At 59.2% G+C, this 48,952-nt stretch carries 33 protein-coding genes and 5 pseudogenes; 23 read left to right on the forward strand and 15 right to left on the reverse strand.

Annotated elements, in window-relative coordinates:
* Nucleotides 1-185, reverse strand: a pseudogene (locus DH10_RS36335) (hypothetical protein); the annotation flags it as partial.
* Between the two features lie 134 nt (nt 186-319).
* Between DH10_RS36335 and DH10_RS22635 the strand changes: the two are divergent.
* Entirely contained in the window at nt 320-2,110 is a 1,791-nt protein-coding gene (locus DH10_RS22635) for an ABC transporter ATP-binding protein (RefSeq protein ID WP_192385338.1), read from the forward strand.
* A gap of 5 nt (nt 2,111-2,115) precedes the next feature.
* Here DH10_RS22635 and DH10_RS22640 read toward each other — a convergent pair whose 3' ends face one another.
* Together DH10_RS22640 and DH10_RS22645 are read right to left on the reverse strand one after the other, a co-directional pair.
* Entirely contained in the window at nt 2,116-2,460 is a 345-nt protein-coding gene (locus tag DH10_RS22640) for a hypothetical protein (protein ID WP_192385339.1), read from the reverse strand.
* A complete protein-coding gene (locus DH10_RS22645; RefSeq protein WP_192385340.1) occupies nt 2,460-3,563 on the reverse strand; it encodes an IS5 family transposase in 1,104 nt (367 codons plus the stop codon). Before DH10_RS22645 ends, DH10_RS22640 begins: the two co-directional genes overlap by 1 nt.
* A 618-nt stretch (nt 3,564-4,181) precedes the next feature.
* On the opposite strand from DH10_RS22645, the pseudogene DH10_RS22650 reads away from it, so the two are divergent.
* From DH10_RS22650 to DH10_RS22670, 5 genes and pseudogenes are all read left to right on the forward strand, one after another.
* A pseudogene (locus tag DH10_RS22650) lies at nt 4,182-5,520 on the forward strand (ISNCY family transposase).
* Nucleotides 5,521-6,200: 680 nt separating this feature from the next.
* Nucleotides 6,201-6,332: a hypothetical protein gene (locus DH10_RS37145; RefSeq protein ID WP_343221605.1), complete on the forward strand. Its 132-nt coding sequence runs from the start codon at nt 6,201-6,203 to the stop codon at nt 6,330-6,332.
* A 544-nt stretch (nt 6,333-6,876) separates the two neighbouring features.
* Complete coding sequence (locus DH10_RS22660) at nt 6,877-7,821, forward strand: dihydrodipicolinate synthase family protein (protein ID WP_192385341.1); 945 nt, start codon at nt 6,877-6,879, stop codon at nt 7,819-7,821.
* The gene (locus DH10_RS22665) at nt 7,799-9,325 is read left to right on the forward strand and encodes an aldehyde dehydrogenase (RefSeq protein WP_192385342.1); all 1,527 of its coding nucleotides are present in this window, start codon (nt 7,799-7,801) and stop codon (nt 9,323-9,325) included. The genes DH10_RS22660 and DH10_RS22665 overlap by 23 nt, the downstream gene beginning before the upstream one ends.
* 13 nt (nt 9,326-9,338) lie before the next feature.
* Nucleotides 9,339-10,661 (forward strand): NAD(P)/FAD-dependent oxidoreductase, encoded by a 1,323-nt coding sequence (locus DH10_RS22670; RefSeq protein WP_192385343.1) that lies wholly within the window; start codon nt 9,339-9,341, stop codon nt 10,659-10,661.
* Here DH10_RS22670 and DH10_RS22675 read toward each other — a convergent pair.
* Entirely contained in the window at nt 10,658-11,569 is a 912-nt protein-coding gene (locus DH10_RS22675; protein WP_192385344.1) for a LysR substrate-binding domain-containing protein, read from the reverse strand. The two genes, DH10_RS22670 and DH10_RS22675, sit on opposite strands and share 4 nt — an antisense overlap.
* Before the next feature lie 352 nt (nt 11,570-11,921).
* Here DH10_RS22675 and DH10_RS22680 point away from each other — a divergent pair, with 352 nt between their 5' ends.
* Both DH10_RS22680 and DH10_RS22685 read left to right on the forward strand, forming a co-directional pair.
* Entirely contained in the window at nt 11,922-12,689 is a 768-nt protein-coding gene (locus DH10_RS22680; protein ID WP_192385345.1) for an SDR family NAD(P)-dependent oxidoreductase, read from the forward strand.
* A gap of 8 nt (nt 12,690-12,697) precedes the next feature.
* Nucleotides 12,698-13,462 (forward strand): SDR family NAD(P)-dependent oxidoreductase, encoded by a 765-nt coding sequence (locus DH10_RS22685; protein WP_192385346.1) that lies wholly within the window; start codon nt 12,698-12,700, stop codon nt 13,460-13,462.
* A 219-nt stretch (nt 13,463-13,681) separates the two neighbouring features.
* Here the strand turns inward: DH10_RS22685 and DH10_RS22690 are convergent, their stop codons facing one another.
* Genes DH10_RS22690 through mblB form a run of 3 tightly spaced genes read right to left on the reverse strand, consistent with a single transcriptional unit; the run spans nt 13,682 to nt 17,859 of the window.
* Nucleotides 13,682-14,410 carry a hypothetical protein gene (locus DH10_RS22690; RefSeq protein WP_192385347.1) on the reverse strand — a complete coding sequence of 243 codons (729 nt, stop codon included), beginning with the start codon at nt 14,408-14,410 and terminating at the stop codon, nt 13,682-13,684.
* A 3-nt stretch (nt 14,411-14,413) separates the two neighbouring features.
* Entirely contained in the window at nt 14,414-16,675 is a 2,262-nt protein-coding gene (locus DH10_RS22695; protein ID WP_192385348.1) for an anti-phage 6A-MBL system cap2_3 protein, read from the reverse strand.
* Entirely contained in the window at nt 16,672-17,859 is a 1,188-nt protein-coding gene (gene mblB, locus DH10_RS22700) for an anti-phage 6A-MBL system MBL-fold protein (protein WP_192385349.1), read from the reverse strand. The genes DH10_RS22695 and mblB overlap by 4 nt, the downstream gene beginning before the upstream one ends.
* A gap of 699 nt (nt 17,860-18,558) precedes the next feature.
* On the opposite strand from mblB, the gene DH10_RS22705 reads away from it, so the two are divergent.
* Genes DH10_RS22705 through DH10_RS22725 form a run of 5 tightly spaced genes read left to right on the forward strand, consistent with a single transcriptional unit; the run spans nt 18,559 to nt 23,413 of the window.
* Nucleotides 18,559-20,112: a trimethylamine methyltransferase family protein gene (locus tag DH10_RS22705; RefSeq protein ID WP_192385362.1), complete on the forward strand. Its 1,554-nt coding sequence runs from the start codon at nt 18,559-18,561 to the stop codon at nt 20,110-20,112.
* Nucleotides 20,113-20,120: 8 nt separating this feature from the next.
* Nucleotides 20,121-21,230: a mandelate racemase/muconate lactonizing enzyme family protein gene (locus DH10_RS22710; RefSeq protein ID WP_192385350.1), complete on the forward strand. Its 1,110-nt coding sequence runs from the start codon at nt 20,121-20,123 to the stop codon at nt 21,228-21,230.
* Complete coding sequence (locus DH10_RS22715) at nt 21,230-22,285, forward strand: helix-turn-helix domain-containing protein (protein ID WP_192385351.1); 1,056 nt, start codon at nt 21,230-21,232, stop codon at nt 22,283-22,285. Before DH10_RS22710 ends, DH10_RS22715 begins: the two co-directional genes overlap by 1 nt.
* 10 nt (nt 22,286-22,295) lie before the next feature.
* Complete coding sequence (locus tag DH10_RS22720; RefSeq protein WP_192385352.1) at nt 22,296-22,679, forward strand: hypothetical protein; 384 nt, start codon at nt 22,296-22,298, stop codon at nt 22,677-22,679.
* Nucleotides 22,676-23,413 carry a LuxR family transcriptional regulator gene (locus DH10_RS22725; protein WP_192385353.1) on the forward strand — a complete coding sequence of 246 codons (738 nt, stop codon included), beginning with the start codon at nt 22,676-22,678 and terminating at the stop codon, nt 23,411-23,413. The genes DH10_RS22720 and DH10_RS22725 overlap by 4 nt, the downstream gene beginning before the upstream one ends.
* A 905-nt stretch (nt 23,414-24,318) precedes the next feature.
* Here DH10_RS22725 and DH10_RS22730 read toward each other — a convergent pair.
* Entirely contained in the window at nt 24,319-24,600 is a 282-nt protein-coding gene (locus DH10_RS22730) for a hypothetical protein (protein WP_192180339.1), read from the reverse strand.
* A 116-nt stretch (nt 24,601-24,716) separates the two neighbouring features.
* On the opposite strand from DH10_RS22730, the gene DH10_RS22735 reads away from it, so the two are divergent.
* On the forward strand, nt 24,717-24,950 hold the full coding sequence (locus DH10_RS22735; protein WP_192244007.1) for a helix-turn-helix domain-containing protein: 234 nt from the start codon (nt 24,717-24,719) through the stop codon (nt 24,948-24,950).
* 896 nt (nt 24,951-25,846) lie between these two features.
* On the opposite strand, the gene DH10_RS22740 is transcribed toward DH10_RS22735, so the two are convergent.
* Together DH10_RS22740 and DH10_RS22745 are read right to left on the reverse strand one after the other, a co-directional pair.
* Nucleotides 25,847-26,545, reverse strand: a complete 699-nt coding sequence (locus DH10_RS22740) for an OmpW/AlkL family protein (RefSeq protein WP_192244009.1) — start codon at nt 26,543-26,545, stop codon at nt 25,847-25,849.
* A 642-nt stretch (nt 26,546-27,187) separates the two neighbouring features.
* Nucleotides 27,188-29,278, reverse strand: a complete 2,091-nt coding sequence (locus DH10_RS22745; protein WP_192385354.1) for a prolyl oligopeptidase family serine peptidase — start codon at nt 29,276-29,278, stop codon at nt 27,188-27,190.
* Between the two features lie 934 nt (nt 29,279-30,212).
* On the opposite strand from DH10_RS22745, the gene DH10_RS22750 reads away from it, so the two are divergent.
* The 6 genes and pseudogenes from DH10_RS22750 to dcd all read left to right on the forward strand — a co-directional run bounded on the left by DH10_RS22750 (nt 30,213) and on the right by dcd (nt 38,210).
* Nucleotides 30,213-31,343 carry a CoA transferase gene (locus DH10_RS22750; protein WP_192385355.1) on the forward strand — a complete coding sequence of 377 codons (1,131 nt, stop codon included), beginning with the start codon at nt 30,213-30,215 and terminating at the stop codon, nt 31,341-31,343.
* Nucleotides 31,344-31,601: 258 nt separating this feature from the next.
* Nucleotides 31,602-32,870 carry a CaiB/BaiF CoA transferase family protein gene (locus tag DH10_RS22755; RefSeq protein ID WP_192385356.1) on the forward strand — a complete coding sequence of 423 codons (1,269 nt, stop codon included), beginning with the start codon at nt 31,602-31,604 and terminating at the stop codon, nt 32,868-32,870.
* Between the two features lie 1,050 nt (nt 32,871-33,920).
* A pseudogene (locus DH10_RS38260) lies at nt 33,921-34,097 on the forward strand (transcriptional regulator domain-containing protein); the annotation flags it as partial.
* A 115-nt stretch (nt 34,098-34,212) separates the two neighbouring features.
* Nucleotides 34,213-34,728 carry a DNA -binding domain-containing protein gene (locus DH10_RS22760; protein ID WP_192385357.1) on the forward strand — a complete coding sequence of 172 codons (516 nt, stop codon included), beginning with the start codon at nt 34,213-34,215 and terminating at the stop codon, nt 34,726-34,728.
* A gap of 1,399 nt (nt 34,729-36,127) precedes the next feature.
* The gene (locus tag DH10_RS22765) at nt 36,128-37,072 is read left to right on the forward strand and encodes an omptin family outer membrane protease (protein ID WP_192385358.1); all 945 of its coding nucleotides are present in this window, start codon (nt 36,128-36,130) and stop codon (nt 37,070-37,072) included.
* Nucleotides 37,073-37,643: 571 nt separating this feature from the next.
* Nucleotides 37,644-38,210, forward strand: coding sequence for a dCTP deaminase (gene dcd, locus DH10_RS22770; RefSeq protein WP_125006167.1), 567 nt, complete (start codon nt 37,644-37,646; stop codon nt 38,208-38,210).
* A gap of 333 nt (nt 38,211-38,543) precedes the next feature.
* On the opposite strand, the gene DH10_RS22775 is transcribed toward dcd, so the two are convergent.
* The 4 genes from DH10_RS22775 to DH10_RS22790 form a co-directional block, all read right to left on the reverse strand.
* Nucleotides 38,544-40,001 carry an NAD-dependent succinate-semialdehyde dehydrogenase gene (locus DH10_RS22775; protein WP_246811612.1) on the reverse strand — a complete coding sequence of 486 codons (1,458 nt, stop codon included), beginning with the start codon at nt 39,999-40,001 and terminating at the stop codon, nt 38,544-38,546.
* Between the two features lie 458 nt (nt 40,002-40,459).
* The gene (locus DH10_RS22780) at nt 40,460-41,854 is read right to left on the reverse strand and encodes a M16 family metallopeptidase (RefSeq protein WP_192385363.1); all 1,395 of its coding nucleotides are present in this window, start codon (nt 41,852-41,854) and stop codon (nt 40,460-40,462) included.
* A gap of 7 nt (nt 41,855-41,861) precedes the next feature.
* Nucleotides 41,862-43,448: a M16 family metallopeptidase gene (locus DH10_RS22785; RefSeq protein WP_210327837.1), complete on the reverse strand. Its 1,587-nt coding sequence runs from the start codon at nt 43,446-43,448 to the stop codon at nt 41,862-41,864.
* A gap of 1,300 nt (nt 43,449-44,748) precedes the next feature.
* The gene (locus tag DH10_RS22790) at nt 44,749-45,213 is read right to left on the reverse strand and encodes a Ros/MucR family transcriptional regulator (RefSeq protein ID WP_192385360.1); all 465 of its coding nucleotides are present in this window, start codon (nt 45,211-45,213) and stop codon (nt 44,749-44,751) included.
* Between the two features lie 575 nt (nt 45,214-45,788).
* Between DH10_RS22790 and DH10_RS22795 the strand changes: the two are divergent.
* From DH10_RS22795 to DH10_RS22805, 3 genes and pseudogenes are all read left to right on the forward strand, one after another.
* Nucleotides 45,789-46,845 (forward strand): annotated as a pseudogene (locus tag DH10_RS22795) (cytochrome-c peroxidase).
* Between the two features lie 188 nt (nt 46,846-47,033).
* Nucleotides 47,034-47,162: pseudogene (locus DH10_RS38410) on the forward strand (integrase core domain-containing protein); the annotation flags it as partial.
* 132 nt (nt 47,163-47,294) lie between these two features.
* Nucleotides 47,295-47,651, forward strand: coding sequence for a hypothetical protein (locus DH10_RS22805; RefSeq protein WP_192245620.1), 357 nt, complete (start codon nt 47,295-47,297; stop codon nt 47,649-47,651).
* Between the two features lie 488 nt (nt 47,652-48,139).
* On the opposite strand, the gene DH10_RS22810 is transcribed toward DH10_RS22805, so the two are convergent.
* Nucleotides 48,140-48,952 (reverse strand): adenosine kinase (locus DH10_RS22810; protein WP_192385361.1); only part of this gene is annotated, 813 nt, incomplete at its 5' end.

Genomic DNA, 48,952 nt, shown 5'->3' on the forward strand with positions numbered 1-48,952 from the left:
TCGCCGGCAAGCCGGTCGGCGATTGCCGCCCCAAGGCCGCTACTGGCGCCGGTCACCAAAGCGACCTTTCCGGCGAAGCGGGTCATGACCAGCAGCTGGCCAATCTTACTTGCAACAAAACCTTCCAATAAATTTGCAGGATCTTTGCGCCCGCAAATCACTGACAATGCTAAGGTCACCGCCATGTCTGAGGACATCGCGGTTAAAGGAAGCAGCCTGTAAGATCCCGTGTGAGATATCGGCGTGAGACACACGTTCTCTTCCTCGCATTTTGGTTTCCATTTCGGGGGGCTACCGTTTTGATGCGGTCGTACGGACTATGAATCGCTTCCGCAAAGATCCGGACTGCAGCATTTTTCCTAGCGTCCTTGCTTTCACCGCTCAGCGTTGGATGGGGCAGCCGACGCGGCTTACTATCGTGACGACGGCGATGGTTGTGGCCACGGTGGCTGACGTTCTGACACCGGTCTACTGTGGCACACTCGTCGATGCCGTTGCCAAGGGGGTGGCCACAGAGGAGACTGTCTGGAATGTCGCGATCAGTACCTTGTTGATTTTGATGGCGCTTACTCTGGTTGCCGTCGTCATGCGTCACGTCGCCTTAACCGGCGTGACCGATCTCACACTCACCATGGCGGCGGGGATTGCGAGCGAAGCATTTCATCGCGTTCAGCGCTTTTCGACCGACTGGCATGCCAACAACTTCGCCGGCTCAACGGTACGCAAGATCATGCGCGGTATTTCGGCGCTTGTCGTGCTCAACGATACGATATTCCTTGAGTTATTTCCTTCGCTGATCATGCTGGTCGGTTCGGCGATACTGCTCGGCTGGTATTGGCCGGGAATGGCTCTGATTATCGCTTCAAGTTCTGTCCTCTATACCTACCTGACGGTCGTGTTGTCGCTCCGCTACGTCGCGCCGGCGGCGAGCCTCGCCAACTGCTGGGACACCCGGCTCGGCGGCGTGATCGCGGACGCGATCGGCTGTAATGCAGTGATCAAAAGCTTCGGCGGCGAGCTACGTGAAGATGAACGCTTCGCGAGGGTGATCGCCAAATGGCGACGGCGAATGCGCCGAGCTTGGGTGCGTGCAATCATGGCTGGCACGGCTCGGGATATCACGCTGATAGGCCTATGGCTGTCGATTATTGGCTATTCTCTGCTTCTTTGGTCTCGTGGCCAAGCGAGCCCGGGCGATATGGCATTTGTGCTCACCTCTGTCTCTGTGCTGCGGGGCTATTTGCGCAATCTGGGCACGGATGTGCGCAACGTGCAACGCTCGGTCAACGAAATGCAGGATCTAGTCAAAATCCAAGGCCAGCCGCTCGGGGTGGCGGATCGTCCGGAGGCGCGCCCAATCCGGATCGCAAAGGGTAGGATCGAATTCGAGAATGTCCATTTCCAATACGGCAAGCAACAACCGCCGCTCTACAGCGACTTATCGATTTCTATTGAGCCGGGCGAAAAAGTTGGTCTGGTCGGGCCGTCCGGCTCCGGCAAGACCACCTTTGTGAAGCTTATCCAGCGGCTTTACGACCTGAGCGATGGTCGGATCCTTATCGATAAACAGGATATCTCGATCGTAGCTCAGGATTCGCTGCGCTCCCAGATCGCGATCGTCCAGCAGGACCCTATCTTGTTTCATCGATCGCTCGCCGAAAATATCGCCTACGGCCGCCCCGGCGCAAGCCAAGCAGAGATTGAACAAGCGGCGCGGCTCGCGAGCGCGCACGAGTTTATTAGACGCTTCCCGAAAGGCTACGCCACGCTGGTCGGCGAACGGGGCATGAAGCTTTCTGGCGGCGAACGTCAGCGGGTTGCGATCGCGCGCGCTTTCCTGGCCAAAGCTCCGATCCTGATCCTTGATGAGGCGACATCGAGCCTGGACTCGGAGTCGGAGGTACTTATCCAAAAGGCGATGGAGCGGCTGATGGTCGGCAGGACGACGCTGGTGATTGCGCACCGGCTCTCGACGGTGCGCAAGCTCGACCGGCTGCTTGTATTTGACCGCGGCCGTATTATCGAGGAGGGTGATCATGCCACGCTGATCCGTCTCAAGGGCGGCATTTATAGCCGCCTGTTCGAGCTGCAGGCGCTAGCAGGCTGTTGAAGAAGTCAGGCTCTTTCGCAAACGAAGCCTGAATCGTCGGTGTTGTGGATGTAGAAGTGGCCGACGAGGCGGCCTGCAGTTCCAAAGACGACCCAGCCGCGGCCACAGGCTGGGTCGTTCTCATCATGCCCCTCCCATGAGAATTCCGCGCAGGCTGAGCCATCGCGGGTGCCATATCGGACATCGAGGAAGCCCTTGAGTGCGCCGAAGGCGATCTCGCCATCCGCCGAGCCTTTGAATGTCAGATGCGCTTCCTCGACGAGATCGAGGAAGTCGTTATCCCAAACATCCATCTCGACGATGCGCCGGCGGCCGGCAAAGGCCTTGGCAAAGCCGGGAGCCTTGGCCATCAGCCGGTCTCCGCCATGAGCTTTGGCAGTCGCACCAGATTGTAGGCAGCGGCTGCGAAGGTGAAGGCCCATCCGACACGGTCGCGACCGCGGAACCTGGTCTTGTGCTGGCCGGCTACGACCTTGACCCAACCGAATGCCTCTTCGATGCGCTTCCTGATGCGCTGGCTGACGGCATAGCCGCCATGCCGCGTCGTGCGCCCGTCGATCGCGGAACTGCGACCGCTCGTGTTCTGCGCTACATGCGGCGTCACCCTCATCGAGCGCAGCTCATTGACGAAGTCTTCCGCGTCGTAGGCCTTGTCGGCGCCGAGCGTGATCGCCTGTGGCCGCTCCGCTCGAGGTTCGATCATGTGCAGTGCGGCCACCCGCTCAGCATGTCCGTCGGCCAGTGTCAGGCAGGCGTCGACCAGCAGGCCGTGGCGGTTCTCCATCAAGCCATGTCCCATGAAGCATAGCTTGGCCTCCTTGCCTTGCCCCTTTCGGTAGAGCCTGGCATCCGGATCGGTGGTCGAGGCATGCGTGTCGTTCGAACGCTTGTGGCCATGGAAGTCCGCTTCGGCATTGCGCCCGCCCCCTTCAGCCGGCGGTTCGCCATGACCACCGCTTGGGCCGTCCTTCGGTTTGACGCTCTTCATCGATGCCCACGCCTCGATCAGTGTGCCATCGACCGAGAAGTGGTCGGTCGACAGAAGCTTCTTCACCCTAGGCTGCGCCAGCACTGCGCCTAAGAATTTCGCCGCGATATCACCTTCCAGCAACCGGTCGCGGTTTTTTGAGAACACCGAATGGTCCCAGGCCGCGTCATCGACGCCGATGCCGACGAACCAGGGGAACAGAAGGTCGTATTCCAGCCGCTCCATCAAAAGCCGCTCCGAGCGGATCGAGTAGAACGCCTGTAGCAGCATCGCTCGCAGCAGCTTTTCCGGCGGCATCGAAGGCCGCCCCATCGGCGAATACAGCGCCGCCAAGTCCCGCTCCGCCGCTGCCAGCGCCTCGTTCACAATCGCCCGAATGCGGCGCAACGGATGATCGCGCCGCACCCGAGCCTCGAGATCAACATAACTGAACAGTTCGCCAGACCGTTCGTCTCCGCCGCGCATGCCTCGTTCTCCGAATCTCTCCGGAGACACTGAATCACGCTCACAGCCTCGCTGCGAGCCACTTTTTCAACAGCCTGCTAGAGTTCAGAAAGGCGATGTGAGCCGCTCGCGCACGTGCCTTATGGGGCCGTTCCTGCCGCGCAGCCGCCGCGAGCCTGTCGGAATGCGACGCTGGAGGGTCTGCGTCGCAGTCCGAGCCCTCAGACAAGTCGCTCAGGCCGCGAGCGAAAGCCTTGCCGCCGCGATAAAGAGCATGGAGGAGAACATAGAGTTTCCACTCCCAACGTTTGAGCCGCTGAAAGCGGATAGGCGTTTCGAGGCGTCAGCTCGAACGTCTTTTTTGCGACCCATATCGGTGCCTTACCCACCAAGTACCACCTCATACTGAGAGTTGATCGTGCCAAGCGATTTATCGAAGGCACATGGCTGCCGCTGGTGAGCAATTGGGTTCACGTCGGCACCGCACTTTTCCAAATGCTTTAGGCTAGTTTCCATCCACAAACGGCAAATATTTGATTTTATTGAATGAATCGTAGCTTTGCGGGAGCAAGGTCCGGCGGTTTCAGGTATCTTGGATCATGCCACTGAGTCCAAAACCTGCCACCGCCGGAGCCGACAATGCGCCAAGAACGCACCGTCCAAGCCAGCATATTCGATGTTTTCGCCACGCACGAGATCGGCCACGAGTTGAAGGCGATGTCGCAATGGCTGGACGAGCATCGCGATCTGCTCGGTATGGTGGCCCGCGATTTGGTTCGGGTCGGCGTCAAGGCCACCGGGCGGCAGGGCTTGCCGGGCGAAGCGGTGTTGCGCTGCGCGATCCTCAAGCAGTACAGGCAACTGAGCTACCAGGAACTGGCGTTCCACCTTGAGGACTCCGCCTCGTTTCGCGCCTTTGCCCGCCTGCCATGGTCGTGGAGCCCACAGAAGTCGGTGCTACAAAAGACGATTAGCGCGATCCGGCCCGAGACTTGGGAACAGATCAATCGGACACTGCTGTCGGCCGCTCGGGAGGCGAAGCTCGAAGACGGCACGGTCGTGCGGCTGGACAGCACCGCGACCTCGGCACTCATGCACGAGCCGAGCGACAGCAGCCTGCTTTGGGATGCAGTGCGGGTCATGGTACGCCTTCTGAAGCGGGCCGATACCTTGGTCGGCGGCTCCGGTTCATCATGGCGCGATCATTGCCGGGCAGCCAAGAAGCGCGCCCGCAAGATCCAGTTCACGCGCGGTCGACCCAATCGGGTCCATCTCTACCGCGAGTTGATCGCAATCACCCGCACGACCTTGGCCTATCTGAAGCAGGCGACCGAGCGATTGGCCATGGCGAGCACTCCGCTCATCGCACTGTGGCAGCTCCAGGTTCGTCACTATCGGCCGATGATCGAACGCATCATCAGACAGAGCGAGCGGCGGGGGTTGGCCGGCGAGCCGGTGCCGGCCGGCGAGAAGTTGGTCAGCCGTCGAGCCGCATGCCGATATCATCGTCAAAGGCAGCCGCGACACCGAGTACGGCCACAAACTCAACCTGACCACCGGCAGGAGCGGCCTGATCCTCGATCTGGTGATCGAAGCAGGCAACCCGGCCGACAGTGACCGCTTGCTGCCGATGCTGGAGCGCCGCATCGCCTTCTATGGGCAAGCGCCGCGGCAAGCGGCGGCCGATGGCGGCTTCGCCACGCGCAACAACCTGGCCACGGCGAAGGCGTGGGCCGTCTCCGACATGGCCTTCCACAAGAAAGCCGACCTCCGGATCGAGGACATGGTCAGAAGCAAGTGGGTCTATCGCAAGCTACGCAACTTCCGTGCCGGCATCGAAGCTGGCATCTCTTGCCTCAAACGCGCTTACGGCTTGGCACGCTGCACCTGGCGCGGACTTGACCACTTCAAGACCTACGTCTGGTCCTCGGTCGTGGCTTACAACCTCGTCCTCTTCACTCGCCTCCAGTCAACCTGATCCTAACTCGGCATTGCTGCTGTCTCAGCCGGCAAACGCCGCCCACGGTGGCGTGTGCCTGATCGTGCCGATGACACCATCTTGTCGACAATTAGTGCTCTTGATCCGGTCCATGCCCGTCAAAGGCGCCGTTCAGGTCAGCACAAGATCTTGTAAACGCTGAGAAATACGCACGTTTATGGACGGAAACTAGGCTAGGAACATCCCCGGGATTTCACGAGTGCATGCCTGCGTTGGTCGAGGTTATCGTCGCTGGATCAGAAGTTGGCCGGTCTCGTTCCCCTTACAAGTGACGCGTCTCGCATTGATAATTGATTTGCCGTCAAAGAGAGCTGGACCACCAATGCCCCTAGGAGTTAAGAATTATACAGTAAAAATCATGCAGATATTGGCAATTATCTTGAGGACAACCCTGGCGTCAGTCCCGGATTAGATTGTTCTGTTTCGGCCTGCTCGATACGCTTCAGGTCGACCAGCCGTGCAACAAATGCTGCGCGTTCACGAGCGCCCCGAGTTCCTCTCTCAAAGTTCCGAAGTACTCCCTTCATGTCCGGTCGTCTTTCCGGTCAACGACCCATCCAAAGTTGACCGCTCGGCTATGCGGCCCAGGACGTTGCGTAGAGTATCGTGGCTAGCAGACTTGCGGAGTCTACGAGGTGCAGCTTGCTTACGTCATCGGCGTGGCCACTCCGGTCTCAATCCTAGTCAACACGTTCTGGATCGCGAGGATCGAGAAAGAAAGAATCAAGTACATCGTTCTTGAACTGTTCGATCTCAGATCGAAAGGTCGACAAGTATATCACGATACTTGATCAGGACGCGCTGCCGTGAGTGCCGAGGCCGCATTTATTCTCCATGCGGCATGTGGCGTCAGACTGATGGAATAATCGCAGCAGGATCCGCGTTCTGTTCCGGGCGCGATCTGCTGGTGCGCCAGCGGACTCGAATGATCAAGGGGCTTGCGGCCACGCGGCAAAATCAGACATAAAACTAAAGTGCATTCAACGAATTGGCGGAAAGAGAAATCCATGTGAGACAAATCCAGTGAAGGTTTCCTCGCTACTGCTAATACAATGAATGCCCGACGAGTGGAGAAGGGCTCGTCCTGTCTTTGGCTGCGAGTGGTAGTGGGGCATCGCTTATCAATCTAAGTCGTAGGGCCGTTTCGCCACCAGACGACGACTGCTGCTAATTTGGTTCACACCGGGTTGCATGCGCTTCGAGCAGCATTTGGTCGTCCTCGCTCAGCGCACCAGAACCGCAAAAAAGTTGCCTGCCAGGTGACTTTATTTCCGCTGTTCCCGCCCCTCAGCTTGCATATAACACTGACCTGTAGCCCACATTGGAGCGAGGCAGATGTCGTTCAAAGGCGTTATTCCGCCCGTCACAACGCCCTTTCATGCGGACGGATCGATCGACCGTGACGGGTTCTGCGTCATGGTCGAGCACCTGGTCGCGACAGGCGTTCACGGTATTATCGTCGGTGGCACAACAGGCGAGTACTACGCCCAGTCACGCGACGAACGTGTCAGCCTGCTTAAGCTTGCCAGGAGCGTGGTGAAGGGGAAGGCGCCCCTGATCGCCGGCGTCGGCGCCATTCGCACTGAGGACTGCATTGAATATGCGCTGGTTGCAAAGGACCTGAGGTACGACGGCATCCTGATCGGCTCGCCTTACTACGCTGTTCCCACGCAGCTCGAACTTGCCAATCATGCGCTTGCGATCGACAAGGCCGCCAATTTACCGGTGATGCTGTACAACTATCCCGGACGTACCGGCACGATGATGGATCTCGAGTTCCTGGACCGAGTCGGCCGCAGCTCCAATTTCTGTGCCATCAAGGAATCCAGCGGCAGCATGAACCAGTTGCACGCACTGGCTCGTGATTATCCGCATATCGACCTGTTCTGCGGCATGGATGATCAGGCGCTTGAATTCTTCGCCTGGGGTGCCAGAGGTTGGGTCTGTGGAGCTGGGAACTGCCTGCCGGCTGAGCATCTCGCGCTGTACGAAGCCTGCGTGATCGAGAAGGACTTCACAAAGGGCCGGCAGATCATGTCGGCGCTTCTGCCTCTGATGAGGCTTCTCGAACAAGGCGGCAAGTTCGTCCAGAGCATCAAGTTCGGGTGCGAATTGGCCGGATTACCGGCTGGGCCTGTGCGCCGGCCGATGCGGGCACTCGGCGACGAACAGAAGCGGGAACTCGAGTCGACGATCCGCACCCTTAAGGCAGTCATCGCGTCCATCACTGCAAAATCCCAAAAGAGGGCTTCCGAGAATGTCATCGCTATTAACGCGTGATGAGTACAAGAACCTGGCTGTCAGCCTGCCGCTGCCGACAAACGCGGTGATCGACGGCATGGCGCGGGCGGCGGAATCGGGCGACACTTTCGAAACCATCAATCCGGCGACGGGGCAGGTGATTGCAAGGATCGCCTCCTGTGGTCAGGCCGATGTCGATCTTGCTGTCGAGAAAGCACGGCTGGCATTTGAATCGGGCGCCTGGTCGCGTGCGCATCCGAGCGAGCGCAAGCGCGTTCTGCGGCGCCTCGTCAAGCTGATGGAGCGAAATGCCCATGAGCTTGCCGTGCTTGAGACGCTCGAAAGTGGCAAGCCTATCTACGACGTCGAAACGATAGACATCCCTGAGGCTCTGCACTGCCTGGAATGGCACGCGGAAGCCACCGACAAGCTCTACGGTCAGACGTCGCCTTCTGGCGATGACGTCGTTTCGATGATCGTGCGCCAGCCGCTGGGCGTGGTAGCCTGCGTTCTGCCCTGGAATTTCCCGATCCTGATGCTTGCCTGGAAGATCGGTCCGGCACTTGCGACGGGCAACTCCGTCATTGTCAAGCCGGCTGAGCAGACCAGCATGTCCACGCTTCGCATTGCGGAGTTGGCGCATGAGGCCGGGTTGCCGCGAGGTGTCCTGCAGATCGTCACCGGCCCCGGCGAGATCACCGGCAAGGCGCTTGGTATGCATGAGGACATCGATATGGTCGCCTTCACCGGTTCGACCGATATCGGCCGGAAGTTTTTGGAATATTCCGCCAAGTCCAACCTCAAGCGCATCGTGCTCGAATGCGGCGGGAAGAACCCTTGCATCGTCCTCGATGACGCCGAGAATTTGGACGTTGTCGCACAGCACGTCACTCAGGGTGTCTTCTGGAACATGGGCGAGAACTGCTCGTCCAATTCCCGCCTGATCGTCCATGAGAAGATCAAGGACCGCTTGGTGGAACGCGTCCTTCACAAGCTCAAGGAATGGCCTTTGGGCGAGCCGTTGGACCCGGGCAATCGGCTGGGCGCCATTGTGTCGAAAGAACAGTTCGACCGCATTATGGGCTACATCAAGAAGGGGCGGGCGGAAGGCGCCAGGGTCGTGGCGGGCGGAAATGCCCACAAGCACGGCAAAGGTTACTTCATCGAGCCGACCGTATTCGACGATGTCACGCCCGAAATGGCGATTGCGCGGGAAGAGATTTTCGGTCCTGTGCTGTCGGTAATCAAGGTGGCCAATGCTGACGAGGCGCTTCGGGTCGCCAACGATACGCAATACGGGCTTGCAGCGTCGATTTTTACCGCCAACCTCGGCAAAGCACATCGCATCGCAAGGGATATTCGCGCCGGGACGGTGACCATCAATTGCTACGGCGAAGGAGACGTCTCGACTCCCTTCGGCGGCTTCAAGCTGTCTGGCTTCGGGGGACGAGACAAGTCATTGCATGCCCACGACCAATATACCGAACTCAAGACGATCTGGGCGGACATCTCCGATCCTAACGTCTCGCGTTCGGTAGACTAGCCTGCTCGCACCGATGAGCGATCATAAGGCTGTCCGCACGCCTGCGGACAAATCCATGCCGGGCTGGTACGGTATTCTGCCGCCTCCCAAGGCACCAGAGGTGCTGCGCGGCCGTCACAAAGCGGACTGGCTCATTGTAGGAGCTGGGTTTGCTGGCTTGGCGGCCGCGCGGCGCCTCTCACAACTGGTGCCGAACGAGCGCATAGTGGTGGTCGACGCGCAGCGCGTCGGCTGGGGTGCTGCCGGGCGCAACTCCGGCTTCATGATCGATCTTCCGCATGAGCTCGGTAGTGAGCATTACGGTGGAAGCCAAGACCACGACCGCAAGCGCATCCGTATGAACCGGGCCGCGATCGAATTCTCTGGTTCGGCGGCGGACGAATACGGGTTGCAGAAGTTCTTCGTTCGGGCCGGCAAGTACCATGGAGCTGCAACCGACCACGGTGTTGCTGTCCTGGGCGAATTCGAAAAGCACCTGACGGGGCTAGGGGAGCCATTCGAGCGGCTCGACGGGCCGCAGTTGAAGGAAATCACCGGAACCGACTTCTTCGTCGGCGGCACCTTCACGCCGGGGACGGTGATGGCACAGCCGGCCGGCTTCATCCGTGGGCTTGCCGAAGGTTTATCTCGCTGGGTGCAGATATTCGAGAATTCGCCCGTCACATCTTTGCAGACTGGCAAACTACACACTGCCAAGACGGCTGAGGGCGAGATCACCGCACCGCGGTTGATACTGACTGTCAACGGTCATCTCGAAAGCTTTGGTTTCTTCAAGAAGCGCCTGATGCATGTGTTCACCTACGCCAGCATGACAAGGCCTCTCTCCAAGAATGAACAGGCAGCTCTGGGCGGCAAACCGCATTGGGGCTTGATCCCGGCTGACCCGATGGGATCAACCATCCGAAGGATCGGCGACCGGATCGTCGTCCGCAATACCTTCACATATAATCCGGACATGTCCACCAGTGAGAGGCAGATCCGTCGGATCGGCGCTGTGCATGATCGATCGTTCAACGCGCGCTTCCCGATGCTGGGTGAAGTACCGATGGAATTTCGCTGGGGAGGCCACTTGTGTCTCTCCCTCAATTCCGCGCCCGCATTCGGCGAAATTGAAGACAGAGTCTTCGTAGCTGGATGCTGCAATGGCCTGGGAACGGTGCAGGGCACCCTCTATGGGATGCTGGCTGCCGATCTCGCAGTCGGCAGCAACGAGCCAATGCTTGCAGACGCCCTGAACGAGCCAGCCCCGGTTCGGCTTTATCCAGAACCGCTGATGTCGATCGGAGCGCCGCTGAAGCTGTGGGCGATGCAGAAGCGCGCCGGCAAGGAGCTTTAGCTTTCTCGTTCTTGCGCCGCCGCTTCCCGGATCCAGCTACGGAGGCTCTGGGCGGCAGGGGAAAGCGTGCGATTTTCATACCAGGTGAGATAGTAGCTGCCAGGGGCTGGGAGCTCAAGATCCGTCAGTCTGACAAGTTTCCCTTCGTCAATCTGCGCCTTGACAAGGCGGTGCCACCCAACAGCCACCCCTTGATCGGCTTGAGCGGCCTGAAGTGCCACGAAGAACTTGCCGAAGCGCCGACCGCGGGTCGGCCCATGCGAGACCCCCGCGCGCCGTAAGACCTCGTCCCAGCCAGCCCAGTCGGGATCCACCCAATCAACATGCAGCAAGGGGAGGTCGGCCAACGACTCCGCCGTTGCATCGCGATGCTTGCTTGCAAACCCCGGCCCGCATACCGGGTAGATTGTTTCATCGAAAAGGAGCTCAGCATCTTCATTCGACCACGATCCGAACCCGTAGCGAATGCGCAATTCGACCTCGGCGCGGCGGTAATCGCGAGGATTGTCCGAGATAAGGTGGTCAACGGCAATATCCTGGTACCGTGTCCAGAAGTCCGGCATCCGCGGGATCAGCCACGTCGACGCGAAGGCGTCCGTGCACGCCAGCGTGACGTTCTTGGAACGGTCGCCGCGTTTCACATTTCGGACGATGTCTGCGGCCCGCGAAAAACCGCTGGCCAACACGCCATAGAGGTCTTCGCCGGCGCTTGTCAGCGCCACACCAGTTCCCAATCGGGTAAACAGCGGAACCCCCAGTTCGTCCTCGATCGCTTTGATCTGTCGGCTGACGGCGCCAGGAGTAACGTTCAGTTCCGCAGCAGCCAATTTGAATGACAGGTGCCGGGCAGACGCCTCGAAAACAGCCAAAGCAGTCAGGGACGGCAGGTCGTAATAGCGGCGAACCATCTCAAGCTCCAAACACTTCGATAATCGCGCCGCGCGACAAATAGAGCAAGCAATGCTCAAGGTGTCGGAAAACCATTTGCAAGGCGACGCGATAGCCTGCGTTTCGACTGACTATGGCTGCGATCCCCAACCCATGTGCGGCGGAACATAGCAAAAGTGTACGAACCATGCTTCGCGATCTGCGACGCTGTCCAATCAATGTCCGACGCGGCTGCAGCGTAGCATATACAGGGCGATGTCTGCGCTCAGCAACTCAACAAGGGGGTGAGACTTTTGCAGGGCTGCCCCACTGGTCTTCCGCAGCCGTTCAGAGATTATGAACCGAATTATCCCTTTGGTGATGGCTTGAGCTATGACTGGCATTGAGAAGAAAACTGCGGTCATAACTGGCGCGGCGGGAGGCATCGGGCAAGCGATCTCCAGACAGTTCGTTGCGAAGGGCTTTCGAGTGGTTGCGGGCGATACCGAACAGGCTGGCCTGGACAAGCTCGAGGCCGAACTCAACCGAACCAGACAGAATGTCTGGAGCAAGGCCGGAGACCTCAGAAACAATGGCTATTGCGAGGATTTGATCGAGTATTCCGTCCAGGCCACAGGGCGCCTGGACGTGCTCGTCAACAACGCCGGAATAATCACGCCAGGAGACATTCTCCAGGCGACCGACGACGATTGGGAGCGGACGTTCGAGATTAACCTGACATCGATATCCCATACTTGCCGGAAAGCTATAAGCCACATGAAGGGCCATGGCGGCGGCGCGATCGTGAACGTCGCATCCTGCTGGGAGCTTTATCCCGGGACTGGGCACGCAGCGCACTGCCTTGGCAAAGCAGCCGTGGCCGCGTTTTCAAGATGTCTTGGCCGCGACCATGCAGGTGATGGAATACGGGTCAACGCCGTGTGCCCCAATGAAGTGAGCGCCCCGATGCTACGCACCGGTTTTGCCCGGCGCGGCTTCAATCCTGGCACAGCCATAGCGGAGCCCAACAACACGGTGCCGCTAGGCCGGATCGCCGAGCCAGAAGACATAGCTGACGTGGTATTCTTCCTATGTTCCGACGCCGCCCGCTCCATCGCACGCTCGGCGGTCGAAGTGAACGGCGCAAAGCCTGTCTATTGAGGGCACCCATGGCTGACAGACTGGCCGGCAAGATTGCAATCATCACAGGCGGCGGACGGGGTATCGGTGCTGGTATCACACAGCGGTTTGTGGGAGAGGGAGCGAGAGTTGCCATTGTGCAGAGAAATTCGCCGCCTGAGGCGTTGCTTGATGATCGAACGATCTATGTGAAGGCGGATCTCGCAAATTCCGACGACATTCGATCAGCCGTCGAGACTATTGTCGAACGCTTTGGTGGCCTGGACATCTTGGTGAACAACGCCGGGGTCATGTTCGAGAAGACCGTCGAGGAAATGACCGAGGCGGACTGGGATCGGATGATGGACGTCAATCTCAAGGCTCCATTCCTGCTGGCAAAGGCAGTAATGCCACATCTTCGGGAGCGAGGTGGAGGAAGTATCATCAATATCGGCTCAATCGAAGGCCTGGCGTCCAACCCGGGACATCCTGCATATTCGGCCTCGAAAGCGGGGATTCACGGATTCACAGCAGCGGTTGCGGTCGATCATGGGCACGAGGGAATCCGGTGCAATGCCATTGCACCGGGCTGGATCAATTCTGATCTCAGCGAGGTCTACATCGACAGCATGGCCGACAGCTCCCGCGTCCGCAGAGAACTGCTCGCCATGCATCCGGTGGGGCGTCTTGGCGAACCCACTGATGTCGGAAATCTTGCAGTCTGGCTTGCCTCGGCAGAGAGTGCCTTCGTGACCGGTCAGGTCTACGTCATCGACGGCGGCCGTACCAAAAAGTTGCCGCTACCGATTCCATAAACAGGCGAAGTCCTCTCTTTGTCAGGCTGTCGGATCAACTTTCTCGCTAAATCGCCTGTTGATGCGATCAATAAGGATTGCCAGAACCACGGCGAGGCCAGGCCAGTCGCCGCCGCGATCGAAGTGATGAAGCGCGATAAGGCGCCGGCAGACTGGCAGCCTTTGCCCGACGTCTAGCTACCAGTGAGATCCAACCGCAAGATCGCCCATCAAACCCGGCTATGCTGTTGTCTCTCGTATAAGCACGTCACAACACATCGTAAGCTGACGGGCATAGGTTTTCGACGCGTCCAGAACGGTACCTCTGGTCACCGCAAAAATGAAGTAAAGCGCGTGGAAGAGCGCGAAGCCGCCCTGGATGAAAATCTTTCCCTGACTGAGCGTAGCAAAGGGCGGCTGGTAACGATACAGCCCATATGCGGCCAAAACCGCCAGCAGGTTGATGGCAATGCCGTATGGCTTCAAGCCGTAGAGGTTCCTTCTAAAGCCGTAGCTGATGTTTTCATTGAAAAGGACACGGAAGCGTTCGGTGTCGTAGGTGTTGTTCCGCATGTAGTTATAGCACTCCACGTAAAACTGGGCGGCGCCGGCCGGGTCAGCGACTTCTGACTCGCGCGTCGGCGCAGTCTTGCCTATCTGTCTTGCGAGAAAGTTGCGGAACCGGTCCCTCGTGCCGGAATCCAAAGTCGTATCGAGATGGCTAAGTTCGGTGTTTGCGGGGAAACCACCTGATTCCTTGAATAGCTTTCGCTGCACATGCCGGCCTGCTCTGCGCGCGAGATCCGCCATGGCGTAGAACAAGACACCTATGCCCAAGGCTGTCATGGCTTCTGGCAGCCCCGGATCCTTCCATGACCCTGCAAGGAGGAAAAGAACAAATGCAGGGAGAACGGCGATCAAAGCCGGAAAGAGCCGAGCCTTTATTGAATAAGTGTCCAAAAAATCCATGGTTCACCTAGAGGGGTCATGAACGATGCTGCAATACCCGCTGGGTGTTGCGATAAGTAGGACGGCGGGCGGGGATCGCTCGCCAGCGAGGTCTTTTGCCGTGCACCAGTCCGTTGGCGACGGGCCCTGCTCGGCGAGGTGGCTATGCCACGTGCCCACGTCGAGCAGGCGCTTGCCGCTCTTGAGATGCCGTTCCATCACCGCCTCCTTGAGGCCCTGCTTGCCAAGAACGAACAGCGAGCTGGAGCGCTGGCTGTCTGGCGGTGCCGGCAGAAGGTCGACGACTGTAATCGTCTTGGTGCGGGCGCTGCACGCGCCGACCATTAAACCTCCCGTCTCGACGTGTGGATAGACGGCAATTTCTTCCCTGATGCGTCTATCAACGTCGGCGGAAATCTTGAGGGTCCAGTCGGCGCCGTCGACGGAAACCGTGATCATCGTCGGCACGGCGAACGACCTCCAAGTCGTCGTCGGCGAATTGGCGTCTTGGGTGCCGACGGCGATGATGCCGCCGCCGGCGTCCTGGCTGACAAAATCTGCGAGCACCTCAGTGGCCGCCGCCGACATGGCCGAAAGGCGCGCGTCGGTCATAGGCATGGTCAGCGAACCGCAGCCATCACCTATCTGGATCTCGGTAAGGCCAAACTTTTCATCGAACAGCAAAGCACTTTCGACCTCTGTGGCCTTGGCGCTAAGTTCGACTTCCAAGTCGGCCAGCGTGGGATTTCTGCCCAGTCCCTCGTGCAGCACAAAAGCGCCTTTTCCTCTCCCAAACAGCGCGATCTCGGTCACACGGGCGGGAAAATCCGCGGGCGGGACTATGGACAGGGCGTCCCTTACAAGGAGCGACGCCGTCGTATTTACGATTGAGTTCGTGCCTGCCGGCGCGATTTTCGTGCGATTTGCGGCCTGCGCCAACCCCCGGGCGGCATCATCCAAGTAAACTTGAGGCTTCTGGCCGAGCTTCGACAACTCCGATGCCAGTTCGGTTGCCTTGGCCAGCGGCAGGACGTCTCTTACCAACGCGTGCCGCGCCATGTTGTGCGGCTGCAAGATGCCCTTGTCGACAAGTGCTGTAATCGTTGCGCCGGCGCGCGCGAGATGCAGGCCCACCTTCGAGCCCACACTGCCACACCCGATCAATGCGATCTTGCCGAGGTCTGCCGACGCCGACACCGTCCGCAACAACGTTAAGGACACCTTGTCGACCTGGCGCGCGGCGACAGCACGGCGGCCGCTTGGGCCCTCATAGAGGTTTTCCCTTTTTTTCCGTGGTGACACGTCGAAGATGTAGGGCAGCAGCTCTATGCCCGAATCGCGGCCAATCAGTTTGAAAGGCCGCCGCGCACAAAAGATCACTCCGATCGGCAGAGATCCTTGGCTCGTCCATGTGGCGGATTCCCATCGCTCTTCCAACCGGCGCAAGAAAGCGTCAAAAGCGGGGCCGAAACCGAATTCCTTAGCTCTGGCGGCGAGGTCCTCCAGCGTCTCGATGGTCTCTGGAAAGATCGTTTTGGCAATGACGTTATCGGCGGCCCAGAACACCGCAGTTATCGTCTTCCCATACGGATGACCGGCAGCTGACACGTTGATGTCGAAGGGGAAGGTGCCGAGTTTGCCAACGGAGGCCGCCAGTTCCTCATTGATGGTTAGGTAGACTTCGTCCCCGCTGAGGCGACCCTGTCCTGATCGATACCGGAAAAAATCGGATCTCAGCCAGACCGCGCCGGCGTCGCGTCCGACCCGGCCGCGGACGGCCGCAGGGTCAACCACCGCCACGTCGTCTAGGTCGTGCCGCATGACCGGTTCCCAACCGTGCTCGGGATCCATCAGCCCGTTGACGGCGGCCTTGGCCAGCCAGACCGCCATCTGCGAAAGCACCTGAAGGATTCCAATCTCGACTAGCCCAAAGCTGCTGAAATACTCGTCGATCGAACCGTCGACGAGACAAGGCCGCGGCAACGACTTTCCGCCGCCAGCCGACAAATGCGGCAGGTCACGGGGAAAATCTTCCCGGAGAAAGAACGAGGGACTCTTCCAAGGGTAGTCGGCAGCGATGCGGATTTCGACACGTTCCTGCAGCTTCACGCCGTTCGGGCTTGACCCTTTGGACGCATAGGGCAGGGGCATCTCGACACTGAGCACGACATAAACGCGGGCATGATCGTCGGCCACGCCGATGATGCCCGCCTCCGCGCACTGCCGATGGTCGGCGGCGACACGCGCAAACTGCTGTGCGTGTCGCTCGAATTGCTGCGCGGTCATTTGCGGCCGTGGGCCCTCGCGGCCGTCGCGATACCGCTGACGCCCACCACTGCCGCCGTCTTCTTAGCTGTCATCGCGAGTTTCTTTGCCGTCCCGGCGTGGTAGATTTTGAATTCCAGCGCGCGGTCTTCGTTCGCCGAATATTCGGTGGTGCAGATAAACCGATCGCTTTCGCCCTCGACCATGGAGACATATTCCCGTTTCGCCCGCTCGTGCGGGGGATTGGAATCGTCCTTCTTGATCGGCTTGCAACTGGCGACAATCACGGCGCCATCGCGGATCTGCGAGAGGGCGTTGCGGGCTTCCTCGCAGACCTTGACGTTCTCGCCGAGTTTCGACCAGCGGTCATAGCTCAGGGTTCGCCACGAACAGTGGTGCGGCGTCTCCATGACATCGTAGCTGAGCCAGTCGGTATTGCCTTCTTCCTCAAGGGTGTTCCAGAGCCGCTCCCAGATTGCGACGCCGGCGTCGCCACCAGTCAGGAACCGGCACATGTCCTTGTTGCCGTCGCCGGCGATGGAAAAGCGAACGATGACCGACGAGTTGTTCTTCTCGAGCAGGTCAATCAGGTCCTCGTCGTCGTCCTCAACCACCATCGGCGCCAGCAGTCGTCCCTCGAACTGGCCTTCTTTGCCCTGGTTAACTCGGGTGATGATCTCGTACTGCCCGACGACGATGTCCATCACATCGTCGGTCTTGCCGTCCTTATCCTTGCCCATCAGGAGGATGCGATCGCCGTCGCCGACGTCGGAGCCGATCTCGCGATAAAGGGCGACCCGACGGCGTGCCTCCTTCTTCCAAGCCTTCGCTTCGTCGCCGAGTTTGTGGTTGGCGCTGGCGCGCCGGAACACGATCGGGGACGACCACATCTCCCTAATGAGGATTAGGTCGTCTTCGTTATCCTCAGGGAAGTCCTCCGGGGGTCCGAGATAGAAGTGCTTGCTCAGACCTGTAATGTGATCCCCGTCCGGATGGGACAGCAGGAACGCGTCGACATATAGCCTATCTTGGTCATCGCGCGGCAACCGTTCCTTCAGATCGGCAGCGACATCGTAGGTGTCATCGTCCGGATCGTCCGCAGTTGCGCGGATGTTGATATCGACGAGGATATGCTGGCCGTTATCAAGCTTGATGAGGGCCATGTCCCCGTTATCGACGGGGAAGAATGTAAGCGACGCTGCCATTTTCAGGACTCCTAGTGCGCGTTGTCCGCGGAATTACCGCGGCCTTAAATCAAAGGGGTGGCTTGACCGGGCCTTCGGGCAGGAAGGGCCGAAAGTTAGACTACATGCAGGATGAGCGGCTTTTCCGAGGGTTCGTCGCAGATGCGCAACTTCGAGCGTCAGGCGAGCCATCTATTTTGACGTTGAGCCAGATACGGTGACGCGTCAGGTCAAGTTGGAATGTGCTGCATCACTTCAATATCTCATTCCCCCCAGTCTTCCATTTTTGCCTTATGCGGATTGTTACTATCGAGCCAAGCCGCTGAAATTTCGGGCATTGGTTCAGAACATTGGCAGGGTCTCCCACCACATCCCAAGCAAAAACCTGCTAGCACGGAACCGCAGAAGCTCGTCGTCGCAAAAAAATAGCCTCCCGATTGACTTTATTGCGGAGGCGCCTCGTCACTCTTCCTGTGACGTTGCCTTCGGCGGGAGTCGCTTCTTCCTCTGGAACCGCAAAACCGAATAGGCGCAGTCGGCGACCGCTTCTGCCCCCACGAAACTGCCTCCGACGAGAGCCGCATGGTCGAAGTGCCCGAGTGCCGTAGCGCTTTAGTCAACAGACGCGTGAGACTTTTGCAGTAGGTCAAATCGACCCCCTCCGGCAATAGTTCGGGCCGGTCCACACGGGCCCGCACCGCTTTTTCTTTGGAGGCCGGCATGACCGCTCAACTACTACTTTCTCGTAGAGGAGGGCGGGAAGCGCGGCGGACGATCCGTACGGCGCCAAAGGTCGACATGTTGCCCACGCTGAAGCGGGACCTGCCGGTGATAGAGCCGATGGATGCCGAGCAGGTTGAACGCATTCACGAGGCTTCTCTCGCGATCCTGGAAGAAGTAGGTGTGGTGTTTCGCGATCCGATCGCGATTGAGGACTGGAAGAGAGCCGGAGCGGACGTGTTCGCGGATGACCGCGTTCATCTCGATCGCGGTCTGATCATGGAGCTCATCAAGACCATTCCCCCCAATGTCGAATATTTCGCGCGGGATCCGGCGAAGAATGTCGAGCTCGGAGGCGACAAATCCATCTTCGTGCCGATGACCGGCGCGCCTTACATGCGCGACCTCGATGACGTCAGACGTGGCCCGACGATCGCGGACCTTGGGACCTTCCACAAGCTTGCGCACATGATGCCGGCGCTGCATTCATCGGCGCACCACATCGTCGAGCCAATGGACATTGTTGTCGCGCATCGGCACCTGCACATCACCTATTCGTCAATAAAGCACTCCGACAAGATATTCATGGGCATGACCACCTCGCCCAAGAACGCCGAGGACGTACTCGATATGTGCGAGATCCTTTTCGGCGAAGGCTTCCTCGAGAAGCATGCAGTGACCACCGGAAACTGCAACGGCAATTCGCCGCTGGTGTGGGACCAGGTCATGCTGGGCGGCATGCGTGCTTTCTGCCGGCGCAATCAACCCGTGTTGTGCTCGCCCTTCGTTCTCGGCGGCGCGAACACGCCAGCCTCCACCGCAGCGGCAGTTGCGCAGCTCAATGCGGAGGCGCTTTCGGCACTCGCCTACACGCAGGTGGTACGCAAGGGCTGCCCTGCGATCTATGGGCATTACCTGTCGACCGTCTCGATGCAATCGGGAGCGCCGATGGCGGGAACGCCGGAAATCTCGCTCATGAACTTCATGATCGGCCAAATGGCTCGCCGCTACAACGTCCCCTGGCGTACCTCCAACCTGCTTGGCGGCGCCAAGATCTTCGATGCGCAAGCTGGCTATGAAAGTGCGATGACGATGATGGCCGTGCTGATGTCAGGCGCAAACTACATTTGGCATTCGGCTGGCTGGAATGAAGCCGGCATGCACTGCTCGATCGCAAAGTTCGTCGTCGACGCCGAAGTCTGCGCCATGGGCTATCGCATGACGCAAGGCATCCAGTGGGACGACTTTGATGAAGCCCTGGCTGCGGTCCGTGATGTCGGGCCCGGCGGCCATTACTTTGGACATCCGCATACACAGGCGAACTTCGAGAAAGCCTTCTTTATCCCGAAACTCTTCGACAATAACTCGATCGAGCAGTGGTACGCTGATGGCTCCAAGGACATCAAGCAACGCGCGCTCGATCATGCGCGCCGCCTTCTGGCCGAATATGAAGAACCTAAGCTCGACGTTGCGAAGGACGAGGAATTGCGCGCGTATATCGATCGTCGCTCGCGGGAAATCCCCGCCGTCGACGCGCTCAACGAGGAATACTGAGCGTCCTCATGCGCATTGACCAGATCAACGTCTATAAGACCCAGCTGCCTGTTAAAGGCGGCATTTATCGCATGGCCAGCGATGACGTCGACGCGCTTGGCAGCACCCTTGTCGAGATTGTTACTGATAACGGGCTGACAGGCTGGGGCGAGACCTGCCCAATCGGGCCCGTTTACCAGCCACATCATGCACTCGGCGCACGCGCAGCGATGGCCGAAATCGCGCCGGGCCTCATCGGTTCTGAAATTGCTTCGATCAGGCTTCTCGCCAAACGCATGGACGAGCGTCTGAACGGACATGGCTATGCCAAGGCCGCATTCGACATGGCGTTTCTCGACCTTCTCGGCCAGCGGCTGGGAGTGCCGGTCTCAACGCTCTTGGGGGGTGCGCTCACGGGCCGCATCCCGTCCTATTATTCGCTGATCGTCGGTGCGCCGGATGAGACGGCCCGCATCGCGGCAGACAAGGTCAAGGCGGGCTATCCACGCCTGCAGGTGAAAATTTCGGGGCGCAATCTCGAGGAGCATGTGGCCACGGTTCACAAGGTTTGGGAGGCGGTTGGCTTTAAGGCGCGCATTGCCGTGGACGGCAACAGAGGCCTGACCGTGGCCTCTGCAATCCATCTCGATCGGCTCTGCCAAACGATCCCGTTTGTTTTCGAACAGCCCTGCAACACCATGGACGAGGTCGAGACGCTCAGGGGTCGCGTGACGCACCCGGTCTATCTGGACGAGAACACCGAGGATCAGAATGTCGTGCTTCGAGCGATCTCGCTAGGCATCGCGGATGGCTTCGGTTTCAAGATTACGCGCCTGGGCGGCCTCACGAAGATGACGACCGTACGCGACCTTTGCGCCATCCGCTCACTCCCGCACAGCTGTGATGACGCATGGGGTGGCGACATAATCGCGGCTGCTTGCGTGCATTTGGCTTCCACTGTAGAGCCGCGCCGTTTTGAGGGCGCCTGGATCGCGCAGGAATATATCGAAGGACATTTCGACGCGAAGAATCCGATCGTCATCGAAAAGGGTCACATCGCAGTACCGCAACTGCCAGGCCTCGGCGTCAAACCAGAACCCGGCATGTTCGGTGAGCCGGTAGCCACGTACGGATCCTAGTGAACGCACCTGCCAACATCAGCGCTATAACGTTGTTGGCCACGCCGAAAATTTCGGCGGAGGCCGATCGGCCGTTTGACCTGGTGGTTCTGGTGTTGCCCGGGTTCTCGCACCTGGCGCTTCACGCGTATATCGAACCCTTTCGTATCGCCAACACAGTATCGAGGCTGCCGCTGTTCCGGTGGCGAATCGCGGGGCTTGACGCTCGGCCAATCGAAGGCGCCAACGGCCTTTCAGTTGCTGTTGATGTCGCGATAGAAGAGCTGGTTTTCGGCTCGGACGATCGCAAACCGAACCAGCTCGCTATCGTGACGGGCGAGCCGGTAGAACGGCAACTGACGCCTGAGCTGAACGGATTTCTGAGAACGATGGCGCGTCGCGGGGTTCCGATATCTGCGGTTGGGACAGCGACGTGGCTGCTTGCGCGGACGGGCCTTCTGGCAGGCACACGCTGCACGATACATTGGTCGCGGCTCGCTGCTTTCGCCGAGGTGTTCAACCAGCCCCGCATAAGCGATTCCTTGTTTGTCAAGGACGGCCAGTATTCAACCTGCGCAGGAGAACTCGCGGCCTTCGACCTGGCCGTCGATTTGATCGGCAGCGATGCCGGCGGGGACATTGCACAGGAGGTCTGCCGCCACGCGACTGTCGAAGGCCAGCGTTCAGGATCAAACCGCCAGACCGGGCCCTCGGGTCTAGCCTTTGCCGGTGTGAGCGACAAGCTTCTGATGGCAATGCGGATCATGGAAGAAAATGTGGAGTTCCCGCTGACACTGGACAAGGTTTCGCAGCGGGCCGGAGTATCGCGGCGCCAGTTGGAACGCTTGTTCGCGTCGCATATCGGGCTTCCGCCGGTGCGTCACTATCTGCGGATACGCATAGACCATGCGAAGCGCTTGATCGAAGGCACGCGGATGCCCATCATCGACGTTGCCGTGGCCTGTGGGTTTCTGTCTGCTTCGCACTTCGCAAAGTGCTTCAGAGCCTTCAATGGGATGTCTCCGCAGCAGTGTCGAGCTCTGGTGCCGGCTTGGGTTGGGCCCGGCTTGAGATGATAGTTGGTATTTGAATTTAGCGGAGAACAGCGGCACCTCTATCCATGCCAATGTAACGATACGTTCTGGATCAAAAAGCTCAAACGGCGAGGATGAGCGTCTATCCGATGTCCTCTTCTTCGTCCCGACGGATGTTCACGTGGCAACCATAGGATTGATGACGGCGTTCGATGCCGCCGACCATGGTGGCCCCAGGATGACTTCTCGCGATTGTATGATGCAGGGGGGCGATGATTTCATTTCATCCAAGAAAGACTCTGTTTGCATTATTGCGTTGGGGATCCCGCAGCATCTCGGGCAAAACCCGGACACGTTTGTGCGGGCCAGCTTACGATTGATCTACAGGCCGGGTGGCGCGCAGCAGACAGATGGAGCGATTGAGTCAGGACAATGACGAGGGGCCTGCCAGGTATCTTCGAGACATTCCTGGAACAGCTGTCGGAGAGTGTCGATCAGACAGATTTCCGGGAAGCAATGGCCAGCGTGGCCACAAGACTTGATCTACTTACGTTTGCCTATCTGTCCTTGCCACTGCAACCTTCCGGCGAGCCCAAGCTGATCTCGAATTATCCGCCTCCCTGGACCGCGCACTATCTGCAAAACCGGTATCAGAACCTCGATCCAATCGTCTTGCGTGCGCGGTGTGGCGGATGTCCTTTTCTATGGGAACCGGATCTTCGTGGCGCTGAGATATCGCAGGTTCAGCAAAGGCTGTTCGCTGAAGCGGCAGAGTTCGGCATCTGCCGTGGATTGACGATCCCGATTGTCGATCGCAGGGGCTGTGTTGCAGCGATGACCTTTGCCGCGGATGAGCCCAATTCCGCGTTCCTGCGTGTTGCCAAGCAGTATGAGCAGGCGCTCCAACTCATGGCGACGTACTTTCACATTCATGTTCGCCGTAAACTCTCGGGCAATCGAATGGTCGACGGCGTTTTGCTGACACCCCGCGAATATGAGTGCCTGCAATGGGCCGCGCGCGGCAAGTCCGCCTCGGACATCGGCTGCATCTTGGGCCTCAAGCCGCGCACCGCCGCTTTCCATCTGGACAACGCCAAGAAGAAGCTTGGCGTGCGAACGCAAAACCAGGCCATCGCGCTGCTGGCCTCCTCACGGTCTTCAATTCTCTAAGAAACTGAAATCGTCCTTTAGTTCGCCTGTGCCCGTATAGAGGCTGTTTCCGCATTCTCCAATGGGCGTCTGCGATACCGAGTTTCAAGCACCGGCTCGACTGGGACGCGCGGGACGAAATGGCTGATATGAGATTGATACCTTTGACGCGCAGAAGCCGCATTATTCTTATTTCGACTCGATCGCCGCGTGATGCCTGACCGACGCCTCTGTGCTCTGTGCGGGCTTAGCTCATGAATTGGGAATGCAGTCGACAAGCCGGATTGGTGCGATGAAGAGTCATACGACTACACCGCCCATCTGGCCCGGTGAGACTGGGCGTAGGAGTTCTGGCTGCGCAATCCGCATTCCGGCAGGACTTGGGGCCGCATGGCTGGAATGCCGGAAGTTGCTCGATATTATTGTGCCGCGAGTCAGCTTGGCGTGTTGGGACGTTTGTCGCCAACTCTCTCAGGCGTGATGCAGCGGTATGCTGGTGTTCAAGCCGAACGCCCATACTTACTGACTAGGACGTCCAGCCTGTCGTGCGGGCGCTGGCTTTTTGCTGTCGGTCCAGCTCCACATCGACGCGATCTGGCCCCACTGGGCAGTTGAAACACGTCTATGGCACTCGAATGTCTCAGCAGTCTAAGTGCGGACGGACGCTCGCCAAAGACCCTGTTTTCAACCGTAAGCGGGTGGCCGCCATCTCCGCTTCGTCTTCCAGGCTGTCGACGGTTCGCCTGCGGAGGCTTCGCACCGGGAAACTTGCCGAAGCGCTGATTGGCAAACCGCGGGTCCAGGTCGACTGAAAAATCCTCGCGACCATCTGCTTGGCCGCATCCGTCCACCGCGCCACTGGCCGCGGCGCTCACGAATGGCGGGGCAGGGAGTTCGTTTTTGAAAAGCGCGCACTGCGCAATTCGTCAGTTGCCGAACAATTCCTTGTAGCCGGTGGTCACAATCCAGTTCACACGGTCGAGATGACTGCGGAGAGCCTTTCGGGCGCGCTCCGGTTCCTTTGCCGGATCAATGCCGAGGATCAGATGCGCCATTTCCTCTTCGCTGGCGTCGTCAGCTGATGCGTCCAGTAGCCGCATATAGATCGTGAAATGCTCTTTGTCGTACGGCGTGAGGCTTTCGGACCAGGGGACCTCGTCGCGAAGCGTTGAGCTTTGAGTCCCATCTGTTCCCGTTAATCGATTCATGTCTGCTGTGAACCTCGCCTGTTGAGCGCCGGATGCAACGCACAATATCCCAAAATGGGATACTCCGAAACCGGGATTAGTCGCTGAGCCGGTCTTTACCTGACCGGTTCGCCTACATGCCGAAATCTCTTCGATCGCCCCGCCACCAGCGGTTTCTGGCCCAGCTGATATCGCTGCGCAAGGCCAAAGGCCTGACCCAGGCGCAGGTGGCTGACAAGCTTGGTCGGCCGCAATCCTTCGTGGCCAAGTACGAGGGTGGAGAGCGGCGTCTCGATATCATTGAGTTTCTCGACGTAACTGCGGTGCTTGACGCTGATCCGTGCGAGCTTCTGTCCAGCCTGCGGACGTAGCGGGCGCCCGCGCGCCTAGCGGCTCGCGCCGGGTGCTCGTGAACTGAGCCCGCTTTTCGGCAAGCTCAGGCGGTCTCGGCCATTCGGCTCCGCCCCCTGGCATGGGTCGTCAGGCCCCCGCAATTCTTTTCTGTTGGGCCTTTTCCCGGCGGCGCAGGGTGGGCGGCTCGCCCTTCTAGGCCCGCCGCGGCGCCCCGCAACCCTTCGCTTGCGCTTCGGGTCCTTCTCTTCGTTCCGGTCCTTCGGATGCGGTCCGCCTTCGACGGCGGGCCCTTCCGGTCGCGACTCGCCGCCCACCCCGCTTCCGCGGAAAGCCGCGATTGGCGAGCGGAGGACAAAACGATGCGTGCAATAGCAAGCGTTTCGCCGGCGGAGTGGCTGGTGCAGGCAGGGGCGGGCGCTCGGGCGCCAGCCTCAATCAGGAGATCACAGACCGCATCATTGTCGAGCTGGAGCGCGGCACCGTGCCATGGGTCAAGCGAGGGGCAGGACAACGGCCGGCCTTGGGCTGCCGAGGAATGCTTCCGGGCGCCAGCCCCGCTGCTGCAGCAAAAGATCAGCCAGCTGTCACAGCATGGCTGAACAACGCATCTTATCGGCGTCGAGGAGTGCCGCAGGCGCATAAGCTCAGACATGACCTCGGGGAGACCGATGCCGGCAAAGAGCCTGGTTGCAGCATTCCATCAACAATAGCAAAAGCCATCCTGATCCAAAGCGCGTCTAAGCACTTCCATTTCAGGCGTTAGTCGAGGTCCGCGTTGACCAGGAGCCCCCTTTTGGTCCGCTGGAAGAGGGCGCCGCCAAGTGTCGCCCGTGCAGGGACGACCGCAAAAAGGGCGCACAAGGCGCCCTTCATTTCAGATCGGCTATCAGCAAGCCGCCTTCGCCGTTCGCTATCAGAATCGGTAGGTGACACCTGCGCCTATCAGCCAGGGATCTAGCTTCGCCTTCCCCGTCAGCTGCGCGCTGGCCACGGTGACGTCGAAGTCTGGCTTCAAGAAAAGCTTCTTCACGTCGAAGTTGACGCCCCAGTGCTGGTCCACCATGTAGTCGAACCCGACCTGCAGCGCGGTACCAAACGTGTTCTTAACCTTGAGAGCATCGGCACTGCCGGTATTCTGGTTATAGAAGACCGTGTAGTTCACGCCGGCGCCGACATACGGCTTGAAGGCGCCGAAATCGGTAAAATGATATTGCAATGTGAGCGTTGGCGGCAGCAGCCAAACCTTGCCGATATTCCCCAGCCCGCCGATCGCGCCTTCGCCTGCTATGTTGGCATAGGTGGTGCCGAGGATAAGCTCGGCGGCGACGTTGTTGCTGAAGAAATACGAGATATCGAGTTCCGGCGTCACGGTGTTCGAATAGGAAAGACCGGAGCCAGGCACCGTATCAACGTAGCCCGAATCCTGCGTGATGACCCCCAACCCACGCAGGCGGATTTGCCAGGGGCTCGGCCATTCCGTGACCGAGGCAACCTCCTCCGGGTCACACGGGACTTCTTCTGGAAGGTCCGCCGCGACGGCCTGCTGCCCTATCAGCAACAGTACGACGGCCGCTGTTACTCCCCGCGCCACGTTCGTTCGCTTTGTTGCCATTATATTGTCTCCTTGTTCTTCAGAAATGATAGACTGCAATGTGAATAGTCCTTCTGCATTTATTGATATCGACAGAGCGCAGGCACGCATTATTTGCGCCACTCTCGCACTTATTGGCGTACTTATTGAGACCTTGCTTTTGTGCGTCTCGCCCCATCTACGCTATCGGATTGCCAACTGATCGCGCTCGAAGGAAATTGTTGCCCAGGGCAATGAATGCCGCCCGCTCGCGATTGTGATATGGCAAGGGCTTGGTTCTGCCATGATCCAGATTGAAGGAGTCGGGAGGCACGGGGGAGGCGGAGGGACGAGCGGGTGAGGCGGAGGGTCGCGCAGGGGAGGTGGAGGGACGTACAGGGCTCGTGCAAGCTCCGCCGCGACGGCCTGCTGCCCCATCAGCACCAGGACGATGGCCGCTGCTACTCCCCGCGCCACGTTCGTTTGCTTTGTTGCCATGGTATTGTCTCCTTGCTTTTCAGACATGATAGGCTGCATTTGGTATAGTCTGCTCTATTTTGTGGGATAGGCTGAGCGCCGTCGCAAACTTTACATAAACTTTGGCACTCATTATTTGTACAATTGTTGCGGCCATTCGATCTGTACTCACTTATTCCTATTTTGCTCCTGTCGCGCTCCCGGTCGTCAATGAGCGCTTTCGGCTTGCCAGCCGATCGCGCTGCGAAGGAAGTTGGTGCCCAAGGCAATGAATGCGGCCCGCTCGCGATTGTCCTTGCCGTAGCCGTGCCCGCCCGCACTGGGCTCGTAGAAGTACGCGGGATATCCAAAGGCCTGCAGCTTTGCAGCCATCTTACGCGCATGGCCCGGGTGGACGCGGTCGTCGCGTTTCGTGGTGGCAAGCAGGACAGGCGGATAGGGCTGTCCCGGCGCCGCGGCATGATAGGCGGAGATTTCCTTCAGGAAAGTCCAATCGTCCGGCTTGTCGGGATCGCCATATTCGTCGATCCAGCTCGCGCCCGCCAAAAGCTTGGTGTAGCGGCGCATGTCGACAACCGGAATTGTGCAGAACAGCGCGCCGAAGTGCTCAGGATAGCGGGTCAGCATGTTGGCAATCAGCAGGCCCCCATTTGAGCCGCCCTCGGCGGCAATCCGCCTCGGCAGCGTAATGCCCCGTCGCACCAGGTCGGCGGCAACGGCGGCGAAATCGTCGTGGGTGAGGCGCTTGCCCTGCCTGCGCCCGGCCTCGTGCCAACGGGTGCCGAACTCGCCGCCGCCCCGGATGTTCGCCACTACGCACGTGCCGCCGCGTTCGAGCCACAGCTTGCCGAGCGAGGAGTTGTAGGAGGGCAGGAGCGATACGCCGTATCCGCCGTAGGCGGTGAGGTGAACCGGGGCATGCCCGTTCCCGTCAGCCGGACCGACCTGCGTATAGGGAATCATCTCACCATCGATCGAGACCGCCTCGTGGCGCGTGACCACCAGTCCGGATGCGTCGAAATTCTCTGGGTTGCGCTTCAGGATAACTGGAGCGCCGAGAGGCGGGGCGGCATTGAGGTCGAACAGGAGAAGCTGCGGCGGCGTGATTGGGTCCTGAGCCGAAATGAGGACCTCTCCATTCGTCTCGTGATCCCCCGCATCGAGCGACCAGAGGTGAACAGTCCCTTCGGCGGGCACGGTGTCCAGCGCTCGGCGCGTCCATTCCTGGCGGCCGGGGGTGAACATCTCGAAACGCGGAACGAGGTTGACGAGGTACGAGGTAATGAGCTTCCCGTCATTCCAGAAGAACGACTGCAGGGAGCGCCTGTCGCCTGGTTCAAAGAGGGTGGCAAAACTGCGCTCGCCGGCGATGAAGGAGGACAGCGAGATGCCGATCAGCGTGTCGGCGGCATGGGTCGTCCCTCCCACCGTCCAGGGCTTGCGCGGCTTTACCGCCAGCCAGTCGCCGAATCCATCCCACCGGGCGTCCCGAGGAAGGTCGATCTGCGTCTTCGGCCCGCTCCTGTCGCCGATTCGGCCTATCACCTCGAAGAAGGCCGGTTTTTCGATAAACCAAAGGCGCTCATTCTCGGCGGTGCGGTCCAGATGACCAGATACGCCGAGGGATTCGGAACCGGTCTCGAAGATTACCGGTGCGGTGAGCGGATCCACGCCACGCCTCCACAACCGCACGGTACGCGCGTAGCCGGAGCGGGTGGCCATGCCATCACCAAGCGCACTGGAAAGCAGAAGCGTGTTGGAGTCGAGCCAATCAATGTCGCCCTTGGCCTCCGGGAGATTGAAACCGTCGGCGACAAAGCTCAGAGAGTTCAAATCGAATTCGCGATGCACGACCGCGTCGCTGCCGCCGCGCGACAGGCGCAGAACGGCTCTTTCCCGTCTCTCCGGTTCGATCGACGCACCGCCCCAGATCCAGTCCTCTTCGTCTCTCGCGGCGAGGAAGTCCAGATCGAGCAGTACCTCCCACTGGGGATCCGCCTTCATGTAGACGGCAAGGGTGGTCCGGCGCCATAGTCCGCGCGGATTCCCGGCATCTTGCCAGAAATTGTAGAGGTACTGACCGCGGCGCCTGATCAGGGGAATCCTGTCGGGACGGTCGAAAATCGCAGTCAGGGCGTCGTGGTCGCGGTCGAACTGGGTTCCACCGAAGTGCCCCAGGGTCCTGGCCGATTGGCTGGCGGTCCACTCAAGTGCCCGTTCGCCTTCTATATCTTCAAGCCAAAGATAGGGATCATCGTCGGGTGCATTCAGTGTTGGACGGAAATCGAATTCAGTCATGTCTGGACAGCCAGAGGAATGAAAGCACGATGGCTTCGGTCTGCTCGGGAAGGCTCATTGTTTGCGGCGGCACCCCCATCTTCCAAAAACGTGATCATCAGCTGGGTCCTTCTCAGTCGGTGCGGCGTCGCAGTGCTTTTGGGCATAGAACAGCATCTGTCGTGCCAACTGGGAAAACCGTTTCGGAACAACGCGATCGCTCTCGCAGCGTTGCGTCATATGTCCGACATCGTCGAGAATCCGACAAGGAGTGCACCCGTAGTCACAGAATCGACCTCCGGCGCGAGTTCGGTGTCACCGTGCAGAACTCAAGCAGTGAAGCTCACACCGAAGTTGGTTGGGACCATCTGCTGCATCAGGCATCCCGTATCCGGCTTCGATCGGCAGATACCCATTAGTTGGCGGACGATCTGAGTGACGAAAACCGGCTGCTCATATGATCTACACACCGCCAGGGCAGGGGTGTCGAGGCACATCATGGACATGAGGCGCGATCGATCCCTGGCTCTGCACGGTGAGGCGGCGCAAGGGCAATGGGCAGCTTGCGATGGCTCTTGCTGGCCAGGCTCACCTCGGCATCGTGCAGAGCGGTAGAGCCGCCGCCCTGCGCGTCCTTTACGGGGCGCTTACCGAGCACCTTGAGCCCCATGTTGAATTGGGACGGGGACCAAGAAGTGCTTTGGCCTTGGCGATCGTGTCGGCCAGCCGTAATAGCAATAGCCCTGGCGAACACATAGGTGCCTAGGAGGCACAAGATCTCACCATCGATCTTCCATACCTGAATACCCGGAAGACAATCGTTGTTGATCGCAGAGTTACGATGTTTAACGAACTCTTATCACTGTTGCAACATTGAATAGGGTAACCTCCATCTAATAGCGGTGCGTCACAAACGCGGTGTTCAACATTTGTAAAAAATTGGCAGGAGGTTCTAGTGACTGCATCACCACTCGAAGGAGTGAAGATACTCAGCCTAGCGGAACAATACCCTGGCCCTTATGCTACCTTGTTACTTGCAGATCTAGGCGCGGATGTCACTCTTATCGAAAGGCCAAACGGAGGTGATCCGGCTCGAAAGCACAAAAGCCTTTTTTCCTCGTTGAGCCGCAACAAGCGAAGTGTCGTCCTCGATCTCAAGTCAGAAGCCGGTCAGGAATCCTTATTTGAGTTGAGTAAAACTGCAGACGTTCTCATCGAAGGCTATAGGCCGGACGTGATGAAAAAACTCGGATTGAGCTACGAGGAACTCAGTCCAGTAAATCGCCGTTTGATATATCTCTCATTGACTGGCTTCGGTCAGAATGGCCCTTACCGCAGGCGTCCAGCCCACGACCTCTCCTGCCAAGGCTTGGCCGGGGTTCTATTTCAGCAGGGTCGAACCGGACACCCGCAGACACAGTCTCAATTGCCCCTTGCCGATCTCGCCTCGGGTACCCTGGCAGCACTGGGTGTCGTTTCGGCTCTACTGGCGCGGGAGCGAACCGGACACGGCTGCTACATCGATCTGGCTATGACCGATAGTCTGGTGTCATGGATGACGCCGTATCTCTACGCGAGCCTAAACGGAAGACCAATGGCAGAGGTATACACGGACGAACCCGCCAATGGGACGTTCGCTTGCGCAGATAGCAAGCTCATTACGCTGAGCATCGTGCAGGAAGATCACTACTGGCAGGCTTTGTGCCGGGCGACTGGTCTGGCGCAACTGGCCTCCGCAAGCCATCAGGACCGGGTGCAATACGCTTCTGACTATCGCGCGCAACTTGCCGCCGCTATCGCCAAGGAAACGCGAGAGGCGTGGGCAGATATTTTCAGTAGTATCGAAATTCCTTGGGGCGAAGTGCTTCACCTGAATGAAGTCGCAACAGATCCGCAGTTGCGCGCGCGAGACCTATTTGTCCGGCTTAGCCCAGAGGACGGCGGCCAATGGCACGTGAAGCAGCCGCTGCAATTCGACTGTTACAAAACCGGAATTCGGCTTCCTGCGCCTGAGCTCGGCGAGCACACTCAGGAATTTTTGTCCCGCTGCGAATCCAGCGGGACCGGACCCGACCACCCGAATTGATCAGTCGCAGGACACTTCTCTCACTATTCCTCGGAGTGCCCGCGTCTTGAGCAGTTCCCTGATATTTCGGCCACAGGCATTTGATTCACGGTCGTCCATATCGCGGCGATCATGGGGCGCCGCGCCGGCGCTTGACGCGTGCGCCGCGTTTGCCGTCTGGGCTGGGGAGCGCGAGTGGGGTGGTTTCTGTGAGCACATCTCGGCGAACAACCGCAACTATGAATCGGCAAGGAAACGGCGACCAACGGAGGCACTCAAATGCAGAATACTTCTATAGGAGCGAAAGCCCGCCCGCAGGAGGACGATCACGTGCGTCCACTGAAGGGTATTCGCGTCTTGGCATTCACGCACTATGCGGCAGGACCAATCGCAGCGCAGTATCTTGGTTCGCTTGGGGCGGAAGTCGTCAAGATTGAGGCTCCGGCTGGCGATTATCAGCGTAAATGGATCAAGGAGCCGACGGCGGACCCAGACGCACCCAGTCCTTATTTCCTGGGCATGAATCGAAACCAGCGTTCACTGTCCATTGATCTGAAAACGCCTGAGGCGCAAGCGGTCATTCGCGAGATGATCTCCCAGGCGGATGTCATTCTGGAAAATTTCCGACCCGGAGTCTTGGAGCGGATGGGTATAGGCAGTTCCGCCGTTCTCGCGGAGCACCCTGGAATGATCTATTGCTCGATAGCTGCTTATGATCCCGCCGGCCCAAGCCGAAACAAGCCGGCGCTGGATCTGATTATCCAAGCCCTGTCGGGCATCGCCAGCCTGGGTGGGGCAGCCGATGGTCCGCCCGTTCCTGCCGGTGCCTACGTTGTTGATACCTACACGGCATCACAAGCAGTCATCGGCGTTCAGGCGGCATTGCGCCAGCGCGATCAGACAGGGCTTGGTCAGTGGGTGCGTGTGGATATGATGTCGTGCGCGCTTCACTTGCTGGCGTCGGAGTCTTGCTATGCGCTGAACGCACAGGAGCCGGCAAGTCGAGGGCGAAATGGCATTAGCCACAGTCACCAGCCAGCGCCTTACGGCATCTATTCCACCTTGGACGGGGCGATTGCTCTGGTGGCTTACCCCGCATCCCTCCCCGATCTTGCCGCCGCGTTGGACCTCAGCAAGCAGATCATACCGCTGCTGGAGGGGAAGGGGGCTTGGACAAACCGGGACCAGATCGCCGGTATCCTGTCAGGTCGTCTGCGTCAGCTGACCAGCGATGATGCGCTTACGCGCCTTGCACCCACCGGTATCCTGCTGGCCCCTGTACGCAGTATCGATCAGGCGCTGGCCGATCCTGATGTGGCCAGCGAACTGGTCCGCGACGTCGAACACAGCTACGGCGGCCGCTATCGCGTCGCGCTGGAGCCGCTGAAGCTTTCAGGCTCTGCACTCGTTTTCGATCGTCCTGCCCCCGATCTCGGCGAGCATTCAGTGGAGGTTCTGCGCGAGACTGGGATCAATCAAGACCGCATTGATGCGCTGATTGCTAGCGGCGCAGTTCGTGTCCCCGGCAGACCGGAGAATCGGACATAGCGATTCGAACCGAGATGCAAATAACACATTTACAATCGATACCGATCCTGGATGACAGCGACGACACGAGGATCCGCCACAGCGTGCACGCGAGAAATCCGCCTTTCCCGGATGCCTTCCGCCCACAGTTCGACCGGATAGTCGGCGTAGGCCAGAAAGGCTCAAGCACAGGCCTGAGGACAGGCTTATTTCCAACAATTACGGCTTCCATGATGCGCATGGAGATCCGCCCGTCAGCAAAAGGTTTTCCAAGAAAGGCGCGCAGTTTGGCACCTGCTGTGGTGTGAGAATCCCGATCATCAGTGTTGCCGCCATGACTTTTGCCGCCAAAGAGCGCACTCGAGCGTTTCCGGGCGCGGACCGCTACGAACAAGGTCTTCAGGTCCTCGCAACCTGTTTTGATATTTCCGATTGCCGCAAACTCTCCTGCCAGTGAATGGTCGTGGTGTCTCGCTCACGTTGCCTGCAATGTGCGTGCGGGGCAAGTCGGCCTGGGAAATCGGCTGCATCCTAGGTTCAAGCAACGCACGGCCGTGCTCGATCTCGATATCGGCCGCAGAGAAAGCTCGGCGAGCATCACCAAACAGGCCATTGCCCGTCTCGCCGGTTTCGTTTTTTCGGTTCACTGATAAGTCGGCTTCACCTGTGCAACTGCACAGGATGCCATAGCGCGAAGGTTCGTCTCCAATAGCGGGGAATTCCCCCGAGGAGGCATTCAATGACCCACCCTATCGCGCTCGCCGCTACGACAACTTTGCCGACGAAGGGCGTGCAATCCATCGTCCGCTCTATCGAGCCTTCAAGGGACGTCTGGAACGGGGCGCAGGAGCCGATAGCCGCTAGGAAATCAATTCCTTTGACCCGCTCACACCGCACTGACTGTTGCCGCGCGGTTTCAACGGTCTGGTCGCTGTTTGCGTGCGTCTTTCCTCGACAGTGCCAATGGCACACGGCTCGACGAAACGGCGCCATTGACGTCCGGTGCTTTCAGCGCCTGTGCCTCTCCAAGTGGCTTGATGTTTCGACGTCCTCGGGGCAGGCGGCACAGTCATGCCTACAGTTCTTGTGACTGGGGCTGATCAGGCTGATTGGCGGGATGAAAGATCGTACGATTACACCACTGGTCTGACGCCGCGCGAATGGGCCTGGGAGTTCTTACGCCGCAATCCAGCATTCCAGCGTGATCTGATCGCAGCGCGTCAGCAGGCCAATAGCTGGTCTCACCAACCCTTGCTCGACGTGGTTGCGTCGGCCGGCGACCTGTCACGCTGGGGTGTTTTGTTTCGCAGAGTCTTATGGGCGCAATTCGGTCGTATTCTGGTGTCCGCTCTGGTGCGTCCATGTGCTGCCGATCATTGCAGAACAACTGTCTGCATCATCGGCGACACGGCCGTTCGAGCTCTCGACATTGCCATGTCGTGCGACGGTCCTGCTGTCGCCCGACAAGGGCCAGCATGTTCTTCTTCGCAATGCGGAGCATACGCTCCAGCTCGCCGTCGCTGGCGCCGATATCTTGCACCCTGTTTGCCTCCGCACCGAGGCGATCTGGCCCGCGACGCTTTTGAAGCATCGCCTGAGGGCGCTCGAGTGCCTCAATGCTCTAAGTCTGGGGCAGCAGCTGCCTGCCCGCTTGTTTCCGCCAGAAAAACGCGGTCCCCGTTTGACATTCGTTCTTCGTGCGCTCGACGGCTCACTTGCTGGGGCGTCACATCGCGAGCTCGCCGAAGCTCTGATTGGTGAACGGCGCGTCCATGCCGACTGGAGGGATCCTCGCGATCATCTGCGCGACCGCATTCGCCGCGCCGTCTCTCGTGGCCGCGCGCTCATGAATGCAGGGTACAAAGATTTCCTTCTTTAAAAAGTGACAGTCCGCACTGTGCGTCAACCGGCGAACACTTCGGAGCTAATACCCGGTCACCACCAGTTCGCGCGGTCGACATGCCTGCGAAGCGCATTGCGGATGCGCTCTGGTTCAAGCGTCGGTCTGTCGAGAGGTACGTTCGGCATGTCCAATAGCCGACAATGTAGAGTACGCGACGCAGAAGAAGCTGACCCATCGGGTGCTTTTAAATAAATGCTTTTTTGCTTGGCACGGTACATGCATGGCTGCCGCAAACGCGCGGACTGAGTGGCCCCACCGCCCCGAAGTCGCCGACTTACGCCACCTCCCAAGGCGTACCCGGCCCGGCAGCGAGCTCAGTCTCCTGCCGGGCATGCCTTTTCAGACTACTGGCGTTCGGAACTTGAAACTAAGCGGCGCAATGTCCGGCTGAAGAGGATTGCGTCGAATCGAATATGAAGGACCGTCTATGCGCGACGAATTTCTTGAAGGGGCGTCGAGATCGATCTGGTACGCCCGCTTATGAATAAGTGATGCGCAGCACTCGCCCATTTGAGACTCGCGGTGTTCATCACTTTATAACATCCTTCCAGGTGTCGCCTTTGAAGCTCGTATGAACCTTGGCGGGCACGTCTCTTGCCTGGCGGACGGCAGTACAAGTCGAGCCAATCGTTTGCAGGAGCGCGAAGGAAGCGTTCCTGTGCGCAAGGGGTAGGTGCGTTCACGCTCAGCATACGACATCCGACAACTGTGTCGGCTTTGGCGGTTTGACGACACAGCCTTGTTTGGCCGGCGTCTAGGTAAAGAGAATATAGCCTGATCCCACCCTCCGGAAGGGTTTGATTTAGAATTACTGCTCGGCCTGCTCAGGAAGCATTCTTATCCGCAAACCTTTTTTGCGTCGGAAGCTCGGCAAGAATGTCAGAAGACCGACCATAAGGGGATGAGGGGCCAAGCCGTCGGTATGGAGAACCGGTGCAGCGCAGACAGTACGCCAAATCGGCACGCATTTTGCTCTGATAATTCTGCCACCGGCGGACACAATGGCAGATCTTTGATCGGCCCGCAGGGAGCGATTTGTGACGAAGCGCTTCTTGCGGCAGCCATGACACGCGGCCGGATAGAGTCAGTGGAGGTGAGACCCGCATGGTTCCGAGCATGTACGTGCGATTCCGGGGCGCGATGCGTCGAGCTGCGGAAGCGATGTCCTCGTGGTGGTAAGCGCAAGCAAAGATCGGCGTGGCTTCACCACCCTACCAGCGCACGCACAGCAGGATCCCCGATCGGTCGAACCGCGGCCTTTGTACATCATGAGCTCCTCAGAAGCTGAAGAGCGCTCAAGCCTCGATCTTCTTGCCGAATAGTTGGCGACAGAACCCGAGATCGACACCCGCGAAACACAAAGGAGAATTATCTGATGCGGCGACTGTTTTTGACATATGCAGCGCTTTGTGGGCTGACGGCGGGCGCGACCGCTGCCAACGTGCCGGTGATCGCCGATCCGGCATTGGTAGCCGGGGCAGCGGCCCCAGTCTTTTCTTTCGAGGGTGGGCTACGCTATTGGTACAGTACCGGCGAAGCATCGAAGGACCTTTACAATCGCAGCGGCACGCGGCTGGTCTCGCGGCTTACCTACGACCGTCTCGATGCGCATTCGGGCGAAGTCTTCTTCAATGCGACCCACAACCCGACTGGCATTTTCGTCAAGGGCCTCCTCAGCGCGGGCGGGATCACCGAGGGTTCTCTCGTCGACGAGGATTGGCCGAATAGGGCCCCTTATTCGAACACGATGTCCGATCAGCGCGGCGGCGACGTCACCTATTTCACCACCGATCTGGGATACTCTTTCTGGAACACGCCGGGCTACCGCATCGGTGCTTTTGTCGGCTACAATTTCTGGAACGAGCGCTACCACGCTTTCGGTTGCGTGCAGCAGGCGACCAACACGCGATTTTGCTCGCGAGCCATCCCGAACAATGTCGGCCTCATCAGCCAGGACAACGATTGGCATTCCCTGCGGCTCGGCCTGGCCGGGCAGACGCAACTTACCGAACGACTCAGCCTTTCTGGCGACGTTGCGTTCCTGTTCACGCGGCTCGACGGCGAAGATCGGCACCATCTGCGCCCAAAGATCAACCCGCTACCTGGAGACGGCGACGGGCATGGGGTCCAACTCGAGGCGGTGTTGAAATACAAGGTCACGGATTTGTTCAACATCGGCGTCGGCGCCCGCTACTGGAGGGTGGCAACCGAGGGCACCGCGCATTTCGAGGAGACACCGGGCCATGGTTCCCCGCAGGTCGAGGACTGGGAGGCAGAGCGCTACGGCGTGTTCGTGCAGGCGAGCATCAAGTTCAACTGAGAAAGCAATTGTCCGCCGCCAGGACCCGAAGAGCAAATTGGAAGTGCCGGCGATTGGTCCTCCGGCGGGCGACCGGTTACAGGTGATCCAGATTTGACGCCCTCCTTCCTGGAAATGGTCTGTTAACCAGCATTCCCTGAGACTAGAACAAAAAGTGACTCGACGAGTGGGTCAAAAAACGGCTATTGTTCTCTCTTTGTTCCGGTGCGAACCTGAGCAAGGAAAGCTGTTGAAAACAAGTGGGATGGATAGGCAAATCAGCCGCCCTAGCTCACCTTGGGTTCAAAAGTCCAATGCAACCTAACGAGGAGGTCAATCGATGAAAGTTCGGGTTAGGCAGATAGGGCCAGCGACACACCCTAGCGAGGTTGTGGTTTCTGTGGACACAACTTCTGGCGCCGAACATTTGGTTGTGAATCAGCGTTCACTTACGGATGATAAATTAGAGATTGGCTATCCTATCAATAGCCGTGATTCGGACCTGCTTGTTGAGCTTCCACGAGAGACTATTAATGGCTCATGGAGAGTATGGGTGCCGCAAGCTTTGGTAGAATAGACATGGAGGGGCGGGATGATACTCACAGATAGGGAAATACAAATCGCCTTGCAAAACGAGGCGATCATTATCGACCCGCCCCCCGACATTTCCTTCTATAGCTCAACCAGTCTCGATCTAACACTTGACCGGCGGCTGACTCTATTCAAAGACCAAAAGGCAGGCATCAGCCTCTGCATCGATCCTTCGCAGAAGGGATACAATCACGAAGAGGTAATGGCAGAAATCACTACGCCACTGGATATCGATGGCGAACAGGGATTCGATTTTCCGCCCCACCATATGATCCTAGCTTGGACACGCGAATATGTGGAACTGAAATTCCAGTCTAGGATTGCGGCAAGGGTAGAAGGGAAAAGCTCCCTCGCCCGACTTGGGATTGGCATTCATCTCACAGCGCCAACCATCCATGCGGGATTCGCTGGCAACATTCGTCTTGAGATGGTCAACCACAATAAGGTCCCAGTTAAGCTCAGGGCCGGAATGAAAATCTGCCAGCTCATTTTCGAGCAAACTCTTGGTACCCCAGTTCGCGGATATGAAGGCCGCTTTGCTGGTCAAACGACGACCAAGAAAGGCTAATACCCCTAATTCGATTGCTAGTGGCCCGCCCTGACGTGGCCGTTTGCATTTTGTCTGTGAAAACCGGGTATGGCAACTTTCCCTCTGCTTGAAGTCTGAACTCGCGCAACGCCTTATCGCTCGCAAGGTTATCCTCCGTCACATGCGCGCCCTCTTCGCCGACAAACCGGACGCTTGTCTCGTCGCGAGATACATCCAGCCAATACGTCAAAATTGCGTGTGCACGGGTTTCGGAACCGCCCGCCGGCACCCCTTGCGCAGCGATCTTGCGATGGCGGTCTTCAGAGATCGCTCGCGCGATTGCCGGATCTGCGAACCGCGCAAGCAGACGCTTCAGATGCCGCCCATGCAAAGGTATTTCATTTCGAGGTGATCCTCGAGGCCATGGCGGGAACCCTCCCGCCCGATACCGGACTGTTTTATCCCGCCGAAGGGTGCCGCTTCCGAGGACATGCGTCCGGTGTTGATGCCAATCATGCCATATTCCAAGGCCTCGGCCACACGCCAGACACGCTTCAGGTTTGACGCATAAAAATAGGCAGCGAGGCCATAAATCGTGTCATTGGCCTCACGCACGACCTGATCCGCATCTTCGAAACGAATGATCGGGGCCAAGGGCCCAAATGTCTCCTCTTGCGCCACTGTCATTTCGCTGGAGACCTCGGTGATGACCGTCGGTTGGAAAAAAGTCCCTTGCTTGCCGATGCGTTTGGCCCCACATCGAATTGTGCCGCCTTTGGAGACGGCATCGGCGATATGGGATTCGATCTTGGCCAGAGCATGCCTGTCGATCAAGGGTCCGATGTCCGCTCCGGGAGCGAAGCCGTCACCAACCGATAGGTTGCGGACTTTCTCCACGAATTTCTCGACGAACTCATCGTGAACGCTCGACTGGACGTAAATGCGGTTTGCCGACACGCAGGTCTGGCCCGCATTGCGGAACTTCGCCTGGATCGCACCGTCAACCGCAGCATCGATATCGGCATCGTCGAAGGCGATAAAAGGTGCATTGCCACCCAGCTCGAGGCTGACCTTCGTGATCTGGTCCGAGCACTGGCGCATCAGCAGCCGGCCAACCTCGGTCGAGCCGGTGAAGCTGATCTTGCGGACCTTGGGATTGGTGCAGAGTTCGCGACCGACCGCATCGCCTTCGGACGCATAGATCAGGTTGACGACGCCTTCGGGAAAGCCTGCCTGATGCGCAAGGGCGAACATTGCGCCAGCCACAAGCGGCGTCTGTTCAGCGGGCTTGAGGATGATCGTGCAGCCCGCCGCTAAGGCCGGCGAGATTTTGCGCGCCACCATGGAGGCTGGGAAATTCCACGGCGTGATCGTCCCGACGACGCCGATCGGTTGCTTGATCACCAGCATCCGACGGTCCGTTGATGGTGCGGAGATCGTTTCACCATAGATGCGATTGGCCTCTTCGGCGTACCATTGTAGATACGCCGCCGCGTGCGCTATCTCCGACCTGGCTTCCGCAAGCGGCTTGCCCATCTCCGCGGTGAGAATCGCGGCGAGATCGTTGGCGTGGTCGATGATCAACTGATGCCATCGCCACAGAACATCGCTGCGCTCACGTGCAGTCAACGCGGCCCATCCAGGCTGCGCCGCATAGGCCCTGTCGATCGCAGCGCGCGTCTCCTCCACGCCCATGTCAGGAAGCTCTGCCAGCACTTCGCCCGTCGACGGGTTGAGGACCTCGAACGTCCGCTCGCTGAGCCGCGTGCCAAGCGCCGGCAGGCGATCAATGGCTCCAAACAGGTCCGGGGATCTCAGGTGTCGGATCATCGGGAGGCACAGGGGCAATAGCGGATTTTTCCCCAACGCAGCGGGTATATTGTCAGCAGTGTGCTTGTGTATCCCGCGACGTCCGGGTTCCTTAGGGCCTCGGGCCAGACAGCTGGTAGGCCACCGTCCCCAAACTGGAATGGGAGGCCACTTTGAATTCTCAAGAAGACGGCTCGCGGTTCTTATTAGCCGAAAATCATCGACACGAACCGGCAGACCGCATGGGGGCCTGGCACTCAGCCTAAGGCCAACACCCGGCTTCGCATGAGGTAGGCACCCCTGACAAAAGCTGTCGATACGCGAAAATTCTGACCCGCCAACCTCATAAGAAAAACCCCGCCGAAAATCGACGGGGTTTGTCAGTGTTCTGGGGTAAAAGGCCTGTTTGCGCACCAACCGCACCTCTCCCCGTGAAAAAGCCTCACAAGGAGAGAAGGGAGATGAATCGGGTCCTGTACTCATCCTTTGCCCGCGAGCGGCGGGCCGATCACCATAATGGAGGGATCGGCGGAAAGCAGCTTCTTCGCCGCTGCCTTGACCTCTTCGAGCGTCACCTGATCGATGAGGGCGGCGCGGCGCTCGATGTGGTCGATGCCGAGATTGTCGAGCTGCAGCTCGACCAGCGTGGAGGCAATCGAGCTGGAGGAATCCAGATTGTTGATCGCATAGGCGCCGATCAGATGTTTCTTGCTCGCCTCGAGTTCGGCCTCCGTAGGCCCCTGCTGTGCCATCTGCTTCACCACCTGATGCACGATGCTCAGTGTCTCGACGACGCGGTCCGAGCGTGTCGCCGTCGTAACCAGCAGTTCATGAGAATGCTCGTAACCGGTCAGATAAGAGCCGACGCCATAGGCAAGGCCGCGCTTTTCCCGCACCTCCTCCCACAGGCGCGACGTGAAGGGCGAGCCGCCCAGGATATCGTTCATCAGCAGCGCGGCGAAGAAATCCGGCTCGCTGCGTCCGACGCCAGGAAAAGCCAATTGCAGCGAGGTCTGCGGAAGCTCGTAGTTCACCTCCACCTGCTGTCCGAGTTTTGCGGCGACATCGGCAACGGGGGAGAGCGTCTGCTTCTCGTGCAAATCGCCGAACAGCTGGTCGAGCTTTTCACTCAGCCTCGTCGCGTCAATGTCGCCGACCACGGCAACATGGAGCCCGTCGCGAGCGAAGATGGCCTTGTGGAAGGCGCCGAGATCGGCCGGCGTGATGCCGGCGAGGCTCACTTTGGTACCTTCGTCCGGCCTCGAATAGGGATGCGTGCCATAGATCGCGCGCAGCCATTTGCGCTGAGCGATCGCCTCGGGGTCGCGCTCATTGGCGATGATGCCGGAGAGGAGCTGGGCACGGATGCGGTCGACCGGCTCCTGGTCGAAGCGCGGCCTGTTGATCGCGAGCCTGAGCAGATCGAAAGCGGCGTCCTGTTGGTCCGAAAGCATGCGCATCGAGCCATGGACGCCGTCGCGTTGCGCGTCGAAGCTCATCTCGGCGCCGGCATCGTCGAGCTTCACTTGAAAGGCCTCGCTGTCGAGATCGCCGGCACCCTCGTCGAACAGGGCGGTCATCAGATGAATGAGCCCCTCCTTACCGACCGGGTCCTGCGTCGTGCCGCCGTCGAAAACGAAGCGGATGGTGATGATCGGCACCGTATGGTCCTCCACCAGCCAGGCGTTGATGCCCTTTTGCGATTTCACCTCTTGGATGTTCATCGCCGCATGGGCCCTGAGCGCCGGCAGGATGAGGAAGAGGATGGCGAGGAGGAGGATGGCCAGCGGGGTGGCGAGTCGCGCGACGCTGCCTTCTGCCGCTGAAAGCGGAAAAGGCAGGGCTTGTGCAAAGGCGGCACGGTGTTGGTTCATCGTCACATCAATTCTCCGTCTTGGGCAAGAGATAGCCGGCAGTCGAATGGTCGGACACGAGATAGCGGGCGGCAACCGCTTTGATCTGATCGGGGGTGACCTTGCGGATGCGGTCCGGCCATTCCTCGACATCTTTTACGGTGCCGCCGATGGCAAGCGTCGAGCCATACATGTTGGCGAGATAGTCCTGTTCGTCTTGGGCGAAGATCAACGTGCGGACATAGCGGTCTTTGGCGTTGTCCAGCTCCTCGCTGGTGACACCATCCTTGGCGATGCGGGCGACTTCGGCATCGGCCGCGGCTTTTAGGTCGGCAAGGCTTGCACCGCCGCGCGGCGAGCCGTGGACGGTGAACTGGGCGTCATCCAGCATTTCGCCCTGAAACGAGGCGCTGGCCTCGGTGGCTATTCCCTGTTTCAACACCAACTGCTGATAGAGCCGGCTGCGGTTGCCGCCGCCGAGGATCTCGGCCAGCAGGTCGAGCGCCTCGGCCTCGCCATGCTCGGCCGTCCGATAAGACGGCACCACCCAACGCGTCGAAAAGCTCGGCACCGACACGCGCGCGTCACTGAGCGTCACCGTGCGCTTAGTGCTCTGCTCCGGCTCGACCGGCCGGACTCGCGGCAGCAGCTCGGGTCCGCGCGGAAGCTTGCCATAGGTCTTCTCGGCCAGCGCCTTCACAGTCTCCGGTTCGACATCGCCCGCCACCACCAGCACGGCGTTGTTGGGGTTATAATATTTGTTGTAGAAGGCGATGGCGTCGGCGCGGTTAAGCTGCTCCATCTCCTGCATCCAGCCGATGATCGGGATGCGATAGGGGTGGTTCTGCCATAACGTCGCGTCGACCTCCTCTTCCAGCACTGCCTGCGGATTGTTGTCGATGCGCCAGCGGCGCTCCTCCAGGATCACGTCGCGCTCGGTCTTGATATCATCGTCACTGAGGCTGAGGTTGCGCATACGGTCGGCCTCGAAGCCCATCATCTGCTCCAACGCCGAGGGCGCCACTCTCTGGTAGAAGGCAGTAAAGTCGTAAAAGGTGAAGGCATTGTGCGAGCCGCCGATCTCGGCCACCGCGCGGTTCAGCTCGCCGGCGGCGTGATTGGCCGTGGCCTTGAACATCAAATGCTCGAAGAAATGCGCGATGCCGGATTTCCCAATTGGTTCATCGGCGCTGCCGGCCTTGTACCACACCATATGGGTAACGATCGGCGCACGGTGATCGGGAATGACGACCACCTCCATGCCGTTGTCGAGCAGGAAATCTGTCACCTTGCCGTCATCTTTATCGGCCAGAACCGGAGCGGTTGCCGAGAGAACCAACGCGGTCGCAATGAATGCCCTGCGCAGCCAGTGAGACCGAAGTTCGATCGATGGCTCCCGTTGTGGTGGCGGGTCGACAGGCAAGGTTTGAGGCCAAGTGATTTGTTCCTCATTTTGAAGGGGCTTCGTCCCCGTCTCCTCTTGCGCGAGAAGGTGGATCGTCGCGCAATGCCGAGCCGGATGAGCAACCGTCTTCGTGTTGCCAGGCCTGGCTCGAGCATCATCTTCGGATTGGTCTGGGAGGCCTGCGGCAGTATTTTTTGGTGAGATGATCATGAGTTCTCCTTGGTCAGTGACGCGTTTGCGGATGACCGCGCATGTACCGTGCCAAATCAGAAAACCGTTGGTGGCAGCGTCATAAATCGGGCTCTGCTGTGTTGCGTATCCGACATTGTCGGACATCGGACACCCCCGAACGCGAAGCGTTTGCGCCGATATCTTGCTCGTGCGGAACACAAGCGGGTGCCGCGGAGGGGGATTAGGAAGCTTCTCGAATTGGCCGCGGCACTAAGAGGGTTGGATGAAAACGATGATGGTCGCCGCAGAACGCTGTCGTCGACAGGCGGGCCAGGGTCGACGCTGAACGAGCAGAGAGTCAGGAGCCTGGCTGGTACGGAAGGGAGCTGGCCGCCAGGCTATTCGCAGTGGAGGTCGCGGAGAGGCGAGGGGAGCTTGGCGGGCCGACGTCGAGGAGGCGCGCAACGGCACCTGGCTAGATGTGACATCGCGGGGGTCTGGCCTCGGCAGCGTGGTTGATCAGTTGCCAGAGTTGTCCAAAGCTATCGAAGATCGCGAGGCAATCTGTGTACACCTCCCGACCAGATCGCGCGCTGCTAGACTAGACGCTGGGCCGTGCACCGAAGCCGACAAAGAGCGCGTAGCCGTTTTGAAAAACCAACAAAACAAGGCAGCGACGGGAGGTTCACTTGGCGGCGTGCCTTCTTCAATTTCCAGAGCGAACCATGAAACCACAATCGCCATCCTCAGGACGCTGAGACATTGCGGCCAATTGATCCTACATCGGCGGATGCGAGGACGAAGCGGACTTGCCCAACGCCCTTTGCTCATCCCGCCGGGCGACCGCAGGCTGCAGCTGGTCGAGATTTGGTAAAAGGCGATAGACGGGCGGACGGCGATTGGTGGGGCGGCATGAGCAGCGCGCTCAATGTTTTACGCTTCGCCTCCAAAATCTAAATTCGCTGACAGAATCAAAGGCGATCCGAACCTTTGGCCGAGAGCGGGTTCGTATGGCACCGTCACAGCCGCATTGTGCGGCTGTAAAAGAACCCAGCCATCGTGCAACGCCTGCCTCAGCAAGGCTGGCTGATTTTTCGGCTGCGTCCCGCAAGAGCCGGAAGCACGCGGCACGTCCCGGATGGGCTGACCCGCTCGACAAGAGTGGGCGAGAACATGGCTTGACAGGAAAATCGGTCAACAGGTTGCTACAAGCCGTCGCGAATTCCTGAAACCAGGCTGTCTGCAAAGACAAGGGCGGGGTTGCTCCCGCCCTTTGATATTCCGCGCAGATCATGCCGATGGCAGCAGCGCGCTCCAGAACGAATCTCGGTTGCCGAAATTAAGCCGCGACCTTCTTGCGGGTCCGCTTCGCCGGCGCCGGCGTTTCCGGCTCCTTCGGTTTGCGGCCGAGCCCCATTGTCTTGGCCAAGGCCGAGCGCGCCGCGGCGTAACTCGGCGCGACCATGGGATAATCCGCCGGCAGGCCCCACTTGGCGCGATATTCATCCGGCGTCAGCCCATAGTGGGTCGACAGATGGCGCTTTAGCGACTTGAATTTCTTCCCGTCCTCAAGGGAGACGATGTAGTCCGGCGTCACCGACTTCCTGATTGGGACAGCAGGCTTCAGGACCATCGGCTCTTCTGCGGAGATGCTTCCGGCCGTGCCTTTCAGAGCCGCATGCACTTGGCCGATCAGAGCAGGGAGGTCCCCCACTGGAACGGGATTGTTGGAGACATAGGCTGAGACGACATCGGCGGTGAGTTCGATGAGGGTGTCGATGTTTTTGTCGGCTTCTTCTGTCATGAAAATCTCCGGGCGGCATGAAACGTAGTCGGCGAAGCGTCGCTTCATAGTGGCGGTTGCCGCTGAAAGCAACAAGTGTCTCGAACAGGATTATTGCGATGCTTGTCCAGCATCGAGGTCTATAGCGCCGCATCCCACCGTCGTGCACGTTGACCCGCTCGGTGCTGGGTCGGAGTTTGCTTTGATTCTCGATCCCCTCCGTTTGAATTTTGCAAAATGAAAAAGCCGAAGGTGTTTCGCGCCGCTGAAGGCTTCGTATGTCGTCGGATACACGGCTTAAGCCATTCATGGTCTCCATGATGCTTTCTGCCTTGGCATTTGTCGTGGGGATTCGCCACGCCCCAGGGAACCAACCAGGCCGCCAGCGCGAGCAAATTGCGATGGCACCCGGCCACGGGTTGGGATCCACGGTCGGACGATCGACACAGCCTTGGTGGCGGCTTCCGCCACTCAATGGCAGGCCGATCGAAGTCTGGCCGTCAGGCCCGGTCCTCTCCCGCCGTTGATCTAGCGCAGGGCGTTCACGAACCGCATATCCCACAATGGCTTCCGTGCACAACGCTCGGAGATCATTTATGAAAATGCTATTCACTACGATGGCTGTCGCCTTGCCGGTCGTCACTGCTTTTGCTGCGGAACCGATTTCCGCCGACCTCAGAGAAACGGCACTGGGCACTTTCAAGGCTTTGCCATCCACGACGCCGGCAGTCGCCAACAACCCGATCACACCGGAAAAGATCGCCCTCGGCAAGGCACTGTTCTTCGATCCGCGCGTCTCGGCGTCAGGCGTTTTGTCGTGCAACTCGTGCCACAACTTGGCCACCGGGGGCGACGACAATCTTGAAACCTCGATCGGCCATGGTTGGCAGAAGGGACCCCGCAACGCGCCGACGGTACTGAACGCTGTCTTCAACATCGCGCAGTTCTGGGATGGTCGCGCCGAAGACCTGAAGGCTCAGGCCAAGGGACCGATCCAAGCCGGTATCGAAATGGCCAACACACCAGATCAAGTGATCGCGACGCTCAAGTCGATGCCGCAATATGTCGATTGGTTCAATGCAGCTTTCACAGGTGAGGCCGATCGCGGCACCTTCGACAACTTGGCCAAGGCAGTTGAAGCCTTTGAGGGCGACATTGGTCACGCCGGCCCCCTTCGACGCCTTCCTCAATGGCGATGACGCCGGCATGACTTCCGAACAGAAACAGGGCCTGGCGCTTTTCATTGAGAAAGGGTGCTCGTCCTGCCATGCCGGTGTCAACGTTGGTGGGCAGGACTTTTACCAATTCGGCCTTATGGAAAAGCCCAGCGCCGAGGTCCTGCCGGAAAAAGATAAGGGCCGCTTTGCCGTCACCAACACAGCTGACGATTCCCATGTTTTCCGCGCGGCACCGCTGCGCAACGTAGCACTCACCGCGCCATACTTTCATTCGGGGAAGGTTTGGGATCTAAAACAGGCCGTCGCCATCATGGGGACTACGCAGCTCGGCGAACAATTGAAGGAAGAAGAAGTCGACCTGCTCGTTGCCTTCCTTAACTCGCTGACCGGAAAGGTACCCGAGGTCGTCTTGCCCATCTTACCCGCCGAAACGGCGACAACGCCTCGACCTGCATCGCAGATCTTAGGGAAATAAATGGCCGGAGCTGGCTACGGAAAGTCGCAATCATTCTTGATTGCGACCATTACTGGGACGAGACGATCGCGACCTCTTTGAGAAGGCAATGCCTGGCATGATCCCAAAGCGCAGACAATGCTTCCGTTGCCAGCTCGTTGCGATGGCATCATCCTAGGCATCTGGCGCGAGTCAGACCAAAGGGGTTCGAAAAGTTGGAGGATTGGCGCAGATACTACAACGAGGAGCGCCCATATGGGGCGATAGGGCACAAGGCCCCGATCGCCGGTCTCAGTCTGTGCCAAAGTCAACGGCGTTTCACCGCCCAGTTCCGCTAATTCCCTGCACAGCCACCGGTTCGCTTTGCCAGAAGCTCTCTTGACTAATTGGCGGCGATGTACAGGGATTTCCCGAGAGCTTGGTTTCACACTGTGCAAAGGCCCGCTACGGCTGAGGGAGGGGAGGGGCGCTTGGACGAGCACGATCCGAAGGAAGAGCTGATCGAGACGATTTTCCGCAACGGCACAATCACCGTCGTGGGCATCCTGCTTGCCTTTTCGCTCGGCTTCGTCACGCATTGGGCGGCGAACCCCGTGCCATGGCGGCTCTACGATCTGTTCGCCGTTGTGCCGATCCTGGTCGGCATCGCGTTGCAGATGCGGGCGCTGTCCCTGCTGCTCGACATGAGTTCGCTGCGCCGACCCATTTACGAACGCGCCAACCGCATCTTCATGGCCGGCCTTATCCTGACCGCGTGCGGCGTCGGGCTGGCCATCCTGCTCGATGTCTTCGAGATGTCGGCGACGGGCACGCTGCCCGGCTCTTAACGGCCTGTCACTGCGCTTTGGCGCTGCCGCCCATCGCTGTCAGTCGATTATTGCATACGCCGCAGGTCCGCAATTTGGCAGTGTCGCACCATTTGGCGCCTTTACCGCTGCCTTGGTTTCGCCGGACGCCGGCACCACTGATCGTAGGCGCGCAGCGGCACATCGCAATAGACCGGCAGTGGCGAGGCGAGGCCGAAGGGGCAAACGCCTGGCCGGTCGAACGCATCAATGCGATTTGCGGTTGTCGATGCGCGCGCCAAGCCGCCAACGCCGACGGCGATGCCGATGCGACTAGACTTAGATTAGCGGATGTTAAATTTAGAGCGTTTCGGCTTGCCGGAAATTGGGGTCTCGGTGGCATAGCCCCGCATGGTTTTGGGGTGTTGGCAGGAAGACCGATGCGCGGGCGTGGATGGATCAAAGCGTTGCGTCAGGACGAGGCTCGGCAGGTGCGTGCGCGCATAGCCTGCACAACGGGAAGTAGGCTACTAGTCCTTTGAATGTCCGGAATGGATCAGCCCCGCCTGCTCAGCCTCTTCGCGCAAATTCTGCCTCGGCCTTGGGCCGATTTGCTGGATGACCAGCCCGGCCGCCAGCGAGCCGAGATCGCCGCACTGCTTCAGGCTGCGGCCTTGCGTGTAGCCATGCAGGAAACCGGCGGCGTAGAGGTCACCGGCGCCTGTCGTGTCGACCAGGTCCTTGATCGTTGTCGCCTCGATGATAACGGTCTCGTCGCCGCGCACGATGACCGAGCCCTTTTCCGAGCGGGTCACGGCCGCGATCCGGCAATCCTTGCGGATCTGCGCCAGCGCCTCGTCGAACGACGATGTCTGGTAGAGCGACTTGATCTCGTGGCTGTTGGCGAAGACGATATTGACGGTGCCCGAGCGCATCAGGTCGAGGAATTCGTCGCGGTAGCGGTCGACGCAGAACGAATCCGACAGCGTCATCGACACTTCGCGCCCGGCGGCATGCGCCAGCTTCGCGGTCTGCCGGATCGCCTCCTTGGCGCGCGGCGGATCCCACAGATAGCCCTCGAAATAGGTGACCTTGGCGCCGGCCGCCTTGTCGGCCTCGACGTCTTCCGGCCCGAGCTCGACGCAGGCGCCGAGATAGGTGTTCATCGAGCGCTCGCCGTCCGGCGTGACGAAGATCATCGAGCGCGCGGTCGGCGGCTCGCCCTTGAGCGGCCTCGTATCGAAGGCGACGCCCTGGGCCTGGATGTCGTGGGTGTAGATTTCGCCGAGCGCGTCGTTCGACACCTTGCCAAAGAAGGCGGCGCGGCCGCCGAAGCTCGCCAC

This window comes from Mesorhizobium silamurunense (assembly GCF_014843825.1).
GTDB classification, from domain to species: Bacteria; Pseudomonadota; Alphaproteobacteria; order Rhizobiales; family Rhizobiaceae; genus Mesorhizobium; species Mesorhizobium silamurunense.

What these genes read in the sequence shown, in the direction of transcription:
- DH10_RS22740 (WP_192244009.1), bottom strand. Translation starts at nt 26,545, where the DNA reads ATGGCAACAAAGCGAACGAACGTGGCGCGGGGAGTAACAGCGGCCGTC.
- DH10_RS22790 (WP_192385360.1), bottom strand. Translation starts at nt 45,213, where the DNA reads ATGACAGAAGAAGCCGACAAAAACATCGACACCCTCATCGAACTCACC.
- dcd (WP_125006167.1), top strand. Translation starts at nt 37,644, where the DNA reads ATGATACTCACAGATAGGGAAATACAAATCGCCTTGCAAAACGAGGCG.
- DH10_RS22730 (WP_192180339.1), bottom strand. Translation starts at nt 24,600, where the DNA reads ATGAATCGATTAACGGGAACAGATGGGACTCAAAGCTCAACGCTTCGC.
- DH10_RS22680 (WP_192385345.1), top strand. Translation starts at nt 11,922, where the DNA reads ATGACTGGCATTGAGAAGAAAACTGCGGTCATAACTGGCGCGGCGGGA.
- DH10_RS22685 (WP_192385346.1), top strand. Translation starts at nt 12,698, where the DNA reads ATGGCTGACAGACTGGCCGGCAAGATTGCAATCATCACAGGCGGCGGA.
- DH10_RS22675 (WP_192385344.1), bottom strand. Translation starts at nt 11,569, where the DNA reads ATGGTTCGCCGCTATTACGACCTGCCGTCCCTGACTGCTTTGGCTGTT.
- DH10_RS22635 (WP_192385338.1), top strand. Translation starts at nt 320, where the DNA reads ATGAATCGCTTCCGCAAAGATCCGGACTGCAGCATTTTTCCTAGCGTC.
- DH10_RS22690 (WP_192385347.1), bottom strand. Translation starts at nt 14,410, where the DNA reads ATGGATTTTTTGGACACTTATTCAATAAAGGCTCGGCTCTTTCCGGCT.
- DH10_RS22710 (WP_192385350.1), top strand. Translation starts at nt 20,121, where the DNA reads ATGCGCATTGACCAGATCAACGTCTATAAGACCCAGCTGCCTGTTAAA.
- DH10_RS22755 (WP_192385356.1), top strand. Translation starts at nt 31,602, where the DNA reads ATGCAGAATACTTCTATAGGAGCGAAAGCCCGCCCGCAGGAGGACGAT.
- DH10_RS22735 (WP_192244007.1), top strand. Translation starts at nt 24,717, where the DNA reads ATGCCGAAATCTCTTCGATCGCCCCGCCACCAGCGGTTTCTGGCCCAG.
- DH10_RS22695 (WP_192385348.1), bottom strand. Translation starts at nt 16,675, where the DNA reads ATGACCGCGCAGCAATTCGAGCGACACGCACAGCAGTTTGCGCGTGTC.
- DH10_RS22665 (WP_192385342.1), top strand. Translation starts at nt 7,799, where the DNA reads ATGTCATCGCTATTAACGCGTGATGAGTACAAGAACCTGGCTGTCAGC.
- mblB (WP_192385349.1), bottom strand. Translation starts at nt 17,859, where the DNA reads ATGGCAGCGTCGCTTACATTCTTCCCCGTCGATAACGGGGACATGGCC.
- DH10_RS22785 (WP_210327837.1), bottom strand. Translation starts at nt 43,448, where the DNA reads ATGATCATCTCACCAAAAAATACTGCCGCAGGCCTCCCAGACCAATCC.
- DH10_RS22765 (WP_192385358.1), top strand. Translation starts at nt 36,128, where the DNA reads ATGCGGCGACTGTTTTTGACATATGCAGCGCTTTGTGGGCTGACGGCG.
- DH10_RS22775 (WP_246811612.1), bottom strand. Translation starts at nt 40,001, where the DNA reads ATGATCCGACACCTGAGATCCCCGGACCTGTTTGGAGCCATTGATCGC.
- DH10_RS22660 (WP_192385341.1), top strand. Translation starts at nt 6,877, where the DNA reads ATGTCGTTCAAAGGCGTTATTCCGCCCGTCACAACGCCCTTTCATGCG.
- DH10_RS22645 (WP_192385340.1), bottom strand. Translation starts at nt 3,563, where the DNA reads ATGCGCGGCGGAGACGAACGGTCTGGCGAACTGTTCAGTTATGTTGAT.
- DH10_RS22705 (WP_192385362.1), top strand. Translation starts at nt 18,559, where the DNA reads ATGACCGCTCAACTACTACTTTCTCGTAGAGGAGGGCGGGAAGCGCGG.
- DH10_RS22725 (WP_192385353.1), top strand. Translation starts at nt 22,676, where the DNA reads ATGACGAGGGGCCTGCCAGGTATCTTCGAGACATTCCTGGAACAGCTG.
- DH10_RS22745 (WP_192385354.1), bottom strand. Translation starts at nt 29,278, where the DNA reads ATGACTGAATTCGATTTCCGTCCAACACTGAATGCACCCGACGATGAT.
- DH10_RS22780 (WP_192385363.1), bottom strand. Translation starts at nt 41,854, where the DNA reads ATGAACCAACACCGTGCCGCCTTTGCACAAGCCCTGCCTTTTCCGCTT.
- DH10_RS22640 (WP_192385339.1), bottom strand. Translation starts at nt 2,460, where the DNA reads ATGGCCAAGGCTCCCGGCTTTGCCAAGGCCTTTGCCGGCCGCCGGCGC.
- DH10_RS22670 (WP_192385343.1), top strand. Translation starts at nt 9,339, where the DNA reads ATGAGCGATCATAAGGCTGTCCGCACGCCTGCGGACAAATCCATGCCG.